Origin of the sequence: Streptomyces caelestis (genome assembly GCF_001279005.1) — a bacterium.
Classification (GTDB): domain Bacteria; phylum Actinomycetota; class Actinomycetes; order Streptomycetales; family Streptomycetaceae; genus Streptomyces; species Streptomyces heliomycini.
Map to the genome: position 1 here is coordinate 1 of NZ_LGCN01000108.1, position 55,411 is coordinate 55,411.

Here is a 55,411-nt window from a genome sequence, read left to right on the forward strand (position 1 = left end):
CCTTCTCCCTGGCCAGGACGATGCGCTTGCTCTCCCACGTGCCGGACGCCGATTTCACGTGCCGGTCGGTGCCTTCGATCTCCTTGAACGAACGGACGAGCACGGTGGTGTCACCTTTCTTCCGAGGGCGGGACCGGTCGCCTGTGCGCACCGTGGTGGTGCGCGCTCAGCGGCGAGGAGTCCGCGACGAAGGCTCGGTCTCCCGCACCGCACGGGCGAACAGCGCGATCCCCTCCTCCAGTTCCTCGTCGCTGACGGTCAACGGCGGGAAGAGTTTCGCGACTTCGCCGTCGGGACCCGACGTCTCCAGAAGCAGCCCCAGTTCGAAGGCGCGGGTGCGGACGCGGGAGGCGCGTGAGGTGTCGGCGAACTCCACACCCCACGCCAGGCCCCGGCCGCGTACGCCGGGGGCGCGGGCCGGCCCCTCGGCGGCGACGGCGTCCAGGGCCTGCCCGATCTCCTCGCCGCGGGCCAGGGTCTGCTTCTCCAGCCCGCCGTCGCGCCAGTACTCCTCCAGCGCGGCGGTGGCCGTCACGAAGGCCGGGTTGAAGCCGCGGAAGGTGCCGTTGTGCTCCCCGGGCTCCCAGACGTCCAGCTCGGGCCGGAACAGGGTCAGCGCCATCGGCAGTCCGTAACCGCTGATGGACTTCGACAGGGTGACGATGTCCGGCGTGACGCCGGACTCCTCGAAGGAGAAGAACGCGCCGGTGCGGCCGCAGCCCATCTGGATGTCGTCGACGATCAGCAGCATGTCGCTGCGCCGGCACAGCTCGGCGAGATCACGCAGCCACTCGGCCCGCGCCACGTTGATCCCGCCCTCGCCCTGCACCGCCTCCACGATCACGGCCGCGGGGGTGTCCAGGCCCGAGCCCCCGCCCTCCAGCAACCGCTCGAGCCACGAGAAGCCGGCCGCCCGGCCCTCCAGGGGGTCGTCGAAGGGCATGGGGGTGGCGTGCACCAGCGGAACGCCCGCGCCCGCCCGCTTGAACGCGTTGCCGGTGACGGCGAGGGAGCCCAGCGACATGCCGTGGAAGGCGTTGGTGAAGAAGACGACGGATTCCCGGCCCTTCACCTTGCGGGCCAGCTTCAGGGCCGCCTCGACGGCATTGGTTCCGGCGGGACCCGGGAACATCACCTTGTACGGCAGTTCGCGCGGCTCCAGCACGATCTCCCGGAACGTCTCGAGGAACGTCCGCTTGGCGACCGTCGACATGTCGAGGGCGTGAGTGACGCCGTCCTTGTCGAGGTAGTCGAGGAGCGCCCGTTTGAGGACCGGATTGTTGTGTCCGTAGTTCAGTGCGCCCGCACCGGCGAAGAAGTCCAGGTACGGTCGGCCGTTCTCGTCGTACAGCCGGCTTCCGGCGGCGCGGTCGAATATCGCGGGCCAGTCGCGGAGATAACTGCGTACTTCGGACTCGAGCGTTTCGAAGACGTCCTGGTTGGAATGTGCGAATGTCATGGGGGCTCGCTCCTCCGGAGGGGAAAGAGAAAGGGGGAGGGAAAGGAAGGGGAATACCGGTTCGGTCGATCACGCCGTCTGCCGGCCCAGCGGGCCGATGCGGTACAGGAACTCGGCCTCATGGGTGTCGGGGAAGAGTTCCGCGGGGAACAGCACGTCCCTTTCGAGCGGCGCCGCGTGCCGTTCGGCGAACGACCGGAACAGCCGGTCCGACGCGGTGTTGTCCGCGCCGATGGTCGTCTCCAGGTACCGGAGGGCGCCGATGGCCGTCAACCGGTCGGCGAGGTGGTCCAGCAGGGCGCTGGCGACACCGTGTCCACGCCGCTCCCGATCCACGGCGATCTGCCAGACGGCGAGGGTGCCGGGCTGCTCGGGGCGGTGGAACCCCGTGACGAATCCGACCGGCGCGCCACCGCTCCGCAGAGCCACCGCGGACGTGCGGGCGAATTCCCTGAACCACAGCAGATAACTGTAGGAGGAGTTCACGTCGAGCACCCCGGAATCACGGGCGATGCGCCATGCCGCGGGCCCGTTCTCGACCGTGGGAGCCGTCATGACCAGTGTGTCCATGAAACACACCCCGCTCTCCCCGTGCGAACCGACCTGTGCGGTTGATTGCGCCCGGATTGACTCGCGTGTCTCGTCTCCGGTGTCTTCCGTGTCCGCCGGGATTTCCCGCTCCGGTGGGGTGTATGCCCTGTGAGGGGCGACCATGTCCCGGCTGTCCGTATGAGAACGCAGGTCGAACACTTTCGGTTCGATGTTACGTCCGTGTGACCGCGGAAGACCAGACGGGCCGGCCCGTTTAAATGCGAGGAACAGGGAAATCCCCCCGCCGGTCGTGGAGAAACCGGAACCGCGTGGCTTGTTCCACGAGGCCTTTCCGCGGAGAGCGGCGGAATCTTATCAATCGGCGCCCGGGTCGGCGAGCCGGTACGGCCCGGCGCACCGCGGAACGGCGCTCCCCGGGCGCGGCGGGCCCCTACCGGGCCCGCCGGCCGAAGAGGACGCCGCGCGGCTCGGGCGGCGGGGGCGTGCCGGGCTTGAGCGGCCAGGCGAGCAGCATGCCGACCACGAAGCCGACGACGTGCGCCACGTACGCCACCGTCCCGGCGTCGGTGACGCCCTGACCCGACGAGTACACCGCCTGGAGCACGAACCACAGGCCCAGCACGATCCAGGCCGGCAGCCGCAGCGGCAGGAAGATCAGGAACGGCACCAGCACCCAGACCCGCGCCTTCGGATACAGCACCAGATAGGCGCCCAGCACCCCGGCGACGGCCCCGGAGGCGCCGATCAGGGGCTCGCCCGAGCCGGCGTCGGACAGGGCGAAGCCGTACGAGGCGGCGTAACCGCAGACGAGGTAGAAGAGCAGGAAACGCACGTGTCCCATGCGGTCCTCGACGTTGTTGCCGAAGATCCACAGGAAGAGCATGTTGCCCAGCAGGTGCAACCAGCCGCCGTGCAGGAACATCGCCGTCAGGACGCTCAGCTCCGGCGACTTGTCGTAACCCGGCGGGCCGATCACGCACCCCGGCCCCTGCGGGCCCACCCCGGTGCCGCCCGTGGGCACCAGGTCCGGCATCCGGTGGTGGATCAGCTCCCGCGGCACCGCCGCGTAGCGGTCCAGGAACGCCTGGAGCCGGCACAGGTCGGCCAGATCGCTCCCGCCGGTCAGCGAACCGAGGGCCCCCGGTGTGAGGGCGACGAAGACGACGATGTCGGCGGCGAGGAGCGCGTACGTCACCCAGGGGGTGCGCCGCGCCGGGTTCACGTCATGGACGGGGATGACCACGTCCCCACTAGTGCCCGGACGGCGGTCGGCGAATCCGCGGAGCCGCTGAACACCGCCGTCCGGCCGTGCGTATGACTCGTCGACCGTCCGCGGCCCGGGAAAGGGGCCGTGGGGCCGACGTGAGGAAACTGGCGATGAACGACCGAGTGACTCCCGCGATGCACGCCCTGCCCGACGGCGAGGCCGAGCTCACGCTCGTGGTGCGCCTCCCGTGGGAGGACGTCGCCCGGCTCGGCCAGGAGGCGGGGCGGCTCGCCTCGCAGACGCAGCGGCCGGTGACGCTGGACGAGGCGGTGAGCCGTCGGCTGCGTTCCGCGAAGGCCGCCGCGCATGCGAGGCCGGCGGGGGAACAGCCGCCGCCCGTGCCGTCGAGCGGCTCGGTGTCGTCGTTGCCGTCACGTCCTCCGGCGGAGCAGGCGCGGCAGGCGATCGAGAGGATCAACGGGACGGCGTGAGGGCCGGCCGGGCGGCGCCGGAGGGGTCCGGCCGCGCCCGCGCGGCGGAGCCGCACGTCGACTCGGCCCCGCGCCCCTCTCGAGGGGCGTCGCGCCGCCCTCGTCACAGGGCCGGCCCGATTTTCGCCGCCGCCTTGCGGGCCGCCACCAGGACCGGGTCCCAGACCGGGGAGAACGGTGGGGCGTAGCCCAGGTCCAGGGCCGTGATCTGTTCCACCGTCATGCCGGCCGTGAGGGCGACCGCCGCGATGTCGACGCGTTTGCCCGCGCCCTCGCGGCCGACGATCTGGACGCCCAGGAGCCGGCCGGTGCGCAGTTCGGCGAGCATCTTCACCGTCATGGGGGAGGCGTCCGGGTAGTAGCCCGCGCGGCTGGTCGACTCGATGGTGACCGCCTCGAACCGCAGGCCCACGCGGCGGGCGTCCTTCTCCCGCAGCCCGGTGCGCGCGATCTCCAGGTCGCACACCTTGCTGACCGCCGTGCCGACCACGCCCGGGAAGGTGGCGTAGCCGCCGCCGACGCCCGCGCCGATGATCTGGCCGTGCTTGTTGGCGTGGGTGCCCAGCGGGACGTGCCGCTGCTGCCCGGAGACCAGGTCGAGGACCTCCACGCAGTCGCCGCCGGCCCAGACGTTCTCGTGCCCGCGCACCCGCATCGACCGGTCGGTGAGCAGCCCGCCGTGCTCTCCGAGGGGGAGTCCGGCGGCCCGCGCGAGGGCCGTCTCGGGGCGCACCCCGATGCCGAGCACGACGACGTCCGCCGGGTACTCGGCGTCCCCGGCGGCGACCGCCCTCACCCCGCCGTCGCCCCCCGTGAGCAGCCCGGTGACCTCGGCGTCGTTCACCATGGTGATGCCCATGCCTTCCATGGCCTCGCGCACCAGGCGCCCCATGTCGGGGTCGAGGGTCGCCATGGGTTCCTCGCCGCGGTTGACGACCGTCACCTCGTAGCCGCGTTTGATCATCGCCTCGGCCATCTCCACGCCGATGTAACCCGCCCCGACGACCACCGCGCGCCCGGGCCGGCGGTGCGCGCCGGTGTCGCGACCGCGAACGCGCGCAGGCCCGAGGGGCTGAGCACGGTCGGGGTCGCGACGCCGGCTTCGGCGCTCCGGAGGCACGGAATCGATCGGCCCGCGCGTGCGGGACAGCGTGTCGAGGAGGGCCTGTCCGTCGTCGAGGGTCTGCACGCCGTGCACCCCGGGGGCGTCCATGCCGGGCAGCTCCGGGCGGATCGGCCGCGCGCCGGTCGCGATCACCAGTTTGTCGTACGACGTCCAGGACTCGGCGCCGGAATCGACGTCCCGCGCGCGCACCCGCCCTCGGTCGAGGTCGATCTCCGTGACCTCGGTGCGCAGCCGCAGATCGATGTCCCGCGCGCGGTGCTCCTCGGCGGTGCGCGCGATCAGCCGGTCCCGGTCGGGGACGTCGCCGCTCACCCAGTAGGGGATGCCGCACGCAGAGAAGGAGGTGAAGTGACCGCGTTCGAACGCCACGATCCCCAGTTCGTCCGGGCCCTTCAGCCGGCGGGCCTGGGACGCCGCGGACATCCCCGCGGCGTCACCGCCGATCACCACCAGGCGTTCCCTCGCACCGCGCGCATCGCTCATGTTCATGCGGACACGCTACGGGGGCAGGGGGACCCGGGGCCCGCCCGAGGGCCTCTCAGCCCTCCCCGCCCCCCTCGGACCCGTCGGACGCCCGGCGGGGCGCCGACGACGGCACCGGCGGGGCCGCGGGCAGCGGGCCCGGGGCGCCCGGCACGGGCGCCCGCCGCGGCAGCCGGGGGCGTACGGCCTTCCGCCACAGCAGGGCGAGCAGCGCCGCCAGCACCGCGAACGGCAGCACCGCGCCGAACGCCACCGCCAGCAGGCGCAGCATCGTCACGAACGCGTCCCAGCCGCCCGCGAGGGCGTCCGTGAAGCCGGGATCGCCGTCGTCCTTCGCCTCCTCCACCGGCGTCTCGGACAGGGACAGGGTGATGGTGGCCAGGCTCGTGCGGTCCTTCAGGGACGCCTGCTGGGCGAGCAGGGCCTCCAGGTCGGCCTGGCGGCCGCTCAGCTCGCCCTCCAGGGTGACCACGTCACTGAGCTTGCCGGCCCGGTCCATCAGCTCGCGGATGCGGGCCACGCTGGCCCGCTGGGTCGTGATCCGGCTCTCCACGTCGACCACCTGGTCGGTGACGTCCCGCGCCTTGGCGCTGCGTTCGAGGAGCGTGCCCGTGCCCTCCAGGTCGGCGAGGACCTCGTCGTACTTCTCCACGGGCACGCGCAGCACCACGCGCGTGTGCTCGTGGCCCTCCTCGTCCCGGTCGGTGGCCTCGTCGCCGACGTAGCCGCCCGCGGCCCCGGTCGTCGTCCGGACCTCGTCCAGCGCCTTCGGGACGTCCTTCACCCGCACGGTCAGGGAGGCGGTGCGGATGATGTGGTGCGCGGTGGCCCTCGGCGGCGCGGTCGCCCTCGCGCCGTCCGCCGAACCGCCCGGTGCGCCCTGCTTCGCGTCTCCCCGGGCCGCCTCCTGCCCGTACGCCGGCGCGTCGGCGGCCTTGTCGGCGGCCCCGGACCCGGCGGAGTCGTCGCTCGCGCCGCTGCACCCGCCGACGGCGAGGGCCGCCGCCAGCAGCACCCCGGCCAGGGCGTGGACGGGTCGTACGGATCGTCGTGTGCGCATGTGGGACTCCCCCGTGTGGTGATGACTGACGCTCCTTCGACGCGGGAGGGGTGCGGGACGTTGGCGCCGGACGGTCCCGATGCGGTCACGGTAGGGACTCGACGGGGCCACATGGCCCTGGCGGGGGCGCCGACGGCGTTTGAGAGGGTGGGAGGCATGAGCGGATCACCTACGGGCCCCGGGCGGCACGTCGTCGTCATCGGGGCCGGAATCGCCGGGCTGGCCGCCGCCCACCGGCTGCGGGAGCACGGGGCGCGGGTCACCGTGCTGGAGGCCTCGGACCGGGTCGGCGGCAAGCTGCTGCCGGGAGAGATCGCGGGCGCGCGCGTCGACCTCGGCGCCGAGTCGTTGCTGGCCCGCCGCCCCGAGGCGGTGGACCTCGCCCGCGCGGTGGGCCTCGCCGACCGGCTCCGGCCGCCGGCCACCGCCACCGCCTCCCTGTGGACCCGCGGCGCCCTGCACCCCATGCCCAAGGGCCACGTCATGGGCGTACCCGGCACCGCCGAAGCCCTCGCCGGCGTCCTGTCCGAGGAAGGGCTGGCCCGCATCGGGCGCGACGCCGACCTGCCCCGCACCGAGGTCGGCGACGACGTGGCCGTCGGTGAGTACGTGGCGGCGCGCGTCGGCCGCGAGGTCGTCGACCGCCTGGTGGAGCCCCTGCTCGGCGGGGTGTACGCGGGCGACGCGTACCGCATCTCGATGCGCTCGGCGGTCCCGCAGCTCTTCGAGGCCGCCCGCACCCACACCTCCCTCACCGAGGCGGTCCGCGGGATCCAGGCCAGGTCCGCCGCCGCGCCGCAGGCGGGCCCCGTCTTCACGGGCATCGCGGGCGGGGTGGGCACCCTCCCGCTCGCGGTCGCCGACGCGCTGCGGGCGGACGGCGCGGAGATCCTCACCGGCACGCCGGCCACGGAGCTGCGCCGGGAACCGCGGGACGGCTGGCGGGTCGTCGCCGGGGACCGCGTCCTGCACGCCGACGCGGTCGTCGTCGCCGTCCCCGCCCCGGCCGCCGCCGACCTGCTGCGCGCCGAGGCGCCCGGCGCCGCCGCCGAACTCGCCGGCGTCGAGTACGCCTCCATGGCGCTGATCACCCTCGCCTACCGCCGCGCGGAGACCGCCCTGCCCGAGGGCAGCGGATTCCTGGTGCCGCCCGTCGACGGGCACACCATCAAGGCGTCCACCTTCGCCTCCGCCAAATGGGGCTGGATCGCCGAGGAGAACCCGGACCTGGTCGTCCTGCGCACCTCCGTGGGCCGCCACGGCGAGACGGAGATCCTCCACCGCGACGACGACGGCCTCGTGGAGGTCTCCCGGCACGACCTGTCGGCCGCCGTCGGCCTGGACGCCGCCCCGGTCGCCACCCGCGTCACCCGCTGGCGGGACGGACTGCCCCAGTACCCCGTCGGCCACCACGCGCGCGTGGCCCGCGTCCGCGAGCACCTCGCGGGCCTCGCCGGGCTCGCCGTGTGCGGCGCGGCCTACGACGGCGTCGGCGTCCCGGCCTGCATCGCGAGCGCGCAGGCCGCCGCCGACCAGATCCACGGTGACCTGCGCGCCCTGCGGCAGCTCACCGCCGACCCGGTGCAGAGCCTCCACGGAGGAGCAGGAGAATGAGGGACATGAGTGACGACGCCACCACCCCCGCACCCGACCGGATCCCGAACAAGGGCAAGCTGGCCAAGGACCTCAACGAGGTCATCCGCTACACCCTCTGGTCCGTCTTCAAGCTGAAGGACGTCCTGCCGGAGGACCGTGCCGGGTACGCCGACGAGGTCCAGGAGCTGTTCGACCAGCTCGCCGCCAAGGACGTCACCGTCCGCGGCACCTACGACCTGTCGGGCCTGCGCGCGGACGCCGATCTCATGATCTGGTGGCACGCCGAGACCGCCGACCAGCTCCAGGAGGCCTACAACCTCTTCCGCCGCACCAGGCTGGGCCGCGCCCTGGAGCCGGTCTGGTCGAACATGGCGCTGCATCGGCCCGCCGAGTTCAACCGCTCGCACATCCCGGCGTTCCTCGCCGACGAGACGCCCCGCGACTACGTGAGCGTCTACCCCTTCGTGCGCTCCTACGACTGGTACCTGCTGCCCGACGAGGACCGCCGGCGCATGCTCGCCGACCACGGCAAGATGGCCCGCGGCTACCCGGACGTGCGCGCCAACACGGTCGCCTCGTTCTCGCTGGGCGACTACGAGTGGATCCTCGCCTTCGAGGCCGACGAGCTGTACCGGATCGTCGACCTCATGCGTCACCTGCGCGGCTCGGAGGCCCGGATGCACGTCCGCGAGGAGGTCCCGTTCTTCACGGGCCGCCGCAAGGACGTCGCGGAGCTGGTCGCGGGCCTGGCCTGATCAGACGGCGGGCCGGCCTTCCCCGGCCCGCCGGTCCGCCGGGGCCGGCGCCGGCCCGGGTTCCGGGCGCGGTGCGCACGAGGCGCGCCGCCCCGGGACGCGGCCGTCCAGCAGGTACGCCTCCAGGTGGCCGTGCACGCAGGCGTTGGCCCCGTCGGCGAGGCCGTGGTTGCCGGCGTCCCGCTCGGTCACCAGCGCCGACCCCGCCAGCCGCCGGTGCAGCTCCAGGGCGCCGTCGTACGGGGTGGCCGCGTCCCGCTCCGCCGCCAGGATCAGCGTCGGCGGCAGCTCTCCGTTGCCCGCGCGCACGTCCAGCGGCCGCTGCCGGGGTGCCTTCCAGTAGGCGCACGGCAGGTTGGTCCACACGTTGCCCCAGGTCTCGAAGGGCGCGCGGCGCGCGAGCCGGGTGTTGTCCCGGTCCCACACCGCCCAGTCCGTCGGCCAGGGCGCGTCGTTGCACTCCACGGCGAGGTACACCGCCCGCGCGTTCTCCGCCTCCGCCGCCGTCTCGGGGTACTCCCGGGCCTGTTCGACCAGCGGCGCGGGATCGCCCTTCAGGTACGCCGACAGCGCGTGCGCCCGGTGCGGCCAGTGGTCGTCGTAGTACCCGGTCCTCAGGAACGCCGCCTGCAACTGCTCCGGCCCGACCTTCCCGCCCGCCGGTTCCTCCGCCAGCCGCGCACGGGCCTCGTCGTAACCGGCCTGCACCTCGCGCGCCGTGTCCCCCAGCCCGTACACGTCGTCGTGCCGGGCGGCCCACGCCCGGAAGTCCGCCCAGCGGTCCTCGAACGCCGCCGACTGGCCGAGGTTGTTGCGGTACCAGATCCGCTCCGGGGCCGGGTTCACCGCCGAGTCGAACACCATCCGCCGTACGTGCGAGGGGAACAGCGTGGCGTACAGCGCCCCGAAGTACGTGCCGTACGACGAGCCCAGGAACGTCAGCCGGCTCTCGCCGAGCGCGGCGCGCAGGACGTCCAGGTCACGGGCGTTGTTGAGCGAGTGGTAGTGCCGCAGCGCGTCGCCGTTGCGCTCGGCGCAGCCCCGCGCGTAGGCCTTGGCCCGCGCGACCCGCTCCCGCTTGTCCGCCGGCGAGGGGTGGACCGGCGCCTTCGAGGGACCCCGGAAGAACGTCCCCGGGTCCGTGCAGGACAGCGGCGCCGAACGGCCCACCCCGCGCGGCGCGTAGCCGACGAGGTCGTACGCCGCCGCGAGGCGCTTCCACTCGGGCAGCGCGCCCACCATGGGGAAGTACATGCCGGTGGCGCCCGGCCCGCCCGGGTTGTGGACCAGGGCCCCCTGCCGGGGCACCCCGCGCTCGCCGTTCCCGGGGTCCCTCCCGGTGGCCCGGACGCGGCTGACGGTGAGTTCGATCTGCTTCCCGTCGGGGCGGGCGTAGTCGAGCGGGACGCGCAGCGTGCCGCACCGGACGGTGTCCGGGAGCTCCTGTTCGGTGGGGCACGCGCCGAAGTCGATGCCCCGGGCCGCGGCCCGCGCGGCGGCCAGTGCGGTGCCGCGCGGCTCGGCGCCGGCGGATCCCGCGCCGGCCGGGGCGGCGGCCAGGGCGGTGAGCAGCAAGGACCCGGCGGCCACGTGGACGGCGGCGGCAGTTCTCATCGACGGACGATCCCTTCGGTGCACGACGGCGACAAAAGGGATGTTTCGCTCGGCGCCGGTGTGAGGCAAGCACCGCGGGCCGGGGTGTCGGCGTCCATGCCCCCGAGGAGGCGCCCGGTGGGCGAAGGCCGCGCGCAGGTCCGGCTCGCCCACCGCGCGGATGCCGCGCACCGCGACGGAGGCGAGGTGCGCACGGTCGTCGCCGGCGGTCAGCGTCGCAGCAGCACCCGCCGGGTGGCCCGCGCCAGCCGCACCGCGGGCCCGTGCGACCGCGGCCTCGGTCCCGACCGCTCCAGCCACCACTCCCGCACCGCGCGCCGCGCCGACGCGTCCTCGGGCCGCCCGGCCAGCACGTGCTCGGCGAAGTCCAGCGCGTCCCGCCGGTAGCCGCCGGTCATCGGCCGCGTCTGCGCGTACGCGAGGAAGGCGGCCCGGTACCCGTCCCCGAGGATCACCGGCAGTTCGGGCGCGACCTTGGCGACGACGTCGGCCCGCTTGGCGGCGAGCGCCCGCGCCTGCACGCCCATCCGCACCCGGTCGAACCCCTCCGGTACGGGCGCCTGGGCCACCAGCGCGGACAGCACCGCCGTCTGGGCGAGCGCGAGCCGCTCCCGCGCGGCCTCGAGGGAGCCCCGCCGCGGCTCGGGGCGGACGCCCGCGCCCTGCGTCGCGCCCGCGCCCCGGCGCCGCGCCCCCTCCTCGACCGCGTGCCGGATCGCGCCCAACTCCCGCTCCATCTCCTCCGCTTCCGGGAAGTTCTCGTCCCGCTCCAGCAGCACGCCGGGAGGGGAGACCCGGGAGGCGAGGTCGGTGAGGACGTCGAGCACGGGCCGCGGCACGGGGTGGGCGTGGCTGTCGTGCCACACGCCGTCCCGCTCGAACCCGCCCGCGACATGGACGTAGGCGATGGCCTCCAGGGGCAGTGCGGCGAGCGCCTCGGCGGGGTCCTCGCCCCGGTTGACGTGGTTGGTGTGCAGGTTGGCGACGTCGATGAGGAGCCGTACGCCGGTCCGGTCGGCCAGCTCGTACAGGAACTGACCCTCGGTCATCTCCTCATCGGGCCACGAGAACAGCGCGGCGATGTTCTCCACGGCGAGCGGCACGGGCAGCGCGTCCTGCGCGATGCGGACGTTCTCGCACAGCACGTCGAGGGCGTCACGGGTGCGCGGCACGGGCAGCAGGTGCCCGGCCTCGACCGGGGAGGAGGCGGTCAGCGCCCCGCCCGCCCGGACGAACGCGATGTGCTCGGTGACGAGCGGCGAGCCGAGCGCCCCGGCCCGCTCGGCAAGGGCGGCCAGCCGCCCCTCGTCGGGCCGCTCGGCCCCGCCCAGACCCAGCGAGACCCCGTGCGGCACGACGGTCACCCCGCGCTCCCGCAACCGCACCAGCGATGCGGGCAGATGTCCGGGGCAGACGTTCTCGGCCACGACCTCGACCCAGTCGATCCCCGGCATGCCCTCGACGGCCTCCGCGATCTCCGGCCGCCACCCGATCCCCGTCCCCAACCGCGCCATCGTCCCCTCCTCCACCGGTGTGTCCGGCCCCCGTAGGTAAGGGGGACATGGCCCCCCGGCACACCCCCGAACCGCGCCCCGGCCACCTTCAGAGCAACATTTGAGGTTGGGCGCTTTCCGTCCGGGCGAAGCAGGCGAGCACCCGGCCGGGTACGTGTGGGTCGTGCGGGCGCGGCCCGGTGCTCAGCCGGCCCGGCCGAGCGCGATGACGCGGGAGCCGGGGGCGAAGGCGGCGAAGGACTGGTCCCAGGACTCGTCGGGCCAGTGGTAGGTCACCCGGCCCTCGGCGGGCCGGTAGTGGGCCGTGTAGAGCGTCCCCAGCCCCTCGTCGTACGCGTACTGGTACAGCGGCGGCTTCAGCATCGCCGCGACGTCCCCGCCCGCCGCCCGGACGGCGCTCAGCCGCTCCTGGGTCCGGGAGAACCGCTCCTGGTCGTCCGGCACCGGCAGGTGCTGGTGGTTGGCGGCGCAGGCGTCCGGTGCCCCGGTCAGCGGCATGTCCGGTCCCACGAACACCGTCACCGCCTTCTCGGAGTCCACGAGGGTGACGTTCTGCGGGATGGCGATCGGCAGGGACCGCAGTGCGCCGACCGCCTCGTCGACGGTGTCGCACGTCTCCAGCAGGTAGCGCAGCACGATGGGGAGGGCGAAGCCGGGGCCGTGGACGAACCGGCCGCCGAAGGTGAGCGAGACCGCCAGCCCGGCGTCGTTCATGCCGTCCAGCAGACCCCAGGCCCCCTCCTGCATGCCGATGACCGGGCGGAGGAGGTGCGAGGAGACGACGGTGCCTTCGCAGTCGTCGGGGGCGAAGTCGTAGTTGCGCAGCAGGGTGCCGCCCACGCCGATCTGGGTGCAGCCCGAGAAGAACGGTCGCAGGGTCGCGAGGGTGAGGAAGGTTTCCCCGCCCGGCCGGTCGAGCCGGCGGGCGAGCCGCTCCAGGACTGGGACCAGCTCCGGCATGTGGGTCGCGAACAGCACCCGGGCGCGGGCCGCGCCTTCCGCCGTCCGGCTCTCCTCGGTCAGCCACTCCTCCGCACGCGGCCACAGGGCCTGAGCGTGGGCGGCCCAGCGGTCGTCACCGTCGCCGATCTCGATGGCGCGGAAGGTCTTCTGCGGCCGGCTCATGTCTGTCGCTCCCTCACCGGTCTCGTGCGAAGTAGGGGCAACCTACCTGATTTCATGGACAACTCCACGCCGCGGCAGGGGTGTTGCCGCTCCGCGTGCTCGGTTCCGCTGTGCGGCGGCGCTCTCGTCCCTCCCCGCACCCGCGGGAGCGGCGAAGCGCGCCGTGGGCGGGTGGCCCGGCATGTGTCAGGATGCGGTGAACTGACGTTCGGGGGAGAAGCGTTCAGCGGGGGACGGCATGGAACGAGGGGAGCGGGAGGGGCGCCGGGCGGTGTCCGGGGCGGCGGTCGCCGCCGGGGTCGTCGGGGCGCTGGCCCTGGCCGCCCTCGTGCTGCGGCCCGCCGAAGGGCTGCTGCACTCCGGCGAGGGGCCGCTCGGCCACTGGGGCTTCGTCGTGATCGGGGCGTCCCTCGCCTGGGCGGTGGGGGCCATGTACGCCACCGGGTATCTTCGCCGCCGGGCCGGCGCCGACCTCACCGGGCTGCCGCCGGGCGAGGAGCGGCTGCGACAGGCCGCCGTGCCGCTGCTGCTCGCCGGGCCGGGCGTCATCGGCGTCCTGGCCCTGGTCCTGCACCGGTTCGACCACGACAGCACACCGGCGACCCCGCCGGCGACCCCACCGGCGGATCTCCGATCGCAGCCGCCCCCCACACCGCCGGTCCTCGACGGGCCGACGTCCGGCGAGGAGGCGGGGAACGGGGCGTCCGTGCCGCTGCACCTCCTGCTCGGCCTGCTGGCCGCGGTCGTCCTCGTGGTCGTCACGGCGGCCGTCGTACGGCGACTGCGACGGCACGGGCTGACGGCGCCACCGCGCCTCGGCCCCGCGGGCGTTCCGGCGGAGGACGACGACGCGCGTCTGCTCCTGTCCGCCGTGCGCTCGGGCCGGCGCGCCCTGGCCGACACCGGTGACGCCCGGGCGGCCGTCATCGCCTGTTACGCCGCGATGGAGGAGGCACTCGTCGCGTCCGGAGTGCAGCGACGCGCCTCCGACAGCCCCTCCGACCTGCTCACCCGCGCCGCCGGCGCGGGCCTCGCCCCGACTGCGGCCGCGCCGCGTCTCACCGAGCTGTTCCGCGAGGCCCGTTACTCCGCACACCCGATGGGCGCCCCGCACCGCGAGGCCGCGGCCGCCGCCCTGGAGGAGATCGCCGCGCTGTTCCAGGACCGGGAGGCCGCGCGGTGAACCGGCCCACGGACCCGACTTCGGGGCGGGACGCGCTCCCACTGCGCCGGCTCGGGCTGCTCGGCGGCGCGGTCGCCGGGTCCGGTGTCCTGCTCGTCCTGCTCCTCGACGGGCCCGAGGCGGCCGGCGCCGTGGTGACCGTGCTCGTCGTCGCGGCGCTGATCGTCGCCCGGTACGTCGCCGGGGCGGACGCCTTCGACTCCGGACGGCGGGACGAGGCAAGGCTGTTGCGGACGCGGGCGCCGGGCATGGGCGAGTGGCGACGGAACATACGGAACGCCACGGGCTCCGACGGCGCCCTCTCCTACCGCGCGGTGCTCCGGCCCGAACTGCGCCGCCTGTTCGCCGTTGTGCTCGCCGAGCACCACCATGTCTCGCTCGACCACCAGCCACAGCGCGCCGCCGAGTTGGTCGGGCCCGAGCTGTGGCCGTGGCTGGGGCACGAGCCGCCCCGGACCGGGCCCGACGGCGACGTCCCCCCGGACGTGCTGCGCCGTCTCGTCGACCGGCTCGAGGCACTCGGCGCACCCCGCACGCGCACCCTCCGCATCCGTAAGGAAGAAACCACGTGACGAGTCCCTCCACGCCCCGGCCCCGCACCGCGGAGCAGGTCGGCGAGCAGGCCGGTGCCGTACTGCGCGAGATCGGCCGTGCCGTCGTCGGCAAGTCGGACGCCCTCGAACTCGTGATGCTGGCCGTGCTGGCCGGCGGGCACGTCCTCGTCGAGGACCTGCCGGGGCTCGGCAAGACGCTCCTCGCCCGGTCCTTCGCCACCACGCTCGGCCTGGACTTCCGCCGGATCCAGTTCACCCCCGACCTGCTGCCGTCGGACGTCACCGGAACGCCGCTGTACGACCGGGGCACCGGCGCGATGGTGTTCCACCCCGGCCCGGTCTTCACGCATCTCCTGCTCGCCGACGAGATCAACCGGACACCGCCCAAGACACAGGCCGCGCTGCTCGAGGCGATGGCCGAGTCGCAGGTGACCGTGGACGGCGAGACCCGGCCGCTCGCCGACCCGTTCCTGGTGATCGCGACCGCCAACCCGGTGGAGTACGAGGGCACCTACTCCCTGCCCGAGGCCCAGCTCGACCGGTTCCAGCTGCGGGTGCGGATGGGCTACCTGACCGCCGGGGAGGAACTGGCGATGCTGCGGGACCGGATCGACCGGGCCGCGCCCGAGGCCGTGCTCGACACGCTCGCGGGGCCGGCCGACGTCGTGGCGTGGCGGGCCGTCGTGGAGCGCGTGGAGATCGACGACGACCTGCTGGAGTACGCCGTCGCACTCGTCGGCGCGACCCGCGACCACCCCCAGATCGGCATCGGCGCCTCGCCGCGCGGTGGTCTCGCCCTGGTGCAACTCGCGCGCGCACGCGCCGTGCTGGACGGCCGGGACTATGTCGTTCCGGAGGACGTCAAGCACCTCGCGGTGCCCGCTCTGGCCCACCGGGTGTCGTTGCGGCCGGAGTTGTGGGTGCGCGAGATGTCCACGGACGACGTGCTGCGGGAGATCGTCGACAGCGTCGGCACGCCGTCTACGCGGCGTACGGCCGCCCTGCCGTCGTGACCCCGCCCCCACCCCCGTCCGCGCCGCGGCCGAGCGCCGCGGTGGTCCGCGCCCTGGAGGGGCGCACCTGTGCGGCGCAGCCACCGCCCCCGCCGCCCGGCGGACCGCGCCCGGGCGAGCGGACACTGCGCCTGCTGACCGTCGCCGTCGTCGCCCTGTCCGCCGCCCTGCTCACCGGCCGGGCGTGGCTGCTCGCGCTCGCGGCGGCGCCGCTGGTGCTGCTGGCGCTCGCGCTGCCCCGTACGCACGTCCGTCGCGTCGAGACGGCGGCGAGCGTCGAACCGAAGCGCTGCTTCGAGGGCGACACCGTCACGCTCCGCGTCTCGGTGGCGCACGACGGCGGCGCCGTTCGCCTCGACCCCGGGGTCACCCTCGGCCCGGGCCTGCGGCTCGACGAGGTCGTCGTCGGCCCGTCCACGGTGACGCTGCGCCACACCGCGTTGCGCTGGGGGCGCTGGTCGCTCGGCCCGGTGGACCTCGACGTGTACGACGCCGGGGGTACCGTGCGTCGCACCGTGCGGGTCGAGGCGGCCGAGGTGTCCGTGTTCCCGCACGCCGCGCAGGCCCGGTTCACGCCGATCCCGGTGCGGCTGCCGCAGCGGCTCGGCGAGCACGCCTCCCCGCAGGCCGGAGAGGGCGTCGAGGTCGTCGGGGTGGGGCCGTGGGTGCCCGGGGAGAGGCAGCGGCGCATCCACTGGCCGTCGACGACCCGGCGCGGGGCCGTGCAACTGCACCGGTTCGCGGCCGAACGGGCCGCCGACACGGTGATGCTGCTCGACGCGTTCGGGGATGTCGTCGACCCGGCGACCGGGGCCTCCTCCCTGGACGAGACGGTGCGGGCGGCCGCCGGACTCGCCCGGGCGTATCTGCGCACCCACGACCGGGTGGGGGTCGTCTCGACCGGGGGCACCACGCGGTGGCTGGCGCCGGGGACCGGGGACGCGACGTTCTACCGCATCGTTGAGAGCGTCCTCGACGTCCGCAAGGACCGGCGGTTCGACGGGCCGGGGCTCGAGCGGGTACCGCCCCCCGCGTTGCCGCAAGGGGCTCTGGTGTACGTGTTCACTCCGCTGAGCGACGCACGGGTGCTGAAGGTGCTGCGGGATCTTCAGGGGCGGGGGCGCCGGCCGGTCGTCGTGGAGATCCCGAGCGGGGACCCGCACGTCGAAGCCGGTGACACGGCAGGCGAGTTGGGGCTTCGGCTGTGGCATGCGGACCGGGACGCGATGCGGTTCGCCCTGCGGGACAGCGGGGTGCCGGTGCTGCGGCACGTCGTGGGTGAGCCGCTGGACCTGGCGTTGGCGCCGTTGCTGTCGGGGTGGATCGGAGGGCGGCGGTGAACGCGACGACGGCGCCCGACGCGCGGGCGGCCTTCCGGGAGTACGCGCGGCACTGGGCCGGGACCGTGCCGGTGCGGGTGCTCGGGGCGGCGGCCGTCGTGATGGCGTGGCGCCCGTGGACGACGGTGAGCGGGGCGCGCGGGGCGGTGCTGTTCGGATGCGCGGTCGCCTTCGCGATGTGGGCGGCGCCGGCGGTGGACCGGCGGCCGTCGCTGGAGTCGGTGCGCTGGTCCCACGTTCTGCTGCGGCACCGCACGACCGCGCTGGCGGTCGGTGTGGTGGTGATCGCGGCGTTCGGGGCTCCGGCGTGGTGGGAGGCCACCGGTGTGGTGGTGCTGTCGGTCGCGTACCTGGTGACGAGCGAGACATGGCCGTGGCGGTGGGGGCGCGGGGCCGCGCGGGTGTGGGCAGAGGCCGCCGGCGCGTGTGCGGGGGCCGGCGTCGTGATGGCCGCCGCGGCGGTTCCGGTGTCCGGCCCGGGGTCCGGGGTGGGACGGGTGATCGCGGCCGGCGTGGTGGTGGGAACGGCGATGGCCGTCGGTGGAGTGCTGGGGGCCCGGCGGTGGGGCGGGAGGAGGTAGACGGGCGACGGACGGACGGGCGGGGCCCGTCCGTCCGTCGCCCGTCCCTGTCACCGCAGCGCCGGATGGTCCGCCACCACCGTGCAGGAGCCCGGGGCGATCTCCGTGAAGCCCGCGTCGCGGACCGTGGGGAGGCCGGCGGCCGTCAGGGCGGGCCAGCGGGCGGGGTCGGCGGTGCGGACGGCGAGGGGGAAACCGGTGGCGTGCCAGGCCGCGCGGGCCTCGTCGCCGAGTCCCCACCAGGCCAGCTGGGCGCCGTGGCCCGCCTGGGCCATGGCCTTGCCGGCCGACATGCCGAGGTCGGGGTTCAGCCACAGGACGGGGGCCGCCGGGTCCACCGGGGGGACGGGGTCGGGGTCGTCGAGGTCGGTGCCGGAGACCTGGAGGCGGGCCAGGTCCTTGGGCCAGCCGTCCAGGGGGACGGGCGGGAAGACGCGGACCTCCGCCGACTTGCCGGTGACCGTGATCCCCGGGAGGGCCTCCGCGCGGCGCCACTCCGCGCCGCGTGCCCGGCGCACCACCTTGCGGATGCGGGCGTCCTGCCAGTCGCGCACCGCCCGCGCCCACTCTCCCTCGCCGGCCGAGCGCTCGTCGGTCAGCATCACCAGCACCGCGCGGGCCGCCGTCTCCAGGGCGTCCGTACGGGCCGGGGGCGCCGCCCGCTCGATGCGCACCACCAGGGGCAGGACGAACTGGGGCGCCGCGTCGCGGGCGCCCGGGTCGGGGCGGAAAGGGCTGTCGGCGGAAGGGGTCCGGTCATCGCTCACGGGGACAGTCTGCCAACCCGCGCGGGGGTTTCGTCAGCCGGAGCAGGAGGTGCGCTCGGCCTCCCGCCACTCGCAGACCGGGCACAGCGTGACGCCCTTGTAGGACTCCGGGTACTCCGTCGGCTTCCGGCACAGCACGCACGCCGCGTACGGCGGGCCGTCGGCCCTGGGCGGCCGGGCGGCGTCGATCAGGCAGTAGTCGTCGTCGGTGTCGCTCATGGTTCCAGCGTAGGGACTACGGCACGGGGCGGCTCGGCCCGGCCGTTCGCCGCCGCGATCAGTTCGGAGACCCTGACGAAGCGGTAGCCCCGGCGGCGCAGCTCCGGGACGACCCTCCGCACGGCCCGTTCCGTGGTCGGGGCCGCGCTGCGGGTGCAGTGCAGGACGACCACCGAGCCGGGGCGCACGCCGTCCAGCACCTGCCGGGCCACCGCCTCCGCGTCCGTGGCGAACGCGTCGCCGCCCACCACGTCCCACTGCACGGCCGTCACCCCGGCCGGGGTCAGCGCCTTGAGCGCCGTACGGTCGTAGCAGCCGCCGGGGAAGCGGAAGTACGGCTTCGGATCGGGCACGCCCACCTTCCGGAACACCGCGTACGCCCGCTCCACGTCCGCCCGCATCCGGTCGGCGGAGACGGTCGGCAGGCCGTAGCAGTCGCCGGTGAACGCGTAGTGGCTGTAGGAGTGGTTGGCGACCTCGAAGAGCGGGTCCCGGCCGAGGGAGCGGGCCTGGTCCGGATACTCCTCGGCCCAGCGGCCCGTCATGAACACCGTGGCCGGCACCTCCAGCGCGCGCAGGGCGGCGATGAGTCCCGGGTGGTCGAAGCGCTCGCCCGCCGCCGCCCTCGGGCCCTGGTCGGCGGTCATGTCGGCGTCGAAGGTGAGGGCGACCGTCCGGTCGCCGGTGCGCGGGCCGTGGTGGAAGACCGGGGTCAGGCCGGAGGGGCCCGGGGCGAGGGTGGGAGGGACCGAGGGCGCGGAGGGGGCCGAGGGCGCCGAGGGCGCGGGGCGGGGCGCCTGCGGGGCGGGGCGGGGGGGGGCGCAGGCGGCGAGCGCGGTGGCCAGCACGCATACGGCGGCTGCTCGGCGTACGAGAGTGATCACCGTGTGACAATATGATCAACCGTATGGCATTCCCGCCGTGCTGCCGGAGAGCCGTTCCCACATCACCCGGGCGGGTGCCCGCCCCCGCCGCCTCAGATGTCGTGCCGCTCCAGCGGCCGGGTCGCCGGGCCCTGGACGACCTTGCCGTCCGTGTCGAAGCGGGAGCCGTGGCAGGGGCACTCCCAGGCGCGTTCGGCGGCGTTGAAGTCCACCAGGCAGCCCAGGTGGGTGCACCGCGCGGAGACGGCGTGCAGGGCGCCGTCCTCGTCGCGGTAGACCGCGAGCCGGCCCTCCTCCGTGCGGACCACGGCGCCCTCGCCCGGCGGCAGCGCCTCGGCCGGCGGCGCCGGGCGCAGCCGGTCGCCGACGAAGTGCTTGGCCACCTGCGCCTGGTGCTTGAGGAAGGACGGCGCCTCGCGCACGGCGGAGGCCAGCCGGCGCGGGTCGTACAGCTCGCTCCACGCGCACTCCCGGCCGGTGATCTGCGCGGTGAGCAGCAGGCCCGCCATCATGCCGCCGCTCATGCCCCAGCCGCCGAAACCGGTGGCGACGTAGGTGTGCCGGGCGCCCGGGTGCAGCGGGCCGACCAGCGGCACGGTGTCGGTGGGGTCGTTGTCCTGGGTGGCCCAGGAGTGGGTGAGCTCCACGTCGGGGAAGTGCGCGCGGGCCCAGTCGGAGAGGCGGTCGAAGCGGGCCCGCGTGTCGCCCGTGCCCGGAGTGAAGTGCTCACCGGTGATCACGAGGAAGCGGCGGGCGCCGTCCTCGCCGTAGGGGGCCGTGCGCACCGAGCGGGTGTTCTCCTCCGGGGTGATGTACATCCCGCCCGGGTCCCGGTCGGCCGGGACCGGCCCGGCGACGACCAGTTCGCGGCGCGGGGAGAGGCGGGTGAACAGCAGTGCCCGGTCGAAGACCGGGTAGTGGGTGGCGACCACGACGTCCCGGGCCGTCACCGTCGCCCCGGTCGACGTGGACAGCCGGTTCGGCGTGCCCTCCTCCAGGCCGAGGACGGTGGTGTCCTCGTGGACGCGCCCGCCGTGCGCGACGATGTCGTCCGTGAGGGCCAGCAGGTACTTGCGCGGATGGAACTGCGCCTGGTCCGTCACCTCGACGGCGCCCGCCACCGGGAACGGCAGACCGGTCTCCGTCACGAAGGAGGCCGGCAGCCCGGCCTCCCGCGCCGCCCGGGCCTCCGCGCGCAGCTCCTCCACCCGGTCCGCGTCCCGGACGTAGGTGTACGAGCTGCGGCGCTCCCACTCGCAGTCGACGCCGAGCTCCTCCACGACCCGGGCGGTGTGCTCGATCGCCTCGGACTGCGAACGGGCGTACAGGAGCGCGCCCTCGGCGCCCCGGGTGCGGCGCAGCTTGTCGTAGACCAGCGTGTGCAGGGCGGTGATCTTGGCCGTGGTGTGCCCGGTGACGCCGGCCGCGACCCGTCCGGCCTCCAGGACCGCGACGCTCTTGCCCGCCCGCGCCAGCTCCCGGGCCGTGCACAGACCGGCGATGCCCGCGCCGATCACCGCCACGTCGACGTCCAGCTCCTCGGTCAGTGGGGCGTGCCGGCCGCCCGGCGCGGTCTGGAGCCAGTACGAGCCGCCTGTCTGCTGCTTCTCCGTCATGCGGCGCCGAGTACCCCGGTACGGCCGGGTTCACCGTCCGGGCGGACCGCTTGCGCGGCGGACGGCACGGGGATAACGTACAACCAAATGGTTGTAGATGAGAGCGGCAGGACGGACGGGACCGACGAAACCGTGGACCGGCTGTTCCACGCCCTGGCCGACGCGACGCGGCGCGACATACTCCGTCGCTGTGTCCGGGGTGAGCTGTCCGTGTCACGTCTGGCCGCGGCCTACCCGATGAGCTTCGCCGCGGTGCAGAAACACGTCACGGTGCTGGAGCGGGCCGGCCTGGTCACCAAGGAGCGACACGGACGGGAGCGGCTCGTGCGCACCGATCCCGATGCCGTGGGCCGGGCGCGGCAGGCCCTGGACGAACTGGAGTCGGCCTGGCGGGCGCCGCGGGTGGAGCGGATGTCCGGTCTGCTCGTCGAGGACACCGGGTGTCCCGCCCCGTCCGCCGGATCCGGCGCCGCCCCCGACACCGAGAGAGGACCGGACGGATGACCGTCACCACCGTGGACAAGGACGTCGACACACTGACGCTCACCCTCGTCGCCGACTTCACCGCCCCCGTGGAGCGGGTGTGGCGGCTGTGGGCCGACCCGCGGCTGCTGGAGCGCTGGTGGGGCCCGCCGAGCTACCCGGCGACCTTCGAGGAGCACGACCTGACGCCCGGCGGCGGCATGAAATACCACATGACCGGCCCGGAGGGCGAGAGGTACGGCGGCTGGTGGCGGATCTCCTCGGTCACGCCGCCGACCGCCCTGGAGTTCACCGACGGCTTCTCCGACCAGGAGGGGAGGCCGAACCCCGAGATGCCGACCACCTCGGTACGGATGACGCTCACCGCGCTCGAGGGCGGCACCCGGATGGAGCTGCGGTCCGTCTTCGACACCCGGGAGCAGATGGAGCGGCTGGCCGAGATGGGCATGGTGGAGGGGATGAGCCAGGCCGTCGGCCAGATGGACGCGCTCGTCGCGGGCTGAACCCCGCGGCGGGGCGGAGGGCGGCGCAGCCCCGCCCCCCCCCCTCCCCCCCCGGCAGGGGCCCGTCACGGCGAAGGTCGTGCCGGGCGTGTAGCAGTTGACGTACATGGTGCGGCCGTCCGGGGAGAAGGTGACCCCGGCGAACTCGCCCCACTCCGGTTCCCCGGGGGCGCCGATGGTCTGGCGGTTGCGGGCCATCGCGTAGACCTCGCCCCGGCGCGTGACGCCGTAGACGTACTGGGCGCCTCCGCCGTCCTCGCACACCATCAGGCCGCCGCCGGGCGCGAGGCAGATGTTGTCCGGCGACTCGCCGGGCAACCGCACGTCGGTGTCCGGACCGAAGACGATCACCAGGGTGAGGCGGCGCCGGTCGGGGTCGTAGCGCCAGATCTGGCCGTAGTGGTCGGCCGCCGACCCCTCGGCGCTGCGGGCGAAGGACGACACGAAGTAGACCGAGCGCCCGCCCCAGTAGCAGCCCTCCAGCTTCTGCGCGTGGGTGATGCCCCGCGGACCGAAGTCCTGGTGCCGGATGGGGGTTTCGACGGCCTGCGGGTCCGGTACGTCCACCCACTCGATGCCGTCGAAACGGGCGCCGATGTCCTGGATCGAGGACAGGTCGGGCACTCCGGGCACCCGCATGGCCTGGAGCCGGCCGCCCGCGCGCAGCGAACCGGTGCCGCCCAGGGGCTTTCGCGGCAGGAAGCGGTAGAAGAGGCCGAAGGGCCGTTCGAAGGCGTCCTCGGTCTCGTAGACCACGCCCCGCCTCGGGTCCACGGCGACCGCCTCGTGCTGGAAGCGGCCCATCGCGGTCAGCGGTACGGCGCCCGTGCGGCGCGGGTCGGCGCCGTCGACCTCGAAGATGTAGCCGTGGTCCTTGGTGTAGCCGTTCGTGCCGGCCTTGTCCTCGGTCTCCTCGCAGGTCAGCCAGGTGTCCCAGGGGGTCGGCCCGCCCGCGCAGTTCACCGCCGTGCCGGCGATCGCGACCCGTTCCGACAGCACCCGGCCCTGGTGGTCCAGGGTGAGCGCCGTGCAGCCGCCCTTGCCCTCCGGGTCGTAGGTCAGGCCGTCGACCACCGGGACGGGGATGTCGGCGGTGGCGCGGTTCTCGTGGTTGCGGACCAGGTGGACACGGCCGTGGCGGCCGGCGAAGGCGGCCATGCCGTCGTGGTGGGAGGGGACCGGGCCCTCGCCGGAGCGCAGCCGCTCGCCCTCGCGGGAGAGGACCTCGTAGCGGAAGCCCTTCGGCAGGTCGAGCAGCCCGTCGGGGTCGGGGACCAGCGGGCCGTAGCCGCTGTGACCGAGGTCCCGGGCGGCGGCGGTGCCGGTGAAGAGCTCGGAGAGGGCGCCGGTGAAGACGATGCCGACGCCGAGGGCGCCGGAACGGGCGAGCACCTGACGCCGTGTCGCGGGGGAGCCGGTGATGGACCCGGTTTCTGACATGGGGAAACCTTCCTGCTGGCGGACAGGAACTGTGACCCCGCCGTGTCTATCACCTGGTGCGGGTCACGGGAACCACGCGTGTCGCTCGTGTCACGGGCCGGCGCGGTGGCCGTCGGGCTCCGGGCGGGGTTCCGCCGCCCGGTCCGGCGTCGGTGCGGACTGCTGGGCGCGTTCGAGGAAGCGGAGGAGTTCGACGGGGAAGGGCAGGACGAGGGTGGAGTTCTTCTCGGCGGCGACGGCCACGATGGTCTGCAGCAGGCGGAGCTGGAGGGCGGAGGGGGTGTCCGACATCTCCTGGGCGGCCTCGGCGAGTTTCCTGGACGCCTGGAGCTCGGCGTCGGCGTTGATGACGCGGGCCCGGCGCTCGCGGTCTGCCTCGGCCTGACGGGCCATGGACCGCTTCATGGTGTCGGGCAGGGAGACGTCCTTGATCTCGACGCGGTCGATCTGCACGCCCCAGCCGATGGCGGGGCTGTCGATCATCAGCTCCAGGCCCTGGTTCAGTTTCTCGCGGTTGGACAGCAGGTCGTCGAGGTCGCTCTTGCCGATGATCGACCGCAGGGAGGTCTGCGCCATCTGGGAGACCGCGAAGCGGTAGTCCTCGACGTTGACGATGGCCGCCGACGCGTCGACGACCTTGAAGTAGACGACCGCGTCGACCCGGACGGTGACGTTGTCCCGGGTGATGCCCTCCTGGGCGGGCACCGGCATCGTGACGATCTGGAGGTTGACCTTGCGCAGCCGGTCCACGCCGGGGACGACGAGGGTGAAGCCGGGCGGGCGCGCGGCGCCGTACAGGCGGCCGAGACGGAAGACGACGCCGCGTTCGTACTGTTTCACGACCCGGGCCGCCGCGATGAGGTAGACCGTGCCGCCGGCGGCTGCCGCGGCGACCGCGGTGAGGAGTTCCCCGACCATGTCGACCTCCCGGTCAGAGGTCCGGTGTATCTGCTTCTGCAACGATATGCCCGATGCCGGGTGCGGGGCCATGCCTGGGCGGGGGGTGAGGGCGGGGCGGGAGGGCGTCCTCGCCCCGCCGCCCCTTCGCGCCCACGCGGCACAGCCGCATGTCGGCACAACCGCATGTCGGCACAGCCCCGCGCTCCTAAGGCGCCGTGACCGGTGTTTCCGTGAGTTTCACCGGGGTTGTGCCCGGGGTGCTGTGGCGTTCGGACCAGTTCTTCAGGGCCGTGCGGCAGGCGTGGTCCACGTGGTGGAGGCCGGTGAGGTCCAGTTCCACGGGGCGGTCCTGGGGGAGGGACTCCAGGGTGTCCAGGATCTTCGGGAGACGCAGGAAGGTCGCGTTGCCCGACAGGTGCACCTGGACGGGGCCCGCGCCCTTGTCCACGACCTCCAGCTTCGCCTGCGAGGCCTCCCAGGCCGTCTTGACGACCGACAGGGCCAGACCGATCAGCACGCCCTCGAACATGTTCACCACGACGATCGACACGGCGGTGGCCACCAGGATCAGCGCCTCGCCCCGGTGCCCCCGCCACAGCGCGACCAGCCCGCGGAACGGGATCAGCTTCCAGCCGGCGTGGACCAGGATGCCGGCCAGCGCGGGCAGCGGTATCAGCGCCAGCGCGGCCGGCAGCAGCGCGGCGAACAGCAGCAGCCACACGCCGTGCATCACCCGGGACGCCTTGGTCCTGGCGCCCGCCCGGACGTTGGCCGAGCTGCGCACGATGACCGCGGTCATCGGCAGCGCGCCGAGGACCCCGCAGACCGTGTTGCCCGCGCCCTGCGCCATCAGCTCCTTGTTGTACTGGGTGCGTGGGCCGTCGTGCAGCCGGTCCACCGCGGCGGCGCTGAACAGGCTCTCGGCGGAGGCGATCAGGGTGAAGGCGACGATCGTGCCGAGGACGCCGGCCTCCAGCCCGCCGAAGACGTCCGCGCCGGGCGGCTGGACGGCGTCGAGCAGGCCCTGCACCTCGACCGTCGCGACGGGCACGCCGAACGCGAGGGTGACCGCCGTCGCCAGCAGCACCGCCGCGAGCGCGCCCGGCACGGCGCCTGCCGGGCCCGGCATCCGGCGCCACAGCACCATCACGGCGACGGTGCCCGCGCCGACCGCGAGCGAGGCGAGCGCCTCGGTGCTGCCGAGCGCGTCCACGGCGGCCCCGGGCAGTCCGAGGAGCTTGTCCGTGCCGGAGGCGGGCGCGGTCAGCCCGGCCGCCGCGTACAACTGGCCCGCGATGAGCACGAGGCCGATGCCGGCCAGCATGCCCTCGACCACGGAGAGCGATATCGCGCGGAACCAGCGCCCGAGCCGCAGCGCGCCCATGGCCAGCTGGAGCAGCCCGGTGGCCAGCACGATCACGCCGAGCGCGGGCAGCCCGTAGGTGTCGACGGCCTCGAAGACCAGCACGGTCAGCCCGGCGGCCGGACCGGACACCTGCAGGCTGCTGCCCGGCAGCAGACCGGTGACCAGCCCGCCCACGATGCCGGTGACCAGGCCGAGTTCGGCCGGGACGCCGGAGGCGACGGCGACGCCCACGCACAGCGGGAGCGCGACGAGGAACACGACGAGCGAGGCGGCGAAGTCCTGCCGCAGATGGGGGAACCTGGACACGGCCGTGCTCACAGCGTCTCGAAGGAGTCGGTGTCCGCGCGGTGTTCGCGGACGGCTCCGGTGTGCACCTCGTAGTACCAGCCGCGCAGCCGGAGCCGGCCCGAGGCCAGCCGTCGTTCGACGCACGGGTACGAGCGCAGCCGCAACAGCTGGGCCAGGACGTGGTGCTGGACCGCCTCCGCGCAGGCGGGGTCCGCCGCGTCGGCCGGCGCCGGCTCGTCGGCGGCGTGCGCCAGCCAGTCGCGCACGGCGGGTACGGCGTCCAGGTCGTCACCGCGCACCAGCGCGCCGACGGCCCCGCAGTGGGAGTGGCCGCAGACCACGATGTCCGTGACCCCGAGGACCCCCACCGCGTACTCGACGGTGGCCGCCTCGGAGGTGGGGCGCCCCGGGGTGTACGGCGGGACGATGTTGCCCGCGGTGCGCAGCTCGAAGAGCTCGCCGGGCCGGGCGCCCGTGATCAGGGCCGGTACGACCCTGGAGTCGGAGCAGGTGATGAACAGGACGTCGGGGGACTGCCCCTCGGCGAGGCGGGCGAACTCCTCAGGGCGCTGTCCGAACGTGCGGGCGTTGTCGATGAGGGGCTGCATCTGGCGGTACCTCCTGGCGCGCGTGGGGACGCGTCGGACGGGCATGACAAAGGTCGGACTTCGCTGATCCATGGCCTTTGCCTCACGGAAGGTGTGCACGTGTGCGAAGGGCGCGGGAAATGCGAAGAAGTGAAGCGCGGGTAAAGCGGTGGAGAGCGGCCGGGGTGGGGCCGCGGTCGCCGGACCTCGGGACACGACCGTCCCACAAGGTGGTTCGCACCTCTTCCGCACACCAAGGCTTGGTCAACGGTTGGTCAAGAAACACATTAACCCTGCAAAGTCGTTTGCAGGGTTAACTCGGTGTTTCCTGGCGTAGAGAGCCTGAAAAGAAAGGGTGTGTTGGCGCGAATCCGCTCCTGATCAGCGGTGATTCGAGCAGGTGTCCGACGCGCGGTTCACCGGTCCTCGGCGAGCCGTCCCGCGTCGCGGGCCAGCGCGGTGAGCCGCGAGATCGCCCGGAAGTACTTCTTGCGGTAGCCGCCCTTCAGCATCTCCTCGCTGAACAGCCGGTCGAACGGCAGCCCCGAGGCGAGCACGGGCACCTCACGGTCGTAGAGCCGGTCCGCGAGGACGACGAGCCGGAGCGCGGTCGACTGGTCCGGCACCGGACGCACACCGGTGAGGCACACCGCGCGCAGTCCGTCGGTCAGGGCCCCGTAGCGGCTGGGGTGGACCCGCGCGAGATGGTCCAGCAGGTCGGGGAAGGCGTCGAGCGAGGCGCCCTCGGTGGCGTGCGCCGTCCGCGTCACCAGCTCGTCGGAGTACGGCGCCGGCGCCTCGGGCAGACCCCGGTGGCGGTAGTCCTCGCCGTCGATGCGCAGGGCGCGGAAGTGGGCCGACAGGCCCTGGATCTCGCGCAGGAAGTCCGCCGCCGCGAACCGGCCCTCGCCGAGCTTGCCCGGCAGCGTGTTCGAGGTGGCGGCGAGCGCCACGCCGGCCTCGACCAGCTTTCCGAGCAGGGTGGAGACGAGCACGGTGTCGCCCGGGTCGTCCAGCTCGAACTCGTCGATGCACAGCAGCCGGTGCCCGGAGAGGGTCCTCACGGTCTGCTGGAAGCCGAGGGCGCCGACCAGGTTGGTCAGCTCCACGAAGGTGCCGAACGCCTTGCGGGAGGGCTCGGCCGGGGTGGCGTGCCACAGGGAGGCCAGCAGGTGGGTCTTGCCGACGCCGTAGCCGCCGTCGAGGTAGACGCCGCGCGGGCCCGCCGGGGCCTTCTTCGGCGCCTTGCCGAAGCCGAACAGCCTGCGCCGGCCCGAGCCGCCGGCCGCCGCCCCGTCGAGACCGGCCGCGAAGCCATCGAGGACGCGCACGGCCTCGGTCTGGCTCGGCTGGTCCGGGTCCGGGAGGTAGGTGGAGAAGCGGACCGAGTCGAACCGCGGCGGCGGCACCATCTCGGCGACGAGCCGGTCCGCGGGCACGTGCGGCTCACGGGCGCACAGCGACAGCGGCGCCGCATCGGCTATCGGACCGGGACGGGGGGCGGGGGAGGAGGACGACACGATCCCCCATGCTACGGGCCGTGGAACACTGCTCGGCATGCGACGCCTGTTCCCCGTGACCGACGTGACCGACGTGACCGACGACACCGCGGCTCGCGAGTGGAGCCTCGCCGAGCTCGCCGCCGCGTACGCCTACCCCGAGCCGGGGCCGGACGGGCGGGAGCCGTGGCTGCGCGCCAACATGGTGTCCACCCTCGACGGGGCCGCCCAGCACGACGGCCGCTCGCAGCCCATCTCCTGCCCGGCCGACATGCGGATCTTCGGCACGCTGCGGGCGCTCGCCGACGTCGTGGTCGTCGGCGCGCAGACGGTACGGCAGGAGGGCTACCGTCCGTCGCGCGCACGCGCGGAGTTCGCGGCCGCGCGGGAGGCGGCCGGACAGGGGCCCGCGCCCGCGATCGCGGTGGTGACGGCGAGCCTGGACCTGGACTTCTCGCTGCCGCTGTTCACCTCCCCCCTGGTGCCCACGCTGCTGCTGACCGGCGCCGGGGCCGCCCCGGACCGCGTGGCCGCCGCCGAGCGGGCGGGCGCCCGGGTGGTCACCGCCGGGGAAGGGGAGGCGGTGGACCCCGCGCGGGCGGTGCGGGCCCTCGCGGACCTCGGGCACACCCGGCTGCTGACCGAGGGCGGGCCGCGGCTGCTGGGCCAGCTGGTGGCGGCCGGGGTGCTGGACGAGCTCTGCCTGACCGTCTCGCCGATGCTCACCGCCGGTGACGCGCAGCGCATCGCCGGTGGACCGTCCGTAACACTTCCGCGGCGTTTCGCGCTGAAGTCGATGCTGGAGGAGGACGGTTTCCTGTTCACCCGGTACCAGCGGTCCTGACCGGTCGCGGCCGGGGGCGCCGGACGGCGACCGCCGGTCCGGCGATCGGCGGAACGCATTCGTCCGGCCGATGCGGGAAGGGGCAACACTGAATCCGGCGGTACCCGTGCGCACACGGGGCAGGATGGTTTCCGCAGGGCCGGGCCCGGTCCACGGAGCAGAGAGGGGGCCCTAGGGTCCTCCGAGGAGAAGGGGAGCCTGGTGTTCACCAGCGTACTGATGATCGAGAAGGCCCTGACGTCCGCCGACGTGGAGTTCGTCACCACCTTGCACGGCGACGAGCCGGTCTCCTTCCATGTGCTGCTCCAGCCGCGCGGCGAACAGGCCGACCGGCTGCTGAGAGCCATCGACGACGTCGCGCTCGGCGAGCTCGACGAGGCCGTCCGCGAGGGCGAGACGCCCGAGGGCGAGGAGGCCCAGACCATGGGGGAGCGGGCCCTGGAGGTGTCCCTGCAGGCCCTGCGCACCACCGGCGACACGGCGCAGGGCCGGCTCGTCGAGGACCACCCGCTGGACGCGCTGAGGGCCGTGGTGGAGGAGGTCGGGGCGGACGAGGTGATCGTCCTGACCGACCCGCACTACGTGGAGGAGTTCTTCCACCGCGACTGGGCCTCCCGGGCCCGGCACAAGGTCGGGGTGCCGGTGCTGAAACTCTTCTCCCACAGCAAGGCATAGGCTGGGGCGGCGCCCTCCCGGTTCTCCCGCGAGGGCGCGAAGACCGCCGTCCCGCTCGTCGCACCACTGGGAGAACACGCATGGCACCCGGCCTTCCTACCGCCATGGACCGACCGCACTTCATCGGCATCGGCGGCGCCGGGATGTCGGGCATCGCCAAGATCCTCGCCCAGCGCGGCGCGAAGGTGGCCGGCAGCGACGCCAAGGACTCCGCCACCGCCGACGCCCTGCGCGCCCTCGGCGCCACCGTGCACATCGGCCACGCCGCCGGGCACCTCGCCGACGACGCCAGCTGCGTCGTCGTCTCCTCCGCGATCCGCGAGGACAACCCCGAGCTGGTCCGGGCGGCCGAGCTGGGCGTCCCGGTGGTGCACCGCTCCGACGCCCTCGCCGCCCTGATGGACGGCCTGCGCCCGATCGCGGTGGCCGGCACCCACGGCAAGACCACCACCACCTCCATGCTGGCGGTCTCCCTCACCGCGCTGGGCCGCGAGCCGTCGTACGCGATCGGCGGCGACCTGGACGCCCCCGGCTCCAACGCGCTGCACGGCGCGGGCGAGATCTTCGTCGCCGAGGCCGACGAGTCGGACCGCAGCTTCCACACGTACGCCCCCGAGGTCGCGATCATCCTCAACGTGGAGCTGGACCACCACGCCAACTACGCCTCCATGGAGGAGATCCACGAGTCCTTCGAGACGTTCGTCGGCCGGATCGTGCCCGGCGGCACGCTGGTGATCTCCGCGGACCACGAGGGCGCCCGCGAGCTGACCCGGCGGCTGGACGGATCGGTGCGGACCGTGACGTACGGGGAGTCGGACGACGCCGACGTGCGGGTGCTGTCGGTCGTCCCGCAGGGGCTGAGGAGCGAGGTGACCGTCGAACTCGACGGCGCCCCCCTCACCTTCACCGTGTCGGTCCCCGGCCGGCACTACGCGCACAACGCGGTCGCCGCGCTCACCGCCGGCGTGGCGCTCGGCATCCCGGCCGCCGAGCTGGCCCCGGCGCTGGCCGCGTACACCGGGGTGAAGCGGCGCCTGCAGCTCAAGGGCGAGGCCGCAGGCGTGCAGGTCGTCGACTCCTACGCGCACCACCCGAGCGAGATGACCGCCGACCTGGAGGCGATGCGCGCGGCCGTCGGCGACGCCCGCATCCTGGTCGTCTTCCAGCCGCACCTGTTCTCCCGCACCCGGGAGCTGGGCAAGGAGATGGGCCAGGCCCTGTCCCTGGCCGACGCCTCGGTGGTGCTGGACGTCTACCCGGCCCGCGAGGACCCGATCCCGGGCGTCACCAGCGAGCTGATCATCGAGGCGGCCCGGGCGGCCGGCGCGGACGTCACCGCCGTCCACGACAAGACGGAGATCCCCGAGGTGGTCGCGGGAATGGCGAAGCCCGGTGATCTCGTTCTCACCATGGGAGCGGGCGACGTCACCGACCTCGGCCCGCTCATCCTGGACCGTCTGTCGAAGTAAGGGGCTCGAGTCTCATGCCGTACGACGTGGAGAAGCCGGACGAGCAGTGGCGCGCGGAGCTGTCCCCGTCCGAGTACGCCGTCCTGCGCCAGGCGGCCACGGAACCCGCCTTCACCGGCGAGTACACCGACACCAAGGCCGAGGGCGTCTACTCCTGTCGCGCCTGCGGCGCCGAGCTGTTCACCTCGACCACCAAGTTCGAGTCGCACTGCGGCTGGCCGTCCTTCTACGACCCGAAGGACACCGGCGCCGTGGAGCTGGTCGAGGACCGCTCGCACGGCATGGTGCGCACCGAGGTCCGCTGCGCCCGCTGCGGCTCCCACCTCGGGCACGTGTTCGAGGGTGAGGGGTATGCGACGCCCACGGACCAGCGGTACTGCATCAACAGCATCTCGCTGACGCTGCGGCCCGCCGAGGGCTGATCCGCGCACCTGCTGCTCACCAGCCGGTGAGCAGCAGGTGGTTGAGGAGCAGCGCGAGGGCGGCCTGAGCGGTCAGCCAGGCGCGCGGGCCGGGCAGGAGGGCGGCGGCGGGGAGCAGCCAGAACGCGAAGGGCAGCCAGATGCGTTCCGTCTCCGCCTTGCTCATCCCCGACAGGTCGGCGATCAGCAGCGCGAGGAGGGCGGACGCCGCGAGCAGCGCCAGACGGGGAGCGGCGGTACGGGGACGCGGGGTGCGGCCCCCGACGAGCAGGCCCCCCGCCCTGCGCAGCCCCGCCACCGTCGCCGGCCCGGTGACCAGCACCGTGCACGCCAGGTTGGCCCACACCCAGTACCCGTACGGGCGCACCCCGCCCGCCCCCTGGTGGTAGCGGGTGACCAGCAGCCGGTACGCCTCCCACCAGTCGAAGCCCAGCGCGGCGAACACGGCCGGCACGACCAGGAACCCGGCGGCCGCGTACGGCAGGGGCCGCAGGCGCCGCGTGCCCAGGAGCAGGACGGCCGCGCCGATCACCGCGAACAGGGTGAGTCCGTACGACAGGTGCACGGTGAGGCCGAACAGCAGTCCTGAGCCGAGCCCGGTCAGGGCCGGGCGGTGTCCCGTCACGGCGAGGGCGAGCAGGGTCACGGCCCAGGCGGCCACCGCCGTGAAGTAGCCGTCGGCGGACGTGCCCACCCACACCGCCGCCGGGGCCAGGACGAGAAAGGGCGCGGCGCGGCGGGCGAGCGTCTCGTCGGCGAGCCGGCCCACGGCGACCAGGACCGCGACCGCCGCCGTGGTGCCGGCGGTGATGACGAAGGCGCCCGCCCACCCCCCGCCGCCCAGCCCGATCCGGTCGAGCAGGACGAAGGTGACGGTGGCGCCCGGCGGATGCCCGGCGACATGGGCGGGCCAGTTGTCGGGGGCGCCGAGCAGGATGTGCGCGTCGAAGTCCCGCAGGGCGGCGGGGATGTCCCGGAAGCGGTCGACGGCCCGCAGGTACTCGTGGGTGGTGGTCAGCTGTTCGGCGACGCCCCGGTGCCAGCCGTCGACGAGGGCGAGCGACCAGGTCCAGGCCAGGGACGTTGCCCACGCCGTGAGCAGCAGGGGCCGCCAGGACAGCCGGGCGGCCAGGGAGGGACCGTACGCCACCACGGCGGCGGCGACGACCAGCGCGGCCGGAGTGCCCGGGCCGGCGTGCGGCGCCCAGTCGGCCAGCAGCGGCGGCCGGCCGACCCGGAGCGTGCCGTGACGGTCCTCGATCCGGGCGCCGATCAGGACGGCGGCCAGGACCAGCAGCGCGGCGGCCGTGACCGCCGAGAGGTCACGGGCCGTGGCACGGGGAAGATCGCGGTTCACGCCGTCACGCTAGGCCGGGGGAGCGGTGACGGGCGGCCGGGCAGGGTGGATGTCAGCGTTTCGTCATCGCTTCCGCACCCTTTCGCGGGGTGGTGCGGACCTACGGTCGGCACATGCCTCGGTCCTTCCTCCCCACCCGTCCCGTGCGGGGCCCGTTCTCGCCGGACTTCTGGCGCAGCCCGCTGCGCGGTCCCCGGTTCACCTCGGTGCTCGGGGTGGTCCTCCTCGCCGGCGTCACGATCCTGTTCGTCACGGGACTGCTGTCGTACGCCGCGTACAACCCGGACCTCGCGCCGGTGAACGACAAGACCCCCGGCAAGGGGCTCCTCGGCTTCTACCTCTTCCCCTGGCCCACCGACCCGCCGTGGCTGTACCGGCTCACCCAGGGCGTCCACGTCACGCTCGGCCTGGTGCTCGTGCCGGTGCTGCTGGCCAAACTGTGGTCGGTGGCGCCCAGGCTGTTCACCCTGCCCCCGGCCCGCTCGCTCACCCACGCCCTGGAGCGGATCTCGCTGCTGCTCCTGGTCGGCGGCGCGCTGTTCGAGTTCACCACGGGCATCCTCAACGTCCAGCTCGACTACGTCTTCCCCGGCTCCTTCTATCCGCTGCACTTCTACGGCGCCTGGGTGTTCTTCGGCGCGTTCGCCGCCCACGCGGTGCTGAAGGCGCCGGTGGCGGTCCGGAACCTGCGCAGGATGCGGGAAGGGGGCGGTGAGGACGCGGACGGGCCGGCCGCTCCGCGTCCCGATCCGCCGACCGTCTCGCGGCGCGGGGCGCTCGGGCTGGTCGGCGGCGGTTCGCTGCTGTTCCTCGTCACCTCCGCCGGGCGCAGCTTCGACGCACCGCTGCGCGAGACCGCCGTCCTCACTCCGCACGGCGGCCCCGAACCCGGCAGCGGACCAGGCGCGTTCCAGATCAACAAGACGGCCGCGTACGCCGGGATCCGCGCCGCCGAGACGAACGAGGCGGCGTGGCGGCTGGCCGTCACCGGGCCCACCGGCACCGTACGGCTCGGCAGGGCCGGCCTGCTCGGCATGCCGTTGCACAGCGTCGCGCTGCCCATCGCCTGCGTGGAGGGCTGGTCCACCTCGGACCAGTGGTGGCGGGGCGTACGGCTGCGGGACCTCGCGGCGCTCGTCGGGCACGACGACCCGGTGGACGTGTTCGTGGAGTCGCTGCAACGCCACGGCGCCTTCCGGCGCGGCGCGCTGCGCGCCAACCAGGTCGCCGACCCGCGTTCCCTGCTCGCCCTGTTCGTCAACGGCGAGGAACTGACCCTCGATCACGGTTACCCGGCCCGGATCATCGTCCCCGCCGCTCCCGGCGTGCTCGCCACCAAGTGGGTCGCCCGGCTGACCTTCGGTGAGCTGTGAGGCGACCCGTGAAGCCGCTCGTGCTGCTCTGTTCGTTCGCCCTCTGCGCGTACGCGGGGGTGCGGTTGCTCGACGGGGACTGGTTCATGGTCGCGCTGTGGTTCGTGGGCGCGGCGGTGGTCCACGACCTGGTGCTGCTGCCGTTGTACGCGGCGGCCGACCGGGCGCTGGTGAAGGGCGCGCGGCGGCGGAGGACGTGGGTCGTGTACGCGCGGGTGCCGGCCGCGCTGTCCGGGCTGCTGCTGCTCGTGTGGTTCCCGCTGATCACCGGCCGGGTGTCGGAGCGGTACGCCGGTGTCGCGGGTCTGTCCGCGGACGGCTACGCGGTCCGGTGGCTGATCGTCACGGCCGTGCTGTTCGGGGGCTCGGCGGTGGTGTTCGCGGTGCGGATGAGGAGGGGGCGGCGGGCGCCGGGTGTCAGCTGAAGGGTGTGCCGGCTGTTGTGTTGTCGCCCCGCCGCCCCTTCCTGTTCCCGTCCTCCGGGGGCGCTGCCTCCCGGACCTCCGCTCCTCAGACGCCGGAGGGGCTGGAGGTCAGCCCCTCCGGCGTCTGAGGAGCGGAGGTCCGGGGCGGAGCCCCGGTTTCGGGACGGGAAGGGGCGGCGGGGGCGAAGAACCCGTCCCTACCTCGCCCGGAGTGCCACGAAGGAGCGCCCGTCCATCGACCACTGGTCGTCCGCCCGCCAGCCCGCCCCCTCCGCGTACCGCAGCAGCGCCGGAGTGCCGAGGCGGGCCCACGGGAAGGGGGCGCCGGGGGTGCGGCGGGCGTCGGTGACCTGGACCAGGGCGCGTTCGTCGACGTCCGGGCGGGGAACCGTCTCCGCGACCAGCAGGCCGCCCGGTGCCAGGAGCCGGGCGAGGCGGGCGAGCAGGGCGGACGGATCGCCGCCGATGCCGAGGTTGCCGTCCAGGAGCAGGGCGGTGCCCCAGCGGCCGGTGCCGGGCAGCGGGTCGAAGACGGAGCGGAGCAGCGCCTGCCCGCCCCGCCGGACCGTGTGCGCCACCGCGGCCTCGCTGACGTCGACGCCGAGCGCGCGGCGCCCCCGGACGCCCAGGGCCGCGACCAGCCGTCCCGGCCCGCAGCCCACGTCCAGCACCGCGCCCTCGCAGCGCCGCAGCACCTCCAGGTCCGCCGCGTCGGCCTCGGCGCACCAGCGCTCCACGTCCAGGGGCAGCAGCCATCCGTCGGCGCGGCGCAGGAACAGCGGCCCCCGGCCGGCGTGCAGGGCGTCGGCGTAGGGGTCGGCGGACCAGGCGCGCTCGGCGGCGGGCGCCGGCCGCTGCCGCCCGACGCGTGCCGCCGCCCGCACCCCGCTCACCGGGGGCCCGCCGTCAGCCGGGCCAGCCGGGCGGCGAACCGGCCTCCGGGCGCCGCACCGGCGACCAGCGCGGCGTCGTACGCCGTGTCCACGTCCCGCAGGCGCGGCAGTTCCCGCACCCGCAGGTGCGTCAGCCGCCGCCGTTGCGCGGCTCCCGTGCCCGGGGTCGACATGGGGACCCCGCGCAGCAGCCGGGGATCGGGCTCGGCCAGGCCGAGCGCCCAGAAGCCGCCGTCCTCGGCGGGGCCGAAGTACGCGTCGCAGTCGGCGAAGTCCACGGTGAGCAGCTCCGGGGTCACCTGGGGGGTGTCCATGCCGATGAGGAGGGCGGGTCCGTCGCACCCGGCGAACGCGGCGGCCAGCCGCTCGTCGAGCCCGCCCGCGCCCTGCGGTACGACCTCGACACCGGCCGGCAGCCAGCGCCCCGGCGCCCCGTCCAGCACCAGCACCCGGCGCCGCGCGGGCGTGCGCGCCACAGCGTCCAGGGTGTCCGCGAGCGCGGCCTCGGCGAGCTCCGCCGCCTCCCCGGGGGTGAACGGCGGGGTCAGCCGGGTCTTCACCCGGCCCGGCCGGGGCTCCTTGGCGATGACGAGCAGCGTCACGGACGGCGTGGACGTCACGAGACCGCCCCTTCCTGCACCGGCGCCTCCCGGAGCACGCGGCTCATGTCCCGTACCGCGTGGAAGGTGCCGCGCCAGGTGCCGGTGACCTTGGAGACGCCGGTGCGCGGCGCGTACGGGACGTCGTGCTCGGTGACGCGCCAGCCGGCGTCGGCGGCGCGCACCACCATCTGCAGCGGATAGCCGCTGCGCCGGTCGGTCAGGTCCAGGGCGAGCAGTTCCTCGCGCCGGGCGGCCCGCAGCGGGCCGAGGTCGCGCAGCCGCAGTCCGGTGCGGCGGCGCAGCAGCCGGGACAGCGCGAGGTTGCCCGCGCGGGCGTGCGGCGGCCAGGCCCCGCGCGTCCGCGGCCGGCGCCGGCCCAGCACCAGGTCCGCCGCGCCGGCCCGCAGTTCGCGCACGAACGGCACCAGGTCCGCCGGGTCGAGCGAGGCGTCGCAGTCGCAGAAGCAGACGATGTCGGCCGTGGCGGCGGTCAGCCCGGCGTGGCAGGCGGCGCCGAAACCGCGCCGCTCCTCGCGCACGACGGTCGCGCCGAGCTCGCGGGCGACGCGGTCGGAGCCGTCCGTGGAGCCGTTGTCCACGACGAGGGCGCGCCAGCCGGGCGGGACGCGTTCCAGCACCCACGGCAGGGCCGCGGCCTCGTCGAGACAGGGGAGGACGACGTCCACGGACGGCGGGCCCGGTTCCGGGGCGGGGGAGGAGGTGGTCACGGCTCTCACCCTACGGAGACGAAAAGGGCATACCGGGTATCGGCTCCTTACGGAACGCGGACGTCGGCGGCCCGGCCGCGCCGCTCGCGCGCGCGGGGTGCCAGGCTGGCCGCATGGAGCAGCGAACACCCGGCGCCGGCGCCGGGGCCGGGTCCCGGGTCCTCGTCGTCGACGACGACCCCACCGTGGCCGAGATCGTCACGGGTTACCTCGACCGCGCCGGGTACGTCGTCGACCGGGCCGGCGACGGCCCCGACGCGCTGGCCCGCGCGGCGGCCCACTGGCCGGACCTCGTCGTCCTCGACCTCATGCTGCCCGGCATGGACGGACTGGAGGTGTGCCGCAGGATGCGCGGACGGGGACCCGTGCCGGTCATCATGCTCACCGCGCGGGGCGACGAGGACGACCGGATCCTCGGCCTGGAGGTCGGCGCCGACGACTACGTCACCAAACCGTTCAGCCCGCGCGAACTCGTCCTGCGCGTCGGGTCCGTGCTGCGCCGCGCCCGCCCCGCGCCGGCCGCGGCGTCCGGCCTGCTGCGGGCGGGCGGTCTCACCGTCGACCCCGCTGCCCGCCGGGCCACCAAGAACGGCGCCGAACTCGCCCTCACCATCCGCGAGTTCGACCTGCTCGCCTTCTTCCTGCGGCACCCCGGGCGGGCCTTCGCGCGGGAGGAGCTGATGCGGGAGGTGTGGGGCTGGGACTTCGGCGACCTGTCCACCGTGACCGTCCACGTGCGGCGGCTGCGCGGCAAGGTGGAGGACGATCCGGCGCGGCCCCGGATCGTCCGGACCGTGTGGGGCGTCGGCTACCGCTTCGACCCCGCCGCCGGTCTCGGGGAGGAGTGAGCGGTGCGGGACACGCTGCTCATCGCCCTGTTCGCCTTCCTCGGCGCCGCCACGGCCGGGGTGCTCGGCGCGTGCGTGCTGCTGCTGATCCGGCGCCGGTCGCTCACCGCGCACCTCGCGGTGGTCGCCGGGGTCGCGGTGGCGGCGATGCTCGCGGGCACCCTCGCCGTCGCCCGGGCCATGTTCCTGTCGGCGCACGACCTGAGCGTGGTGACGACGGTCGTCGCCATGGCCGCCGTGGTCTCCACGGTCACCGCGCTGCTGCTGGGCCGCTGGGTGGTCGCCCGCAGCCGTGAACTGACGCTCGCCGCCCGTTCCTTCGGCGACGGCGGGGACTTCGCCGCGCCCGAGCGCCCGTCCACCGCCGAACTCGCCGCGCTCAGCCGCGAGCTGGAGGCGACCAGCGTCAAGCTGGCCGAGTCGCGGGACCGCGAGCGGGCCCTGGAGTCCTCCCGGCGGGAACTCGTCGCCTGGATCTCCCACGACCTGCGCACCCCGCTCGCCGGACTGCGCGCGATGGCCGAGGCGCTGGAGGACGGGGTCGCCGCCGAACCCGACCGCTACCTCAGGCAGATCCGCACCGAGGTGGAACGCCTCAACGACATGGTCGGCGACCTCTTCGAGCTCTCCCGCATCCACGCCGGCGCGCTGACCCTCTCGCCCTCCCGGATCTCCCTGTACGACCTGATCGGCGACGCCCTGTCGGGCGCGGATCCGCTCGCCCGCGAGCACGGCGTACGGCTCGTCGGGGACCGGGTGGAGCCGGTGCCGGTGGAGGTGGACGGGCGGGAGATGAGCCGCGTCCTGGGCAATCTGCTGGTCAACGCGATCCGCCGGACCCCGGCCGACGGCACGGTCGCCGTCGCCGCGCGGCGCTCGGACGAGGGCGTGGTGCTGTCCGTGACGGACGGCTGCGGCGGCATCCCCGAGGAGGACCTGCCCCGCGTCTTCGACACCGGCTGGCGCGGCACCCACGCCCGGACCCCGCCGGCCGGCGCGGGCCTCGGCCTCGCCATCGTCCGCGGCATCGTCGAGGCCCACCGGGGCAGCACCACCGTCCGCAACGTCACCGGCGGCTGCCGCTTCGAGGTGACGCTCCCGGCGACGGAACCCTGACCCGAGGCTCCCGCGCGGCTCCGGCCGTCGCCGCGCGGGCGCGCGGTCACCCCGCGGGCCCGCCACCACGAGTGTCCGGCTGCTCGGGTGCGGGCCGTCGGGTCGCCGCACGGCGCGGGTGACGTGACCGTCCGGTGCCGCCGAAGCCGCCCGCCCGCGTCTCAGTCGCCCCGCGGTCCCGCCGACGCGAACTCCCGCATGCCGTCCTCGAAGGCGACCTCCGGCTTCCAGCCCAGCTCGGCCCGCAGCCGGGAGGAGTCCGCCGTGATGTGGCGGACGTCGCCCAGGCGGTACTCCCCGGTGACGACCGGGTCCGGACCCCCGTACGCGGCGGCCAGGGCGCGGGCCGTCTCGCCGACCGTGTGCGGGGTGCCGCTGCCGGTGTTGTACGCGGTGAGCGCCCCGGCGGCCGGTTCCGCGGTCAGCGCGGCGACGTTCGCCGCCGCCACGTCCCGCACGTGCACGAAGTCCCGGCGCTGACGGCCGTCCTCGAAGACCCGCGGGGCCTCGCCGCGGGCGAGCGCCGAGCGGAAGAAGGAGGCCACGCCCGCGTACGGGGTGTCGCGGGGCATGCCGGGGCCGTAGACGTTGTGGTACCGCAGCGACACCGCCGAACCGCCCGTCGACCGGGCCCAGGCGGCGGCCAGGTGCTCCTGGGCCAGCTTGGTCGTGGCGTACACGTTGCGCGGGTCGACCGGGGCGTCCTCGCCGACTGGGCCCGGTTCGAGGTCCGCCCCGCACACCGGGCAGGCGGGATCGAAGCGCCCGGCCGCCAGGTCGGTGACGGCCCGCGGCCCGGGACGCACCACCCCGTGCCGGGCACAGGCGTAGCGGCCCTCGCCGTACACCACCATCGACCCGGCCAGCACCAGCCGCCGCACCCCCGCCTCCGCCATCGCGGCCAGCAGCACCGCCGTGCCCAGGTCGTTGCGGGAGACGTACTCCGGCGCGTCGGCGAACGAGGCGCCGAGGCCCACCATCGCCGCCTGGTGGCAGACGGAGTCCACGCCGGACAGCGCCCCGCGCACCGCGTCCGGGGAGCGCACGTCCGCCGTCGGATCGGTGCGCACGTCGAAGACGACGGGCTCGTGCCCGCGCGCCCGCAGCGCCTCGACGACATGGGACCCGATGAACCCGGCACCGCCGGTGACCAGTACGCGCATGCGCCCACGCTAGGCGCGGATCCCGCCCGGCAGCGGCGCCGCGCCCGCGACGTCACGGGTCCGTAAGACCGGTGGGCTCCGTAAGGCCGGCGGGCGGAGTGCGCGCGGGGCGGGGGTGGTCGCGCGGCCCGGCGCTTGCGGGGCGCCTCCCCCGGAGGGGGTGCCCCCAGCGCCCGCCTGTGCCGCCCGCCCCCGCGACACGGACGCCGGGCGCTTCGAGGCGCTCCCCGGGAGTGCCGTCTAGACTCGACCGGCGTCAGACCGTCAGGCCCAGGCCAGAACCGTCCGCCCACCGGAAGGGTGTTCCGCGTCTTGATACGGATCGATTCAGTCACGAAGCGGTACCCGGACGGCACGGTGGCGGTCGACCGGCTGTCGCTGGAGATCCCCGACCGCTCGATCACCGTCCTCGTCGGCCCTTCGGGGTGCGGCAAGACGACCACCCTCCGCATGATCAACCGGATGGTCGAACCCACCGAGGGAACGATCCTGCTCGACGGCGAGGACAGCCGGCGGCAGCCGGTCACCACCCTGCGCCGCTCCATGGGGTACGTCATCCAGAACGCCGGGCTCTTCCAGCACCGCACGATCGTCGACAACATCGCCACCGTGCCCCGCCTGCTCGGCTGGGGCAGGCAGCGGGCCCGGGAGCGGGCGGCGGAGCTGATGGAGCGGGTGGGCCTGGACCCCTCGCTGGCCAAGCGGTACCCGTACCAGCTCTCCGGCGGACAGCAGCAGCGCGTCGGCGTGGCGCGGGCGCTCGCCGCGGACCCGCCGGTGCTGCTGATGGACGAGCCGTTCTCCGCCGTCGACCCCGTGGTGCGCAAGGGGCTGCAGGCCGAACTCCTGCGCATCCAGGACGAGCTGGGCAAGACCATCGTCTTCGTCACCCACGACATCGACGAGGCGATCACCCTCGGCACCATGGTCGCCGTCCTGCGCGAGGGCGGCCGGCTCGCCCAGTACGCGCCGCCCGCCGACCTGCTGTCGAACCCGGCGGACGGCTTCGTCGAGGACTTCCTCGGCGCCGACCGCGGCATCCGGCGGCTGTCCTTCTTCCCCTCCGACGCACTGGAGCTGACCACCGACGCGGTGATCCCGGCCGACGCCACCGCCGCACGGATCGCCGCCGTCGAGGCCCCCCACCTCCTGGTCACCGACGCCGACGGCCGCCCGCTCGGCTGGGCCGCGCGCGAGGAGTTGACCGCCGGTGATCTCAGGACCGACCGACTGCTGCCGTACGGACGGCCGTTCGTGCCCGGCGCCGACTCCCTGCGGGTCGCCCTCGACTGCGCCGTGCTCTCGCCCGTCGGCCGGGCGGTCGCCGTGGACGGCCACGGCCGGGTGACCGGCGTCGTCTCCCAGCAGACCATCGGCGAGGCCGTCCGCGCCGCCCACACGGCCGGCCGCGCCGACGAGCAGAAGGTCGCGGGATGACCGGCTTCTTCGACATCCCCAGCGACCTCCAGCACAGCTGGGCCGGGCTGATCGGCCTGCACCTGAGGGAGGCTCTGCTGCCGGTGGCCGCCGGGCTGCTCCTCGCCCTGCCGATCGCACAGCTGTGCGGCCGCTTCCGCTGGCTGTACCCGCCCGTGCTCGGCCTGACGACCGTGCTGTACGCCGTCCCCTCGCTGGCGTTCTTCGTCGTCCTCATCGACTACACCGGCCAGACCGAGCTCACCGTGATGATCCCGCTGGCCCTGTACAGCCTGGTCGTCCTGGTCCCGGCCATCGTCGACGGCGTGCGCTCGGTGCCGGACGAGACCCTCGCCGCGGCCACCGCCATGGGCTTCGGCTCCGTACGCCGTTACCTCCAGGTGCAGTTGCCGATCGCCGCGCCCGCCGTCATCGCCGGACTCCGGGTCGCCACCGCGTCCAGCATCTCCCTGGTCGGCGTCGGCGCCCTGATCGGCAACCAGGGCGCCCTCGGCAACCTGCTCGCCGCCGCGCAGAAGTACGACCGGCCCGAACTCGCGGTGAACGCCGTGGTCACGATGGCCGTCCTGGCGATCCTGTGCGACGTCCTGCTGGTCGCGCTGCGGGTGCTGCTGACGCCGTGGATGCCGCGCGGCGGCACCCGTTTGAAACCCGCCGCGCGGCGGGCGGAGATCACCCCGGAGGGTGCGGTCCGGTGAACGTCCTCCACTTCGTCGACGCCTTCTTCAGCGACAGCGCCCACTGGCACGGCTACGACGGCATCCCGCAGCGTTTCTGGGAACACCTCCAGTACTCCCTGCTGGCCCTCGCCGTCGCCGCCGCCGTCGGGCTGCCCGTCGGCCTGCTGACCGGCCACACCGGACGCGGCGGCAACGCGCTCGCCTTCATCGCCAACGCCGCCCGCGCACTGCCCAGTTTCGGCCTGCTGGTGCTGGCCGTCCTGCTGATCGGCTTCGGCCTGCTGCCCGTCATGATCCCGCTGGTCGTGCTGGCCGTCCCGCCGATCCTGGTGACCACCTACGAGGCGGTCCGCTCCGTCGACCCCGCCCCCGTGGACGCCGCGCGGGGCATGGGCATGCACGAGTCGCGGATCCTCTTCCGGGTCGAGGTGCCCGTGGCGCTCCCGCTGATCCTCAGCGGCCTGCGCTCCGCGGCCATCCAGATCGTGTCGACGGCCACCATCGCCGCGTACGTCAGTCTCGGCGGGCTCGGCCGGTACATCATCGACGGGCTCTACCAGCGCGACTACGAGAAGGTGGTCGGCGGGGCCACCCTGGTGGCCGTCCTGGCGCTGCTCACCCTCGCGGTGTTCTGGGCGGCGGGACGACTGGCGGTGTCCCCCGGAGTGCGCAGGCGCTGACGTTCGATCAGATGTGCGACACACGTGATCCGGACGTCCTTGACTCGCCGTGAGCGGCTGGATTGGATCGGCGAATGACTTCTACCGCGCAGAGCAGCAGGTCCAGGACGAGGCACACCGGTGCGGCGGCCGTCGCGCTCACCGCCGCGGGGGCACTGCTCGCGGGCTGTTCCTCCTCCGGCGACCCCTCGGACAACCCCCTCGACGGGCAGAAGGCCGAAGCCGGCACCGTCGTCGTCGGCTCCAACAACTTCGCCGAGTCCACCCTGCTCGCCGACATCTACGGCGAGGCCCTCCGCGCCGCCGGCCTCAAGGTCGACTACAAGCACAACATCGGCAGCCGTGAGACGACGTACGGCCTGATGAAGAACGGCTCCCTCACGGTCCTGCCGGAGTACAACGGCTCCCTCCTCGCCTACCTCGACCCCGAGGCCGGACAGGAGTCCGCTCAGGCCGTGAACGAGGCCGTCAAGGCCAGGCTGGACAAGTCGCTGACCCTGCTGGAGTCCTCGCCCGCCGAGAACAAGGACTCGGTCAGCGTCAACGCCGAGACGGCGGGCAAGCACGGCCTCACCGACGAATCGACCCTCGCCGACCTCAAGGACATGGCGCCGGAGCTGGTGATCGGCGGCTCGCCCGAGTTCCAGACCCGGCAGCAGGGACTCGAAGGTCTGGAGACCGTCTACGGCCTGACGTTCAAGTCGTTCAAGGCGCTCGACGCGGGCGGCCCGCTCACCCAGGCGGCGCTCAGCGGGAACGAGGTCCAGGCCGCGGACGTCTTCACCACCGACCCGACCATCGTCAAGGAGAAGTTCGTCGTCCTGAAGGACCCGGAGAACCTCTTCGGCTTCGCCAACGTCACCCCGCTGGTATCCAAGGAGGGGCTGCCCCGGGAGGGCGTGGAGGCGCTGAACGCGGTCTCCGCGAAACTGGACACCGAGACCCTCCTCGACCTGGACGCCCAGGTGCAGCTGGAGAAGAAGGACCCGCTGGACGTGGCGAAGGCCTGGCTGAAGTCGGCCGGCCTGGACTGAGCCCGCCCGGGGTGCGGCCGGCGGGCCGCACCCCGGAGGCCGTTCACCGCGCCGGGGCCGCCTGCGCGATCAGCCGGTCGATCAGCGCGATCAGCACGTCCCGGCACGACTCCCGCTCCCGCGCGTCGCACAGCAGCACGGGCACGCCGTCCGGCAGCGTCAGCGCCTCCCGGATGTCCTCGACCGGGTACGGGTGCTCCCCGTGGAAGCCGTTGACGGCGATCACGAACGGGATGCCCCGGCGCTCGAAGAAGTCGATCGCGGCGAAACTGGTCTTGGGCCTGCGCACGTCCACCAGGACCACCGCGCCCAGGGCGCCGACGGCCAGGTCGTTCCACATGAACCAGAACCGCTGCTGCCCCGGCGTGCCGAAGAGGTACAGCACGAGGTCGTCCGAGACGCTGATCCGGCCGAAGTCCAGGGCGACCGTGGTGGCACGTTTCTCCTCGACGCCGTTCAGGTCGTCGACGTCCAGGCCCGCCATGGTCAGCGGTTCCTCGGTGCGCAGCGGGACGATCTCGCTGACCGAGCCGACCATGGTCGTCTTGCCCACGCCGAAGCCACCGGCGATCAGGATCTTGACCGTGTCGGGTGCCGGACGCCCGGCGGACGCCCGCGCGGTGGTGTCAGAGCCGGCCAAGGCCCTCCCTCACTTTCTGCAGCAGATCCAGGTCCACGGTGGTGCGGTCGACGGGACGCGGCGGGCGGGCGGTGATCCGGCCCGCCTCCAGCAGGTCGCACAGCATGATGACGACCACGCTCATGGGCAGGTCGAGACGCGCGGCGAGCTCGGCGACCGCCATCGGCTCGGCGCACAGCCGCAGGATCCGGGAGTGCTCGGGCTGCGGCCGGGCCGCCCCCTCGGGCTGCGGATCCGCCGCCGTCACCGTCGTGATGAGCGTGAAGTCGGCACGGCTGGGCCGGGTCCGGCCACCGGTCAGGGTGAACGGTCGTACGAGCCGGCCCGCCGAGTCGCTTCCGCCCACCTCACGCGCCGGGGTCGACGGCCGGCCCCGCGATGTCCCGCGGGGCCGCGCTGAGGTGCTCGCCTATCTTCTTCACCAGCATGTTCATCTGGTACGCCACCACGCCGACGTCCGCGCCCGGACCGGTCAGCACCACCAGGTGGGCGCCGGGACCGGCCGAGGTGAGGATCAGGTAGCTGTGCGCCATCTCGATGAGCGCCTGGCGCACCGGGCCGCCGCGGAAGTCCATGCTGACGCCCTTGCTGAGGCTCATCAGACCGGACGCGGTCGCCGCCAGGCGTTCCGCGTCGTCCCGCAGGAATCCGGTGGACTTGCTCACCACCAGACCGTCCTCGGAGAGCACCACGGCCTGGTTCACGTCGGCGACCCGCTCGACGAGTCCGGTCAGCAGCTGGTCCAGCTGGGTGTGGGTGGCGGGGATGGGGCGTGTCATGACGGTGTTCCTTCGTGAACGGTCGGCGGTCGGCGGTCAGCGGTCGGCGGTCGGCGTCGGGGACCCGGCGGGAGCGGCGGGCACGTGCGCCGCCTCGTCCGTCTCGTCCGCGTCGTCCTGCGGTCCGGCCTCGTCGGTGTCGTCGTCCCGCGCCTGGGACGTGCCGCGCTGGAAGCCGGCGAGGGAGGAGGCGGCGTGTTCCGCGGTGAAGTCGCCGGAGTCGTCCTCGGCGTCCGGGACGGACTCCTCGCGGAGTTCGGCGGCCAGGCTGGTCTGCGGCACCCGGCGGGGGAGCGGGGTGAGCCCGTCCCGGCGGGGCGCGGGCGCCGGTGCGGCCGGCACGGCCGGTGCGGGGGCGGGCCGGACGGCGGTCGCCGACCGGGACGCCGCGGCCTGCCGCGCACCGGCGGTCACGGTCTCCTCGGGCCCGTCGTCCCTCCGGTCCTCCGCGCTCCCGGCGCGCGTCTCCCGCGGGCCGCCGGACGGCGTGTCCCGCACCACGATCTCGTGCGGGATCAGCACGATCGCCGTCGTCCCGCCGTACGGCGAGGAGCGCAGGGTCACGGAGATGCCGTGCCGGTGCGCGAGCTGGGAGATCACGAACACGCCGAGCCGGAGGTCGTCGGCGAGCGCCACCACGTCGAACTGCGGCGCCTTGGCCAACTGGGCGTTCAGGGAGGCGTAGTCGTCGTCCGACATGCCGAGGCCCCGGTCCTCGACCTCGACGGCGAGGCCCTTGGCCACCAGCGCCGCCCGCACCGTGACGGGGCTCGGCGCGGGCGAGTACACCGTCGCGTTGTCGATCAGCTCGGCCAGCAGGTGGATGACGTCGGCCACCGCGGGCGGGGCGAGCGACACCTCCTCCTCGGTGAGCACCTCCACCCGCTGGTACTCGGCGACCTCACCGACGGCGCTGCGCACGATGTCGATCAGCGCGACCGGATCGCTCCAGGTACGGCCGGGGCGCTCACCGCTGACGATGACCAGGTTCTCCTCGTACCGGCGCAACTGGCTGGCCGTGGAGTCCAGTTCGTACAGACCCTTGAGGACCTCGGGGTCGGTGTGCCGGCGCTCCAGCGCGTCGAGCTTGCTGAGCTGGAGGTTGACCAGGTTCTGGCTCTGCCGCGCGATGCCGAGGATGACCTTCTGGAAACCGCGCCGGGTGTCGGCGAGTTCGATCGCGGTGTGCACGGCCGTGCGCTGTGCGGTGTTGAACGCCTGCGCGACCTGGCCCAGTTCGTCGTGGCCGTAGTCCAGCGGGGTCGTCGCCGACTCCACGTCGACCTTCTCGCCCCGCTCCAGCCGGGCCACCACATCGGGCAGCCGTTCCTCGGCCAGGCCGAGGGTGGCCACCCGCAGACCGCGCAGCCGGCGGGACAGCGAGCGGGTGATGCGCCAGGACAGGCCGACGCACAGCAGCAGCGCGAGCAGTCCGGCGGCGCTCAGGGAGGCGGCCGTCAGCAGCAGACTGCGGGCCTCGTCGGCGCTGCGGACGAGCAGCGCGTCGGTCTGCTGCCGGATCAGGGCGGCGTACTGCGGGGAGACCCGGTCCATGGCCTCGGCCCACTGCTCCCGCAGGTCCGGCAGTTCGACGGCGTGCTTCTCGCCGGTGGGCGCGGTCGCCAGCACCTGGTCCTCGACCGCCTCCAGGGCACGCCACTCGGCGCTCTGCAGGATCCGCTCGGTCTGGACCTTGGTCTCGTCGCGCAGGGAGGGCATGATCTGGTCGTCGACCAGCCAGCGGCGGGTGTGCACCAGCTCCGCGAACTCGCCCCAGCCCTCCGCGTCCAGACGCCCGGAGGGCCAGGCGAGGGTGAGCCGCGCGTCCTCCTCGGAGACCAGCTCCGCCGCGTGCTCCAGCGAGACCAGGGGTCCGGCCTGCGAGGTCAGGTCCCCGTCGTCGACCTGGGAGAGTTCCCGGAAGGCGTGGATCTGGTCGTCGATGATCGAGGTGTACTGGCCGAGCGCCTGCTCGGCGGTGATGTCGCTGGGGGCGTCCACCTGGTCCCGGTAGTACTCCAGGCTGCCCACCGAGCCCAGCACCCCGTACATGTAGTCCGAGATGCGCGCCGGAGCCTCGGCGATCGCGTCCGCCTGACCGACCAGCTTCGCCACCGCGTCGTCGGTCTTCTTGCGCTGGTCCTCCAGGGCGGTCCGGGGGGTGTCCGGCTCGGCCAGCCACGCGGCGGTCAGCCGGCGCTCCTGCTGCAACGCCAGCGTGGCGTGCGTGCCCATCGCGCCGGTCGACCGGCTCAGTTCCGTCTGGGAACGCAGCTGCAGGCCCTCGGAGAACATCTGGATCGTCGTCAGGCCCCACATGCCGGCGAGGGTGACGCTGGGCACCAGGGCGAGGAGGAACAGCGAGAGGCGTATGGAGCCGAGACGGCGCCGGGCACCTGTCCGTGGAGACATCGTGGTCCTAGAGCGGTCGGATGGTGGGAGGAGTACGCACGGCCGGGCCCGTCAGCGGGTTCCGTCGGCGGCGAACCCGGCGACCGAGTCCGCGTCGGCCTTCGTGACGAACGCCGGTCCGGTGAGCACGGGCGCGACCCCGCCGCCGCTGATGTTGCCGTTGGTCCGGTACAGCCACAGCGCGTCGACGGCGAGGTAGCCCTGGAGGTAGGGCTGCTGGTCGACGGCGAACTGGACGTTGCCGCCGCGCACGGCGTCCACCAGGTCCTCGTTGAGGTCGAAGGTGGCGACGTCGGCCTCGCTGTCCGCCTCCGCGACGGCCTCGACCGCGGTGAGCGCGAAGTCCGCCCCGTTGGTGACCACCTCGTCGATGGTCTGGTCCTGCCGCAGCCGGGCGGTGATGATGCCGGAGACGGCGCGCATGTCGGTGCCGTCCACGTAGAGGTTCTCGGTCGTCCCGCCGAACGCCTTCTTCACGCCGGCGCAGCGGGCCTCCAGGGCGACGTTGCCACGCTCGTGGACGACGCACAGGGCGTGCTCGGCCTTCAGCTCGTCCAGCTTGTCGCCGACGGCCCGGCCCGCCACGCTCTCGTCCTGGCCGAAGAACTCCAGCAGCCCCGCCGACTTCCAGGCGTCGATACCGGAGTTGAGCCCCACCACGGGGATGTTCGCGGCCCGCGCCTCGTTGACCGGGCCCTTCATGGCCGCCGGTTTGGCCAGCGTCAGCGCGATGCCGTCGACGCCCTCGCGGACCGCCTCGCGGACCAGGTCGGCCTGCCCCGCCGGGTCCGGGTCGCTCACGTACGTCAGCTCGATGCCGTCCTTGGCGGCCGCCGCCTCGGCGCCCCTCTTCACCCGGTCCCAGAAGGCGTCGCCCTCGTCGCCGTGGGTCACCATCGTGACCTTGATCCGTCCGGCGCCGGAGCGGTTCGCGCCGTCGGAGTCCGAGGAGTCGTCGTCCGAACCGAGGACGGAGCAGCCGGTCGCCAGCAGACCGACGGCGGCTGCCAGCGCCGCCAGACGGCGTCTCGGAAGGCGGCGGGACGGGGGACGAGTGTTCATGAGGGGTGCGGACCTCGCTGTGCGGCCGAGCAAGAGCAGGGGGAGAGCACCGACGGAACCGCGGGGGGCGTGCGCCGAACGGGTGACTCTCGCTGGGCCGGAGCCAACCCTGTGGGACCACTGGTCGTCAAGTGAACAGCCACGTGAAGTGAGGCGATGCTGCCGCATTGTGATGAACCGTGAGTACGCCGCGGCCGTTTGCCGCCGCCGAACCGAATGGACGGTACGGAACCGCTCCGGTCCCTCCCGCCCGTCCCCCGTTCAGCGCCGGCGCGGCCGCGGGGCCGGCGCGGCGCCCCCGGCGAGCACCAGGACGGCGGCGGCGCCGCCCGCGAACAGCGGGGCGAAGGACCCGGAGGGGCGGCCGCGGTGGTGCGCGCGCCGGGAGCGGCGGCGGACCCGGCGGCGCGGGGGCGCCCGCCGTCCGGGGACGCGGAGACGGTGAGGGGGCGCCGGACTCCTCCGCGCCGGTTCTGCCGCCGCCTCCTTCCTCTTCCGCGGGGACACCACGTCCGGGCACGAGGAGCACGTGCCGGGAGTGCCGCCGTTCCGCCGCACCGTGTACCGCACATGACGTCCCGTCCGGTCCGACGGCAGGGGCACCCGGAACCGGTGGGCGCCGTCCGGCAGCGCCGGGTCCGTCACCTCGGCGAACGGCTCCTCGGGCGGGTCGGACCAGGTGAGCGGCTTCGCCGGGTCGTCGCCGGGCTCCGTCAGGTGCGCACGGAACGTGCCGGCGTCCCCGCCCGGTCGCCGCCCTCGGGCGAGCGGGCCACGGCCCGGCTCACCGGATCCGCCGGCGCCACGAGGGCCGCCGCGAGCGCGGTGCGGTGCGCGGTCGTCCGGGACATCCGGACCGCCTCCTTCGGCGGGCGGGGAACGCGGGGAACTCCTCCGTGCCATGCGGCGCGAACGCCTGGCGCGTTCACCGCGCCGCCCGTCGTTCGGCCGCGGTCGGCCCGCCGTTCTCTTTTGCCCCCGCACCTGCCACACTTAGATACCGGACGTGCTGTTTTCTTTCGGAGCGCGCGTTCGTTACGCCCGGTACGTTCACGTTCGGGAGGATGCCCGCGCGATGGGTGTCGCCACAGCGTGAGTTATCGTGTACCAGGCGTGAAAACAAACAGCATGACCCGTTCCTTTCCGGCTCAGGAGTTCAGGCGATGGCGAGGCAGGTACGCGCCGAGCAGACCCGCGCGACGATCATCACGGCCGCCGCAGAGCTGTTCGACCGGCAGGGCTATGAATCGACCAGTCTCAGCGACATCGTCGAGCACGCCCAGGTCACCAAGGGGGCCCTCTACTTCCACTTCGCCGCGAAGGAGGACCTCGCCCACGCCATCCTGGAACTCCAGTCCGCCACCAGCCGCCGGCTGGCCAGGGACACCGAGCTCCGGGGGCACACCTCGCTGGAGGCGCTGATGCGCCTCACCTTCTGCATAGCCAGGATGTCGGCCGAGGACCCCGTCCTGCGGGCCGGACTGCGGCTCGCCACCGGCGGCACCCGGCCGCGCCCCCCGCTGAGCCATCCCTTCACCGAGTGGCTGGACATCGTCACGGCCCGGCTCCTCGGCGCCGTCAAGGAGTCCGACGTCCACCCGGACGTCGACATCGACGTCGTGGCGCACTCCCTGGTCTGCTTCTTCGTCGGCACCCGCGTCGTCGGCCGCTCCCGCGAATCCGTCGCCCGGCAGCCCCGCCGTACGGCCGAGATGTGGCAGATCCTCATCCGGGGCCTGGTCCCCGTCACCCGGCGCGCCCGCTACCTCAGCCTGGCCGCGCGGCTGGAACGGGAGATCGCGCCGGTGTGACCCGCGGCGCGCGACGGCCGGCGCGCGTTACGGTGAGCCGCATGTCCGACCACCCCACCGCGCCCGTGATCCTCGGCGACGAGCCCGGCACCTTCCCCCACGGCGTGCTGGCCGAGCGGCACCCGGCGATCATCCGGCAGGTGCGCGAGGCCTTCCCGTACGGGCCCGAGCAGCACCGCGCGCTCGACGCCCTGCTCGCCGGCTGCACCGGGGGCACGATCGAACCCCTCCCCGCCGACGCCCACGACCGGCGGCACTGGGAGGCCTGGGGGATGGACGCCTACGCCGGCCGCTCCTGGTACGACGTGCCGTGGCTGTGGTCCGAGAGCTGGTTCTACCGCCGGCTGCTGCACGCGGTGGGCTACTTCGCCCCCGGCCCCTGGCAGGGCATCGACCCGTTCCGCCCCTCCAAGCTCGCCGAACTCGACTCGCCCGCCACGGACGAGGAACTGGCCGCGCTCGACGACCTCGCCCGGCAGCCGGTGGACGAACGGGCCCGCGCCCTGCTGCACGGCTCCCTGTGGGGCAACCGCGCCGACCTCGGCTTCCGGCTGTCCGCCGAGGGCGCCGAGGAGACGGCCGCCGTCCCCGCCCTGGTGGCCGACGACAGCGAACGGCTGTGGCCGCTGCTCGGCGCCCCCGGCACCGGCACCCTGTGCCTGGTCGCCGACAACGCGGGCCGCGAACTCGTCCCGGACCTGCTGCTCATCGCCCACCTGCTGGCGCACGGCCGTGTCGCCCGGGCGGTGCTGCACGTCAAGCCGTACCCGTACTACGTCTCCGACGCCACTACCGCCGACGTCGTCGACGCGGTGCGCCGGCTCACCGGCGCCGAGGGCGCGGCGGCCGAGTACGGCCGCGGCCTGTGGGCCGCGCTCACCGACGGCCGGCTCACCCTCCGCGCCCACCCGTTCTCCTGCGCGCCGCTGCCGTACGCGGACATGCCGGACGGCCTCCGCGCGGACTTCGCCGCCGCCGCGCTCACCGTCGTCAAGGGCGACCTCAACTACCGCCGTCTCGTGGGCGACCGGTACTGGCCCCCGACCACACCCTTCGCGGAGGTCACCGCGTACTTCCCGGGGCCGGTCGCCGCCCTGCGCACCCTGAAGTCCGACGTGATCACCGGACTGACCGCCGACACCGAGGCGGCGCTGGTCGCGGCGGAGGAGCAGCGCTGGCGCACCGGCGGCACCCACGCGCTGGTCCAGGTCCGGACCTAGGGTCCACAACTCCCGTACGGGGCACGGTTCACGCGATGGTGTGATCATGCTGGGCCCGGCGGATGCCACCACCGGGCCGCGGGTAGCTCCCGGCCATGACGCAGCCGTTCGAACTCCCGCACTTCTACCTGCCGCACCCCGCGCGGCTCAACCCGCACGTCGAAGAGGCCCGCGCCCACTCGACCGGGTGGGCGCGCGAGATGGGCATGCTGGAGGGCAGCGGGGTCTGGGAGCAGGCCGACCTCGACGCGCACGACTACGGCCTGCTCTGCGCCTACACCCATCCCGACTGCGACGGGCCCGCCCTCTCGCTCATCACCGACTGGTACGTGTGGGTCTTCTTCTTCGACGACCACTTCCTGGAGAAGTTCAAACGCACCCAGGACCGCGCCGCCGGCAAGGCCCATCTGGACCGGCTGCCGCTGTTCATGCCGCTCGACCCGGCGGCCGACGTCCCCGTGCCGGAGAACCCGGTCGAGGCGGGCCTCGCCGACCTGTGGGCGCGCACGGTGCCGGCGATGTCCGCCGGCTGGCGCCGCCGGTTCGCCCTTGCCACCGAGCACCTCCTCAACGAGTCCCTGTGGGAGCTGTCCAACATCAACGAGGGGCGGATCGCCAACCCCGTCGAGTACATCGAGATGCGCCGCAAGGTGGGCGGCGCGCCCTGGTCCGCCGGGCTCGTGGAGTACGCCACCGCCGAGGTGCCCCCCGCCGTGGCCGGGACCAGGCCGCTCAGGGTGCTGATGGAGACCTTCTCCGACGCCGTGCACCTGCGCAACGACCTGTTCTCCTACCAGCGGGAGGTCGAGGACGAGGGCGAACTCAGCAACGGCGTGCTCGTCCTGGAGACCTTCTTCGGCTGCACCACCCAGGAGGCCGCCGACATCGTGGGCGACGTCCTCACCTCGCGGCTCCACCAGTTCGAGCACACCGCGTTCACCGAAGTCCCCGCCGTGGCGCTGGAGAACGGGCTCACCCCGGTCGAGACCGCGGCCGTCGGGGCGTACGCGAAGGGCCTGCAGGACTGGCAGTCCGGCGGCCACGAATGGCATCTGCGCTCCAGCCGCTACATGAACGAGGGCGCACGGTCCGGCGCCCCCTGGCAGTCCCCGTCCGGCCCCGGGACGTCCGCCGCCGACGTCGGCGCCCTGCTCGCCGGCGCGGGGGCCGAGAGGCTGCGCGCCCACACGCACGTGCCGTTCCGGAAGGTCGGCCCGTCGATCATCCCCGACATCCGCATGCCGTTCCCGCTGCGGCTCAGCCCCGCCCTCGACGGCGCGCGGCGGCACCTGCTGGAGTGGTCGCGCGAGATCGGCTTCCTCGGCGAGGGCGTCTGGGACGAGGACAAGCTCGCCAGCTGCGACCTCCCGCTGTGCGCGGCGGGCCTCGACCCGGACGCCACCCAGGAGCAGCTCGACCTCGCCTCCGGCTGGCTGGCCTTCGGCACCTACGGCGACGACTACTACCCGCTCGTCTACGGCCACCGCCGCGACCTGGCCGCCGCGCGGCTGACCACGGCCCGTCTGTCGGCCTGCATGCCCCTCGGTCCCGAGGAGGTCCCGCCGCCGCCCGTCAACGCCATGGAGAGGGCGCTGATCGACCTGTGGGGGCGTACGACGGCCGGTATGACGCCCGATGAGCGCCGCCCCCTGAAGTCGGCCGTCGACACGATGACCGAGGCCTGGGTGTGGGAGCTGTCCAACCAGATCCAGAACCGCGTCCCGGACCCCGTGGACTACCTGGAGATGCGCCGCGCCACCTTCGGCTCCGACCTCACCCTGGGCCTCTGCCGCGCCGGACACGGACCCGCGGTGCCGCCGGAGGTCTACCGCAGCGGTCCCGTCCGCTCCCTGGAGAACGCGGCGATCGACTACGCGTGCCTGCTCAACGACGTCTTCTCGTACCAGAAGGAGATCGAGTTCGAGGGCGAGATGCACAACGCGGTCCTCGTGGTGCAGAACTTCTTCGGCGTCGACTATCCGACCGCGCTGCCCGTGGTGCAGGACCTGATGAACCAGCGGATGCGCCAGTTCGAGCATGTCGTGGAGCACGAACTGCCCGTCGTCTACGACGACTTCCAGTTGTCGGACGAGGCACGGGCGATCATGCGGGGCTATGTGACGGACCTGCGGAACTGGATGGCGGGCATCCTCAACTGGCACCGGAACGTCGACCGGTACAAGGACGCGTACCTGTCCGGCCGGGTCCACGGCTTCCTCCCGGGTCGCGCACCGGCGCCACCGGTCCTCGTCTGACGCCCCTCCCCGCCCGCGCCACCAGCACCACCCACACCGCCCGCACTGCCGCCGGAGGCGAACCATGGAACAGACCGCGTTGCGGCCCAGGCCGATGCCCGGCGACGGGGGCGGGGGCGGCGGATCCGGGGACGGGCCGGGCTCCGGCCCGCCCGGGCGGCGGCGCGGGCGCCGGGTGGTGACCGCGGTGCTCGGGGCGCTGACCGGGGCGGTCCTGGTGCTCTCCGGGGCCGGGCTGGGGGCGGTGGGGGCCACGATCGCCGGCGCGGGCGGGCTCACCGGGCTGAAGCGGCAGGCGGGGGTGGAGTCCGCCGTCCCGGCCGCGGCGCCGCGGTCCGCCCCGTCCGCGCCGGTCGCCCGGCTCGGGGTGGAGGCGGCCGACGACGAGGGACCCGGGGCGCTGGTCGTCGGCGTGCACGTGCCCGGCCCCGGGGCCTCGGCCGGTCTCGCACGCGGCGACGTCCTCCTCGCCTTCGACGCCACCCGTGTCGACTCGGCCGCCGACCTGGCGCACGCCGTCGCCCGGGCCCGCCCGGGCGACGAGGTGACGCTGACCGTGCGCCGTCGTGGCGGCGGTTACCAGCAGTTGACGGCCGTCCCCGGCATCGTCACGTGACCACGCGGAAGCGGCGGGTGAGCCGGCCCTCGGCGTCCGGTACGCGGAAGACGAGCCCGACCGGGGCGTCCCGGTCCGCTATCCGCCCGCCCTCCCAGGGCAGCCGCAGCGTCCAGGTCACGCCCGGTCCCACCAGGACCGGGCGGCCCGCGAGCGTGGTGGCGGCCGGGGTGCGGGCGTGGCCGGTGATCGGCCCGGCGACCTCGGGGCGGCCGTCCGCGGGCCGAGGAGGGCGGCGGGGCGAACATCGCGAACCGGCTCGCGCCGGCCCTGCCCGCCGGGCAGGATGCTGCCCGTAACCTGCTGTCGCCCTGGGAGGCCCCCGACATGACCGGCGCCGCGCCCGCGTCCTTCACCGCCGACGACTACGAGGCCCGCATGGAGCGTGCGGCGCGGCAGGCCGCCGACGCCGGCCTCGCCGGACTGCTCGTGGCGCCCGGTCCCGACCTGGTGTGGCTCACCGGCTACACCCCCACCGCCGTCACCGAGCGGCTCACCCTGCTGGTGCTGGCGGCCGGCCGGGACCCCGTGCTCGTCGTCCCCACCCTGGAGGCCCCGGACGCCGAGCGCGCCCTCGGCGCCGGCGCCCTCACCCTGCGCGACTGGACCGACGGCGAGGACCCCTACGCCACCGCCGCCGCCCTGCTGGACGCGGACGGGCGGTT

The 55,411-nt window shown here is 74.2% G+C and carries 55 protein-coding genes and 3 pseudogenes (1 of these 58 cut by a window edge); 27 read left to right on the forward strand and 31 right to left on the reverse strand.

Annotated elements, in window-relative coordinates; translation table 11 throughout:
- The 4 genes and pseudogenes from ADK41_RS10055 to ADK41_RS10070 all read right to left on the reverse strand — a co-directional run.
- A pseudogene (locus ADK41_RS10055) lies at window positions 1-103 on the reverse strand (ectoine synthase); the annotation flags it as partial.
- A gap of 63 nt (window positions 104-166) precedes the next feature.
- Complete coding sequence (gene ectB, locus ADK41_RS10060; protein WP_030828575.1) at window positions 167-1,459, reverse strand: diaminobutyrate--2-oxoglutarate transaminase; 1,293 nt, start codon at window positions 1,457-1,459, stop codon at window positions 167-169.
- Window positions 1,460-1,528: 69 nt separating this feature from the next.
- Window positions 1,529-2,029, reverse strand: coding sequence for a diaminobutyrate acetyltransferase (ectA, locus tag ADK41_RS10065; RefSeq protein WP_051843216.1), 501 nt, complete (start codon window positions 2,027-2,029; stop codon window positions 1,529-1,531).
- A gap of 412 nt (window positions 2,030-2,441) precedes the next feature.
- On the reverse strand, window positions 2,442-3,254 hold the full coding sequence (locus ADK41_RS10070) for a rhomboid family intramembrane serine protease (protein ID WP_030828569.1): 813 nt from the start codon (window positions 3,252-3,254) through the stop codon (window positions 2,442-2,444).
- 134 nt (window positions 3,255-3,388) lie between these two features.
- Between ADK41_RS10070 and ADK41_RS10075 the strand changes: the two genes are divergently transcribed.
- Window positions 3,389-3,709, forward strand: a complete 321-nt coding sequence (locus ADK41_RS10075; RefSeq protein ID WP_030828566.1) for a hypothetical protein — start codon at window positions 3,389-3,391, stop codon at window positions 3,707-3,709.
- 103 nt (window positions 3,710-3,812) lie between these two features.
- On the opposite strand, the gene ADK41_RS10080 is transcribed toward ADK41_RS10075, so the two are convergent.
- Window positions 3,813-5,324 carry an FAD-dependent oxidoreductase gene (locus tag ADK41_RS10080; RefSeq protein ID WP_037804466.1) on the reverse strand — a complete coding sequence of 504 codons (1,512 nt, stop codon included), beginning with the start codon at window positions 5,322-5,324 and terminating at the stop codon, window positions 3,813-3,815.
- A 49-nt stretch (window positions 5,325-5,373) separates the two neighbouring features.
- Window positions 5,374-6,378, reverse strand: coding sequence for a DUF4349 domain-containing protein (locus ADK41_RS10085; protein ID WP_030828560.1), 1,005 nt, complete (start codon window positions 6,376-6,378; stop codon window positions 5,374-5,376).
- A 156-nt stretch (window positions 6,379-6,534) separates the two neighbouring features.
- Here ADK41_RS10085 and hemG point away from each other — a divergent pair, with 156 nt between their 5' ends.
- Together hemG and hemQ are read left to right on the forward strand one after the other, a co-directional pair.
- Window positions 6,535-7,992: a protoporphyrinogen oxidase gene (hemG, locus tag ADK41_RS10090; protein ID WP_030828558.1), complete on the forward strand. Its 1,458-nt coding sequence runs from the start codon at window positions 6,535-6,537 to the stop codon at window positions 7,990-7,992.
- A gap of 5 nt (window positions 7,993-7,997) precedes the next feature.
- Entirely contained in the window at window positions 7,998-8,729 is a 732-nt protein-coding gene (gene hemQ, locus ADK41_RS10095) for a hydrogen peroxide-dependent heme synthase (protein WP_030828555.1), read from the forward strand.
- On the opposite strand, the gene ADK41_RS10100 is transcribed toward hemQ, so the two are convergent.
- The 3 genes from ADK41_RS10100 to ADK41_RS10110 form a co-directional block, all read right to left on the reverse strand.
- Window positions 8,730-10,343, reverse strand: a complete 1,614-nt coding sequence (locus ADK41_RS10100; protein WP_030828553.1) for an alpha/beta hydrolase — start codon at window positions 10,341-10,343, stop codon at window positions 8,730-8,732.
- 209 nt (window positions 10,344-10,552) lie between these two features.
- Complete coding sequence (locus ADK41_RS10105) at window positions 10,553-11,857, reverse strand: DUF692 domain-containing protein (RefSeq protein ID WP_030828551.1); 1,305 nt, start codon at window positions 11,855-11,857, stop codon at window positions 10,553-10,555.
- A 183-nt stretch (window positions 11,858-12,040) separates the two neighbouring features.
- Complete coding sequence (locus ADK41_RS10110; RefSeq protein ID WP_030828549.1) at window positions 12,041-12,982, reverse strand: C45 family autoproteolytic acyltransferase/hydolase; 942 nt, start codon at window positions 12,980-12,982, stop codon at window positions 12,041-12,043.
- A 238-nt stretch (window positions 12,983-13,220) separates the two neighbouring features.
- Here ADK41_RS10110 and ADK41_RS10115 point away from each other — a divergent pair, with 238 nt between their 5' ends.
- From ADK41_RS10115 to ADK41_RS10135, 5 genes are read left to right on the forward strand one after another with little or no spacing between them, the layout of a single operon-like run.
- Window positions 13,221-14,165, forward strand: a complete 945-nt coding sequence (locus tag ADK41_RS10115; RefSeq protein WP_030828547.1) for a DUF4129 domain-containing protein — start codon at window positions 13,221-13,223, stop codon at window positions 14,163-14,165.
- Entirely contained in the window at window positions 14,162-14,737 is a 576-nt protein-coding gene (locus ADK41_RS10120; protein WP_030828546.1) for a hypothetical protein, read from the forward strand. Before ADK41_RS10115 ends, ADK41_RS10120 begins: the two co-directional genes overlap by 4 nt.
- The gene (locus tag ADK41_RS10125) at window positions 14,734-15,732 is read left to right on the forward strand and encodes an AAA family ATPase (protein WP_030828545.1); all 999 of its coding nucleotides are present in this window, start codon (window positions 14,734-14,736) and stop codon (window positions 15,730-15,732) included. Before ADK41_RS10120 ends, ADK41_RS10125 begins: the two co-directional genes overlap by 4 nt.
- A complete protein-coding gene (locus ADK41_RS10130; protein ID WP_030828542.1) occupies window positions 15,729-17,072 on the forward strand; it encodes a DUF58 domain-containing protein in 1,344 nt (447 codons plus the stop codon). Before ADK41_RS10125 ends, ADK41_RS10130 begins: the two co-directional genes overlap by 4 nt.
- The gene (locus ADK41_RS10135; protein WP_030828538.1) at window positions 17,069-17,653 is read left to right on the forward strand and encodes a hypothetical protein; all 585 of its coding nucleotides are present in this window, start codon (window positions 17,069-17,071) and stop codon (window positions 17,651-17,653) included. Before ADK41_RS10130 ends, ADK41_RS10135 begins: the two co-directional genes overlap by 4 nt.
- A 50-nt stretch (window positions 17,654-17,703) precedes the next feature.
- Here ADK41_RS10135 and ADK41_RS10140 read toward each other — a convergent pair whose 3' ends face one another.
- The 4 genes from ADK41_RS10140 to ADK41_RS10155 all read right to left on the reverse strand — a co-directional run bounded on the left by ADK41_RS10140 (window position 17,704) and on the right by ADK41_RS10155 (window position 21,139).
- Window positions 17,704-18,420, reverse strand: coding sequence for an aminoacyl-tRNA hydrolase (locus tag ADK41_RS10140; protein WP_030828536.1), 717 nt, complete (start codon window positions 18,418-18,420; stop codon window positions 17,704-17,706).
- A 33-nt stretch (window positions 18,421-18,453) separates the two neighbouring features.
- Window positions 18,454-18,639 carry a hypothetical protein gene (locus ADK41_RS10145; RefSeq protein ID WP_030828533.1) on the reverse strand — a complete coding sequence of 62 codons (186 nt, stop codon included), beginning with the start codon at window positions 18,637-18,639 and terminating at the stop codon, window positions 18,454-18,456.
- Complete coding sequence (locus tag ADK41_RS10150) at window positions 18,636-19,523, reverse strand: polysaccharide deacetylase family protein (protein WP_053670231.1); 888 nt, start codon at window positions 19,521-19,523, stop codon at window positions 18,636-18,638. Before ADK41_RS10150 ends, ADK41_RS10145 begins: the two co-directional genes overlap by 4 nt.
- Before the next feature lie 92 nt (window positions 19,524-19,615).
- Window positions 19,616-21,139, reverse strand: a complete 1,524-nt coding sequence (locus ADK41_RS10155) for an FAD-dependent oxidoreductase (RefSeq protein ID WP_030828527.1) — start codon at window positions 21,137-21,139, stop codon at window positions 19,616-19,618.
- Between the two features lie 87 nt (window positions 21,140-21,226).
- Between ADK41_RS10155 and ADK41_RS39025 the strand changes: the two genes are divergently transcribed.
- Window positions 21,227-21,643 carry an ArsR/SmtB family transcription factor gene (locus ADK41_RS39025; protein WP_030828523.1) on the forward strand — a complete coding sequence of 139 codons (417 nt, stop codon included), beginning with the start codon at window positions 21,227-21,229 and terminating at the stop codon, window positions 21,641-21,643.
- Window positions 21,640-22,125 carry an SRPBCC family protein gene (locus ADK41_RS39030; protein ID WP_030828520.1) on the forward strand — a complete coding sequence of 162 codons (486 nt, stop codon included), beginning with the start codon at window positions 21,640-21,642 and terminating at the stop codon, window positions 22,123-22,125. The genes ADK41_RS39025 and ADK41_RS39030 overlap by 4 nt, the downstream gene beginning before the upstream one ends.
- Window positions 22,126-22,176: 51 nt before the next feature.
- Here ADK41_RS39030 and ADK41_RS10160 read toward each other — a convergent pair.
- The 5 genes and pseudogenes from ADK41_RS10160 to zapE all read right to left on the reverse strand — a co-directional run.
- Window positions 22,177-23,565 (reverse strand): annotated as a pseudogene (locus ADK41_RS10160) (PhoX family protein); the annotation flags it as partial.
- Window positions 23,566-23,655: 90 nt separating this feature from the next.
- A complete protein-coding gene (locus ADK41_RS10165; RefSeq protein WP_037804465.1) occupies window positions 23,656-24,483 on the reverse strand; it encodes a slipin family protein in 828 nt (275 codons plus the stop codon).
- A gap of 187 nt (window positions 24,484-24,670) precedes the next feature.
- The gene (locus ADK41_RS10170; RefSeq protein ID WP_234318847.1) at window positions 24,671-26,137 is read right to left on the reverse strand and encodes a SulP family inorganic anion transporter; all 1,467 of its coding nucleotides are present in this window, start codon (window positions 26,135-26,137) and stop codon (window positions 24,671-24,673) included.
- Between the two features lie 8 nt (window positions 26,138-26,145).
- Entirely contained in the window at window positions 26,146-26,727 is a 582-nt protein-coding gene (locus ADK41_RS10175; RefSeq protein WP_030828506.1) for a carbonic anhydrase, read from the reverse strand.
- A gap of 395 nt (window positions 26,728-27,122) precedes the next feature.
- Window positions 27,123-28,226, reverse strand: coding sequence for a cell division protein ZapE (gene zapE / locus ADK41_RS10180; RefSeq protein ID WP_030828504.1), 1,104 nt, complete (start codon window positions 28,224-28,226; stop codon window positions 27,123-27,125).
- A 37-nt stretch (window positions 28,227-28,263) separates the two neighbouring features.
- Here zapE and ADK41_RS10185 point away from each other — a divergent pair, with 37 nt between their 5' ends.
- From ADK41_RS10185 to msrB, 4 genes are all read left to right on the forward strand, one after another.
- Window positions 28,264-29,049, forward strand: a complete 786-nt coding sequence (locus tag ADK41_RS10185; RefSeq protein WP_030828500.1) for a pyrimidine reductase family protein — start codon at window positions 28,264-28,266, stop codon at window positions 29,047-29,049.
- A 201-nt stretch (window positions 29,050-29,250) separates the two neighbouring features.
- Complete coding sequence (locus tag ADK41_RS10190) at window positions 29,251-29,724, forward strand: hypothetical protein (protein WP_030828498.1); 474 nt, start codon at window positions 29,251-29,253, stop codon at window positions 29,722-29,724.
- Window positions 29,725-29,804: 80 nt separating this feature from the next.
- Window positions 29,805-31,193, forward strand: coding sequence for a UDP-N-acetylmuramate--L-alanine ligase (gene murC, locus ADK41_RS10195; protein ID WP_030828495.1), 1,389 nt, complete (start codon window positions 29,805-29,807; stop codon window positions 31,191-31,193).
- Between the two features lie 14 nt (window positions 31,194-31,207).
- A complete protein-coding gene (gene msrB / locus ADK41_RS10200; protein ID WP_030828491.1) occupies window positions 31,208-31,615 on the forward strand; it encodes a peptide-methionine (R)-S-oxide reductase MsrB in 408 nt (135 codons plus the stop codon).
- Window positions 31,616-31,631: 16 nt separating this feature from the next.
- On the opposite strand, the gene ADK41_RS10205 is transcribed toward msrB, so the two are convergent.
- Entirely contained in the window at window positions 31,632-32,972 is a 1,341-nt protein-coding gene (locus tag ADK41_RS10205; protein ID WP_030828488.1) for a hypothetical protein, read from the reverse strand.
- A 113-nt stretch (window positions 32,973-33,085) separates the two neighbouring features.
- Between ADK41_RS10205 and ADK41_RS10210 the strand changes: the two genes are divergently transcribed.
- Together ADK41_RS10210 and ADK41_RS10215 are read left to right on the forward strand one after the other, a co-directional pair.
- Entirely contained in the window at window positions 33,086-34,345 is a 1,260-nt protein-coding gene (locus tag ADK41_RS10210) for a molybdopterin-dependent oxidoreductase (RefSeq protein WP_030828485.1), read from the forward strand.
- Between the two features lie 8 nt (window positions 34,346-34,353).
- Window positions 34,354-34,770: a hypothetical protein gene (locus ADK41_RS10215; protein ID WP_324604896.1), complete on the forward strand. Its 417-nt coding sequence runs from the start codon at window positions 34,354-34,356 to the stop codon at window positions 34,768-34,770.
- 197 nt (window positions 34,771-34,967) lie between these two features.
- Here ADK41_RS10215 and ADK41_RS10220 read toward each other — a convergent pair whose 3' ends face one another.
- The 3 genes from ADK41_RS10220 to ADK41_RS10230 are packed head-to-tail and all read right to left on the reverse strand — an operon-like array spanning window position 34,968 to window position 37,002.
- On the reverse strand, window positions 34,968-35,663 hold the full coding sequence (locus ADK41_RS10220; protein WP_030828479.1) for a class I SAM-dependent methyltransferase: 696 nt from the start codon (window positions 35,661-35,663) through the stop codon (window positions 34,968-34,970).
- Window positions 35,660-36,283, reverse strand: a complete 624-nt coding sequence (locus tag ADK41_RS10225; RefSeq protein WP_037804464.1) for a TIGR04282 family arsenosugar biosynthesis glycosyltransferase — start codon at window positions 36,281-36,283, stop codon at window positions 35,660-35,662. The genes ADK41_RS10220 and ADK41_RS10225 overlap by 4 nt, the downstream gene beginning before the upstream one ends.
- Complete coding sequence (locus tag ADK41_RS10230) at window positions 36,280-37,002, reverse strand: glycosyltransferase family 2 protein (protein ID WP_030828472.1); 723 nt, start codon at window positions 37,000-37,002, stop codon at window positions 36,280-36,282. Before ADK41_RS10230 ends, ADK41_RS10225 begins: the two co-directional genes overlap by 4 nt.
- Window positions 37,003-37,106: 104 nt before the next feature.
- Between ADK41_RS10230 and ADK41_RS10235 the strand changes: the two genes are divergently transcribed.
- Window positions 37,107-37,841, forward strand: coding sequence for a response regulator transcription factor (locus ADK41_RS10235; protein WP_030828469.1), 735 nt, complete (start codon window positions 37,107-37,109; stop codon window positions 37,839-37,841).
- Window positions 37,842-37,844: 3 nt separating this feature from the next.
- Window positions 37,845-38,957: a sensor histidine kinase gene (locus ADK41_RS10240; protein ID WP_030828466.1), complete on the forward strand. Its 1,113-nt coding sequence runs from the start codon at window positions 37,845-37,847 to the stop codon at window positions 38,955-38,957.
- Window positions 38,958-39,118: 161 nt separating this feature from the next.
- On the opposite strand, the gene ADK41_RS10245 is transcribed toward ADK41_RS10240, so the two are convergent.
- Window positions 39,119-40,120 (reverse strand): NAD-dependent epimerase/dehydratase family protein, encoded by a 1,002-nt coding sequence (locus ADK41_RS10245; protein WP_030828463.1) that lies wholly within the window; start codon window positions 40,118-40,120, stop codon window positions 39,119-39,121.
- 312 nt (window positions 40,121-40,432) lie between these two features.
- Between ADK41_RS10245 and ADK41_RS10250 the strand changes: the two genes are divergently transcribed.
- From ADK41_RS10250 to ADK41_RS10265, 4 genes are all read left to right on the forward strand, one after another.
- Complete coding sequence (locus tag ADK41_RS10250; RefSeq protein ID WP_030828460.1) at window positions 40,433-41,557, forward strand: ABC transporter ATP-binding protein; 1,125 nt, start codon at window positions 40,433-40,435, stop codon at window positions 41,555-41,557.
- A complete protein-coding gene (locus tag ADK41_RS10255; RefSeq protein WP_030828458.1) occupies window positions 41,554-42,255 on the forward strand; it encodes an ABC transporter permease in 702 nt (233 codons plus the stop codon). The genes ADK41_RS10250 and ADK41_RS10255 overlap by 4 nt, the downstream gene beginning before the upstream one ends.
- A complete protein-coding gene (locus tag ADK41_RS10260; RefSeq protein ID WP_030828455.1) occupies window positions 42,252-42,917 on the forward strand; it encodes an ABC transporter permease in 666 nt (221 codons plus the stop codon). The genes ADK41_RS10255 and ADK41_RS10260 overlap by 4 nt, the downstream gene beginning before the upstream one ends.
- Window positions 42,918-42,991: 74 nt before the next feature.
- Window positions 42,992-43,951 carry an ABC transporter substrate-binding protein gene (locus ADK41_RS10265; protein ID WP_030828452.1) on the forward strand — a complete coding sequence of 320 codons (960 nt, stop codon included), beginning with the start codon at window positions 42,992-42,994 and terminating at the stop codon, window positions 43,949-43,951.
- A 43-nt stretch (window positions 43,952-43,994) separates the two neighbouring features.
- Here ADK41_RS10265 and ADK41_RS10270 read toward each other — a convergent pair whose 3' ends face one another.
- The 7 genes from ADK41_RS10270 to ADK41_RS43010 all read right to left on the reverse strand — a co-directional run bounded on the left by ADK41_RS10270 (window position 43,995) and on the right by ADK41_RS43010 (window position 49,695).
- Window positions 43,995-44,591 (reverse strand): GTP-binding protein, encoded by a 597-nt coding sequence (locus ADK41_RS10270; protein WP_030828449.1) that lies wholly within the window; start codon window positions 44,589-44,591, stop codon window positions 43,995-43,997.
- On the reverse strand, window positions 44,578-44,937 hold the full coding sequence (locus ADK41_RS10275) for a DUF742 domain-containing protein (protein WP_030828447.1): 360 nt from the start codon (window positions 44,935-44,937) through the stop codon (window positions 44,578-44,580). The genes ADK41_RS10270 and ADK41_RS10275 overlap by 14 nt, the downstream gene beginning before the upstream one ends.
- Window position 44,938: 1 nt before the next feature.
- On the reverse strand, window positions 44,939-45,370 hold the full coding sequence (locus ADK41_RS10280) for a roadblock/LC7 domain-containing protein (RefSeq protein ID WP_030828444.1): 432 nt from the start codon (window positions 45,368-45,370) through the stop codon (window positions 44,939-44,941).
- Window positions 45,371-45,406: 36 nt separating this feature from the next.
- Window positions 45,407-47,782 (reverse strand): sensor histidine kinase, encoded by a 2,376-nt coding sequence (locus tag ADK41_RS10285; RefSeq protein ID WP_030828441.1) that lies wholly within the window; start codon window positions 47,780-47,782, stop codon window positions 45,407-45,409.
- Window positions 47,783-47,833: 51 nt separating this feature from the next.
- Window positions 47,834-48,844, reverse strand: a complete 1,011-nt coding sequence (locus ADK41_RS10290) for a substrate-binding domain-containing protein (protein WP_030828438.1) — start codon at window positions 48,842-48,844, stop codon at window positions 47,834-47,836.
- A gap of 261 nt (window positions 48,845-49,105) precedes the next feature.
- Window positions 49,106-49,561 carry a lytic polysaccharide monooxygenase gene (locus tag ADK41_RS40695; RefSeq protein WP_234318851.1) on the reverse strand — a complete coding sequence of 152 codons (456 nt, stop codon included), beginning with the start codon at window positions 49,559-49,561 and terminating at the stop codon, window positions 49,106-49,108.
- Entirely contained in the window at window positions 49,558-49,695 is a 138-nt protein-coding gene (locus ADK41_RS43010) for a hypothetical protein (protein ID WP_234318853.1), read from the reverse strand. Before ADK41_RS43010 ends, ADK41_RS40695 begins: the two co-directional genes overlap by 4 nt.
- A 312-nt stretch (window positions 49,696-50,007) precedes the next feature.
- Here ADK41_RS43010 and ADK41_RS10300 point away from each other — a divergent pair, with 312 nt between their 5' ends.
- The 4 genes from ADK41_RS10300 (at window position 50,008) to ADK41_RS10315 (ending at window position 54,746) form a co-directional block, all read left to right on the forward strand.
- On the forward strand, window positions 50,008-50,655 hold the full coding sequence (locus ADK41_RS10300) for a ScbR family autoregulator-binding transcription factor (protein ID WP_030828431.1): 648 nt from the start codon (window positions 50,008-50,010) through the stop codon (window positions 50,653-50,655).
- 41 nt (window positions 50,656-50,696) lie between these two features.
- Window positions 50,697-51,875, forward strand: a complete 1,179-nt coding sequence (locus ADK41_RS10305; RefSeq protein ID WP_030828429.1) for a damage-control phosphatase ARMT1 family protein — start codon at window positions 50,697-50,699, stop codon at window positions 51,873-51,875.
- Window positions 51,876-51,970: 95 nt separating this feature from the next.
- Window positions 51,971-54,130 carry a germacradienol/geosmin synthase Cyc2 gene (cyc2, locus tag ADK41_RS10310; protein WP_030828426.1) on the forward strand — a complete coding sequence of 720 codons (2,160 nt, stop codon included), beginning with the start codon at window positions 51,971-51,973 and terminating at the stop codon, window positions 54,128-54,130.
- A 64-nt stretch (window positions 54,131-54,194) separates the two neighbouring features.
- Entirely contained in the window at window positions 54,195-54,746 is a 552-nt protein-coding gene (locus ADK41_RS10315) for a PDZ domain-containing protein (RefSeq protein ID WP_030828423.1), read from the forward strand.
- Here the strand turns inward: ADK41_RS10315 and ADK41_RS39035 are convergent.
- Window positions 54,739-54,957, reverse strand: a pseudogene (locus ADK41_RS39035) (phosphodiesterase); the annotation flags it as partial. The gene ADK41_RS10315 and the pseudogene ADK41_RS39035 sit on opposite strands and share 8 nt — an antisense overlap.
- Window positions 54,958-55,073: 116 nt before the next feature.
- Here ADK41_RS39035 and ADK41_RS10320 point away from each other — a divergent pair.
- Window positions 55,074-55,411 carry the 5' end (the start) of an aminopeptidase P family protein gene (locus ADK41_RS10320; protein ID WP_030828419.1) on the forward strand. Its footprint extends 790 nt past the window's final position, so the window shows 338 of its 1,128 coding nt (coding positions 1-338); the start codon lies at window positions 55,074-55,076; its stop codon lies off the right edge, out of view.

Excerpts from the sequence above, each read along its gene's own strand:
- ectB (WP_030828575.1), bottom strand. The coding sequence starts at position 1,459 with ATGACATTCGCACATTCCAACCAGGACGTCTTCGAAACGCTCGAGTCC.
- ectA (WP_051843216.1), bottom strand. The coding sequence starts at position 2,029 with ATGGACACACTGGTCATGACGGCTCCCACGGTCGAGAACGGGCCCGCG.
- ADK41_RS10075 (WP_030828566.1), top strand. The coding sequence starts at position 3,389 with ATGAACGACCGAGTGACTCCCGCGATGCACGCCCTGCCCGACGGCGAG.
- ADK41_RS10080 (WP_037804466.1), bottom strand. The coding sequence starts at position 5,324 with ATGAACATGAGCGATGCGCGCGGTGCGAGGGAACGCCTGGTGGTGATC.
- ADK41_RS10085 (WP_030828560.1), bottom strand. The coding sequence starts at position 6,378 with ATGCGCACACGACGATCCGTACGACCCGTCCACGCCCTGGCCGGGGTG.
- hemG (WP_030828558.1), top strand. The coding sequence starts at position 6,535 with ATGAGCGGATCACCTACGGGCCCCGGGCGGCACGTCGTCGTCATCGGG.
- hemQ (WP_030828555.1), top strand. The coding sequence starts at position 7,998 with ATGAGTGACGACGCCACCACCCCCGCACCCGACCGGATCCCGAACAAG.
- ADK41_RS10100 (WP_030828553.1), bottom strand. The coding sequence starts at position 10,343 with ATGAGAACTGCCGCCGCCGTCCACGTGGCCGCCGGGTCCTTGCTGCTC.
- ADK41_RS10105 (WP_030828551.1), bottom strand. The coding sequence starts at position 11,857 with ATGGCGCGGTTGGGGACGGGGATCGGGTGGCGGCCGGAGATCGCGGAG.
- ADK41_RS10110 (WP_030828549.1), bottom strand. The coding sequence starts at position 12,982 with ATGAGCCGGCCGCAGAAGACCTTCCGCGCCATCGAGATCGGCGACGGT.
- ADK41_RS10115 (WP_030828547.1), top strand. The coding sequence starts at position 13,221 with ATGGAACGAGGGGAGCGGGAGGGGCGCCGGGCGGTGTCCGGGGCGGCG.
- ADK41_RS10145 (WP_030828533.1), bottom strand. The coding sequence starts at position 18,639 with ATGAGCGACACCGACGACGACTACTGCCTGATCGACGCCGCCCGGCCG.
- ADK41_RS10155 (WP_030828527.1), bottom strand. The coding sequence starts at position 21,139 with ATGACGGAGAAGCAGCAGACAGGCGGCTCGTACTGGCTCCAGACCGCG.
- ADK41_RS39025 (WP_030828523.1), top strand. The coding sequence starts at position 21,227 with ATGGTTGTAGATGAGAGCGGCAGGACGGACGGGACCGACGAAACCGTG.
- ADK41_RS39030 (WP_030828520.1), top strand. The coding sequence starts at position 21,640 with ATGACCGTCACCACCGTGGACAAGGACGTCGACACACTGACGCTCACC.
- ADK41_RS10165 (WP_037804465.1), bottom strand. The coding sequence starts at position 24,483 with ATGGTCGGGGAACTCCTCACCGCGGTCGCCGCGGCAGCCGCCGGCGGC.
- ADK41_RS10175 (WP_030828506.1), bottom strand. The coding sequence starts at position 26,727 with ATGCAGCCCCTCATCGACAACGCCCGCACGTTCGGACAGCGCCCTGAG.
- ADK41_RS10185 (WP_030828500.1), top strand. The coding sequence starts at position 28,264 with ATGCGACGCCTGTTCCCCGTGACCGACGTGACCGACGTGACCGACGAC.
- murC (WP_030828495.1), top strand. The coding sequence starts at position 29,805 with ATGGCACCCGGCCTTCCTACCGCCATGGACCGACCGCACTTCATCGGC.
- msrB (WP_030828491.1), top strand. The coding sequence starts at position 31,208 with ATGCCGTACGACGTGGAGAAGCCGGACGAGCAGTGGCGCGCGGAGCTG.
- ADK41_RS10210 (WP_030828485.1), top strand. The coding sequence starts at position 33,086 with ATGCCTCGGTCCTTCCTCCCCACCCGTCCCGTGCGGGGCCCGTTCTCG.
- ADK41_RS10235 (WP_030828469.1), top strand. The coding sequence starts at position 37,107 with ATGGAGCAGCGAACACCCGGCGCCGGCGCCGGGGCCGGGTCCCGGGTC.
- ADK41_RS10245 (WP_030828463.1), bottom strand. The coding sequence starts at position 40,120 with ATGCGCGTACTGGTCACCGGCGGTGCCGGGTTCATCGGGTCCCATGTC.
- ADK41_RS10255 (WP_030828458.1), top strand. The coding sequence starts at position 41,554 with ATGACCGGCTTCTTCGACATCCCCAGCGACCTCCAGCACAGCTGGGCC.
- ADK41_RS10265 (WP_030828452.1), top strand. The coding sequence starts at position 42,992 with ATGACTTCTACCGCGCAGAGCAGCAGGTCCAGGACGAGGCACACCGGT.
- ADK41_RS10280 (WP_030828444.1), bottom strand. The coding sequence starts at position 45,370 with ATGACACGCCCCATCCCCGCCACCCACACCCAGCTGGACCAGCTGCTG.
- ADK41_RS10285 (WP_030828441.1), bottom strand. The coding sequence starts at position 47,782 with ATGTCTCCACGGACAGGTGCCCGGCGCCGTCTCGGCTCCATACGCCTC.
- ADK41_RS10290 (WP_030828438.1), bottom strand. The coding sequence starts at position 48,844 with ATGAACACTCGTCCCCCGTCCCGCCGCCTTCCGAGACGCCGTCTGGCG.
- ADK41_RS43010 (WP_234318853.1), bottom strand. The coding sequence starts at position 49,695 with ATGTCCCGGACGACCGCGCACCGCACCGCGCTCGCGGCGGCCCTCGTG.
- ADK41_RS10300 (WP_030828431.1), top strand. The coding sequence starts at position 50,008 with ATGGCGAGGCAGGTACGCGCCGAGCAGACCCGCGCGACGATCATCACG.
- ADK41_RS10305 (WP_030828429.1), top strand. The coding sequence starts at position 50,697 with ATGTCCGACCACCCCACCGCGCCCGTGATCCTCGGCGACGAGCCCGGC.
- cyc2 (WP_030828426.1), top strand. The coding sequence starts at position 51,971 with ATGACGCAGCCGTTCGAACTCCCGCACTTCTACCTGCCGCACCCCGCG.
- ADK41_RS10315 (WP_030828423.1), top strand. The coding sequence starts at position 54,195 with ATGGAACAGACCGCGTTGCGGCCCAGGCCGATGCCCGGCGACGGGGGC.